The organism is Paraburkholderia humisilvae, assembly GCF_902859855.1.
In the GTDB taxonomy this organism is placed as follows: Bacteria; Pseudomonadota; Gammaproteobacteria; order Burkholderiales; family Burkholderiaceae; genus Paraburkholderia; species Paraburkholderia humisilvae.
In genome coordinates, this window is the sequence record NZ_CADIKH010000044.1 from 1 (window position 1) to 57,671 (window position 57,671).

Consider the following 57,671-nt stretch of genomic DNA (forward strand, 5'->3'; position numbering starts at 1 on the left):
CGCGAAAACATGGGGCTTCTACGATGTGCTGTTCAAGGGCAATGAATTCAGGTTCCAGCGTCCGTACGGCTCGTACGTGATGGAGAACGTGCTGTTCAAGATCTCGTTTCCCGCCGAATTCCATTCGCAGACCGCGGTGGAGGCGGCCATGACGCTGCACCGGCAGCTCGCCGCGCAGGGCAGGAAAGTCGAGGACATCGCGAAGATCACGATCCGCACGCATGAGGCAGCCATTCGCATCATCGACAAGAAGGGGCCGCTGAACAATCCGGCCGATCGCGACCACTGCATCCAGTACATGGTCGCGGTGCCGCTGATCTTCGGGCGCCTGACCGCGGCCGACTACGAGGACGCGATCGCGCAGGACCCGCGCATCGACGCGTTGCGCGCGAAGATCGAATGCGTCGAGGACCCGCAGTACACGAAGGATTATCACGACCCCGAGAAGCGCTCGATCGCCAACGCGCTGACCATTGAATTCAGCGACGGCACGAAGCTCGACGAGGTGGCGGTCGAGTACCCGATCGGCCACAAGCGCCGCCGTGCCGATGGCATTCCGCTGCTGGTCGAGAAATTCCGCACGAACCTCGCGCGGCGTTTCCCGGTGAAACAGCAACAGGCAATTCTCGATGTGTCGCTCGATCAGGCCACGCTCGAAGCCATGCCTGTCAATGAATACGTCGATCTGTACGTTATCTGAGCGACGTAAGCACAACGCGGTGTCGGCGCCACTCGCAATAAAGTGGCGCCGACACGTTCAATGCCGCGACAGCGCGGTGCACCGCGCCAAACCGTGCACCAACGCCATCACACCTTCACCCTCCACGAATAAACTCGGGCAACGGGCGTGAGTCTGGAGTTGGCATTCCGCGCGCGTCAGTCGGCAGACGCTGAGTCTGGAACGCGGTGAAAACGGCAGCAAATCCGTCATCCCGCTGAGCAATCACTGCGCCATCCTGAAAGGCGCCATTTTCCTTGTCATGCTTGCCGCGCGGGTTGCCCTGGTTCATATGCGTCTCGTGAAGGCCATCCTTCTTCGGCAAGAACAGAAAGCCAAATCCGAATACCACGACGTTCTGTGCCGTTGGAACCCAGAAGTCGCGATCATGCAGTTCGCCGCTGCCATTGTCATAAGGGAATGACTGCGACGGTTGACCTTCGTCGATGGTCAAGATCTCGTCGATGATGTCGTTGACGTCCGCGCGATTGCCATTTTCATCTTCGTAGGGAATCGGGCGCATGCGGTGGAGATCGAGCAGGCTGCGGTCTTGCCAGTAGTCGAGCCGAGGAAACCCGCTGGTGTACAGGCCGAAATCAAGCGCCGTCAACTTGGCTGTTAGAGGATCGTCAAAATTCAGATCGGCATAAAAATAGACATCGTCATTGCCGTCCTCACCCGGTTCGGTTGAAGCTGAATTCACGACGACATTGAATGGCGTGTTGTCATTGCCGGTCACTGTAATGACGTAATGCGGGCTGCCTGGATAGGAATCCTTGAAAGGCGCAGCGCGCAGCAGCTTGCCCTTAAACATGCAGTATTCGTTCATGAACTCAGCGGACCTCATTGAAGATTACCGGAACGAAAGGCAGTGATGCCCAATCGGTTACGAATGCAACACCTGCCAGCGCGTCATGCCAGGCGCCGCCGCCTGCCGCTGCCCGGTGCCGATCGCGGCCAGTCCGGCCTGCACCGAATGTGACAGATAAGCGCCTCCAATCAACGCAAGCGCGCAGACGAGCGTTGTCGGACCCGGCACATCAATATGCAGCAGCACCGGCATCAGGAAAAATACCCAGAAAATCAGCATCAGCGCAGGGATCGCTCTGAAAAACCCAATCACCGCAGCCCGTGCCAGACGCACGCCGCCGCCGGTCACCGTCAGCGTAACACCGCCTGTGAGTCCAAGCACCGCCGACAGGACCGTCGAAACAAAAGACATGAAATGTTTCCTGTGTCATGAGTGTGCGATAACGAAATGTTTCATAGGGTCATCACATTCACCCACTCAATCGAGAATACCGTCATCGGTTCATGTTCTGCATGACGAAGCTCTTTCCAGAGGAATTCGGCGTTCGTTATACCGCACCCGGCGATAAAACTTTCTACTCCCGTTCATTTCGACGGGAATCTGAATCGCGCTCTGACCCTCTCCGAAATTTCATATAGCTGATTATATTGACCGTCAAACTGCTAATTAATCGGGCGGAATTGAATTCACTTTTCGAGTAACTCAAAAGATGGATGGCTTTGCAGCTTTCCAGGCGCAACGAACGCAGATCGAGCAGGTAGGGGGCAGTCTCGTTGTGGATCGCTATTGACCATCGCTTAACACGCACCGGCTCCATGTCAGCAACCCTTTCGAGGGCATTTCTATTCAATACATCGGGTTCCGGACGGGAACCGATTCATCATCTTCGCAGTCCATTTGAGATCCTGTCAGGTCTCTCTGATCACATGGCGATGAATCTTCCATCCGAAAGAACGTAACGCGAAAGTGATCGGCGGAAAGCGAAGTTATTTCCGGTAAGGTCGTCAACCATCCCTTAGGATTGGAAACTCAGACATCAATGTCAATGATTGAAGAATCGCGAGTGCCATCAACGTCCGCCCTCATTACAACGCGATTTCCTCATCACTTATTTATCGGATATCTAATGATCGACTCGCGTTTCATATCTTTCTCACAAAGGTGCAGCCACCATGCGTAATCTCGACGAGCACACAATCACGGATGCCGTACTTGCACGGCACGAACGTGCAGGCAGTGCGAGGTTGAAGGAGATCGCCGGAAGCCTGATCCGCCACTTGCACGAATTCGCACGTGAAGTGAATCTCACTGAAGGCGAATGGGAACAGGGTATTCGGTTTCTGACGGAGGTCGGTCACGCGACCAACGACAAGCGCCAGGAATTTATCCTGCTGTCGGACACGCTCGGGCTCTCGATGCTTGTGGTCGCGATGGCGAACCGCAAGCCTGCGGGTTGCACTGAGGCAACGGTGTTCGGTCCATTCTTCGTCGAGGACGCACCTGAGTCTGGAAACGGCGCAGATTTAGCGAACGGCGCGTCGGGTGTGCCGTGTTTCGTGTCCGGGAACATCAAGGGCCCAGGTGGCGAGCCGGTGCATCATGCGCGCATCGACGTCTGGCAGGCGGACGGTGAAGGCCGATATGATGTTCAATACTCCGATGACGGCGAGCACCGCGCTCGTGGCACACTTTATAGCCGCTCGGATGGCAGCCACAACTTCCGATCAATTGTCGGCGAGCCTTATACGATTCCCTATGACGGGCCGGTCGGTCGCATGCTCGATGCGCTAGGCCGTCATGCGTGGCGACCTGCGCATCTGCATTTCATGATTACCGCGCCCGGATATGAACGACTCATCACTCAAGTGTTTCGTGAAGGTGACCCTTATCTTGACTCGGACGCGGTGTTCGGCGTGCGTTCGTCGCTAATCGCACCGTGGGTGCCGCACGACGCGGGCGTTGCACCGGATGGTTCCAGAATCAATACACCGTTTTGTACTCTCAACTTCGACTTTGTGCTTAACCGTGCGTCGTGACAGATGCAAGCGTTGCGGATTGATCCCGCGCGACTCCACCAGTTCGAGCACGCCCCCCGTGCCCGCTCGGTCGCGGCGACGGCGCCGGTTGCCTATCGCGCGGCAAGGGTCGACTACTCAGTCACGCCGCTGCCGGACGCGTTAGGCGACCCATTGGAGGACAGTCGGTTCGGCTTGACCAAGATTCAGAAGACGTATCAACTGTCGGCACTTTGCGAGCAAGCCAAGGTTCAGGGTGAATCCGCCCGAAAGCACCGAAAGCTTTCTACAGCCCCAATCCACTTAGGAACACATCGATCTGTTGTTCAAAACTGGGGCGGTCGTATTCCACCAATGCCATGCGCCATAGGCCTTGCAAGTACGTCGTTATGATAGACGCAACGATCGACGGATCCAGCGACGATGGCAGAATGCCTTCGTCCCGATCACGGACCAGGCGCTCTCGCAGCAAGGCACGGACGTCTTCCAGACCTTTCTTCGCGCGCTTTCGAAGGTCGGGTTCGGACAGTACTTCTTTCGACGCCATCGCGGCGATCATGCAAAGGCGCGACGGTATGTTCGGGTGATCCAGACGATCGAGAACACGCAAGAAAAACGCGCGAATTCCGAGAGCCGCGGTGGGCGCTGACGCCAGCGCGTGCATGCGTGCATGAATTTCTTTTTCTTCATAGCGCTGCAGGCACATCAGATAAAGATTTTTCTTGCTCTTCAGCGTGTTATAGAAAGAGCCCTCGCCGATATCCATCACTTTCAGCAAGTCGCGCAGCCCGGTTCCCGCGTAGCCGGTCTTCCAGAACAGCGACGTTGCCTTGTCCAGCGCCCGGTCATAGTTGAATGCAATTTTGCGTCCCATGGTCACCAGTATACGCCAATTGTAGCGACTGTTAAATAAACCGCTTGACGAAATGGAGGCGGTTGCGTCACAGTTGTAGCAACCGCTACAACTATTTCGATCATCATTGCTCTAACGGCCGTTGCCGGGTCTGCAAGAGCACCTTATGGAGTTGATACATGTCCGCTTCTCACCATGTCCGCTATCCCCGCTTCGATGGTCGACAAGCGCTGGTACTAGCACCCGCCACCGAAAGTCTTGCGCCGTTCGCGGTCCACGTCCCCGAAGCTGCCCTTGACGACTTGCGTATGCGGCTGGAACTCGTCAGATGGCCCGAGCGCGAAACAGTGAACGACTGGTCGCAAGGCGTCCCGCTCGCATGCGCGCAGGCGTTGATCGATTACTGGGCTCGAGACTACGACTGGCGAAAACTCGAGTCGCGCATCAACCGCTTTCCGCAATTCCGTACGCGCATCGATGACGTCGGCATTCATTTCATTCATGCAACCTCGCCTCATCCTCAGGCGCTCCCAATCATCCTCACGCATGGATGGCCCGGCTCGATTGTCGAATTTCTCGATGTAATCGACCGGTTGACTGACCCAACGAAGTTCGGCGGACGGGCCGAAGATGCGTTTCATGTCGTTGTGCCCTCGATACCAGGCTTTGGCTTCTCGGATAAACCTCGCGAGCAAGGTTGGAATACGCAGCGCATTGCCCGAGCCTGGACGGTGCTGATGCGGGATCGGCTCGGATATAAACGCTGGGTTGCCCAAGGGGGCGATTGGGGCTCCGCCATCACGCACGCGCTGGCCAGCCAGCGCCCGGACGGTCTCGTGGCCGCACACGTCAACCTGCCTCTTGTCGCACCTGAAGTACGTCCGAAGCGCCCAAGCGAGGAAGAGCAGCGGGCGTTGCAATCGATCGATCTGTTCCTCGACCACAAGGCCGGATACGCGGACGAGATGAACACGCGACCGCAGACAATCGGCTATGCGCTGAATGATTCCCCGCTGGCATTGGCGATGTGGATATACGAGAAGTTCGGCGAATGGACGGACAACGAAGGCCGCCCCGAAGATGCGCTGACTCGCGATCAGATGCTCGACGATATTTCTCTTTACTGGTTTACCGGAACCGGGGCCACCAGCGCCCGCCTTTACTGGGAAAGTTGCTCCGGCAAAACAATTCGGGAACACACGTTCTTCTCCTCCGCCCGCGCATCGTCTGAGCGGATCGAGCTTCCTATGGCCGCCAGCATCTCCCCTCGTGAAAATTACATCGCGCCACGTGCCTGGGCCGAGGCGGCATGGCCGAACCTCTTCTATTGGCACGAGCTCGACAGAGGCGGGCACTTCGCCGCGTTCGAGCAGCCGGAACTCTTTGCAACTGAACTATCGCAAGCGTTCAGGGCATTCCGGGGCAAGCCGGCTGCACAATGAACTGAATTGGCGGTCAGGCCGAGACGGTCACGGCAGTCTTTGGCGTCGCGTGTGAAGTCGTGCCCGTCCCTCCTGACTGATTGAAGCGATTCCCGTCACCAGGTAGGTTGTGGTTGTGCAACGTGTCAGAGTCCGGTAGCCAAAGGGGGCGGACGGCCCGCTACCCCACGAGGACCGGTGCGCCTTGACGACTTCTCACTTCGTCGCGTCATCACTACGTCGGACCGTAACCGGTCTATTACGAACTACGACGCTTCAGGGCGTCGCGTTGCATGCGTGAAGTTTCGACCGCTCAGATACGCCGCCGCCACCATTGCGTTTTGCTGCTCAGGTGCTCAGGTGCTCAGGTGCTGCCGTCTGAGCCCGGGAACGCCCCGGCCAGGATACTCATGTCCGAAATTGGCTACATCCGAAAGCCCTCGTCCTCTAGAGTCGCCACATGCGTCTCGACCCTGAAACCTGCTACGAAATCCTGCTTTCCAACGACCGCCGCTTCGATGGCTGGTTTTTTGTTGGCGTCTCGTCGACCGGTGTCTATTGCCGTTCGGTATGTCCCGTCCGTACTCCAAAGCGACAAAACTGCCATTTTTTCCCGACCACGGTCGCGGCTGAAAAGGCCGGTTTTCGACCATGTATGCGCTGCCGGCCGGAGCTTGCTCCGGGAAATGGCCTGCTGGATATCTCCGGAAATCTGGCAAGAGCGGCGGCGACACTCATTGAGGAAGGATTTCTAAACGGCAAGACCGTTACGAAGTTGGCGCAACGAATCGGGGTAACCGAGCGCCATTTGCGCCGTATTTTCGTAACAGAGTTTGGCGTGTCGATCATCGAATTTGTGCAGACACATCGTCTGCTAATGGCCAAACGTCTGCTTACCGATACATCGATGCCCATTTCGACGGTCGCATCTGTCGCTGGTTTTGGAAGTGTGCGTCGCTTCAATGATCTGTTCTCAAGGCGCTACGGATTCAACCCGCTAAGACTGCGCAAAGGAAAAGAAAGCGCCTCCGCTACCGATGGAGATATGATCTTCATGCTTTCCTACCGCCCTCCCTTTGCCTGGTCGAGTCTTCTTAATTTTCTGTCTGAGCGTCAAATCAACGGTGTTGAGTACGTGGACGAGCAGATCTATGCACGCGTCGTAGAAATACCAAGACAGAAGGACAACCTGACAGGCTGGATCACCGTCCGGAATCTGCCTCGACGCTATGCGGTAGAGGTCACCGTCGCTCCGTCGCTTATCCGCGTTATTGCGCAGGTGCTCGCATGCGTCAAACGGCTCTTCGATCTCGGTAGCCGTCCCGATCTTATCGACGCGCATCTCGACGAATTTGCATCCGGCCTGCCAGGTATACGTGTGCCAGGCTCGTTCGATGGTATAGAGATCGCCGTCCGTGCAGTCGTCGGTCAGAAGGCTACTCCAGACCAAACGCGCAACATCCTGTCGCGCATCGCTGCCCGCTTTGGCAGCGTTGTTAAAGCGGCGCCATTTGGATTGGTTAATACGTTCCCCTCCGCGCGTACCCTGTCGAGCCTGCATCCAGCGATGCTTGTGGAAATGGGCTTAACCAGAAGGCAAGCCGAAACGATCGGCTATTTGGCCAACGCCGTTGCGAGCGGCGACATCGTGCTTGAACCGATGACGTCGCTTGAGGAGACCCTTGCATTCCTCCGGGCAGTTCCTGGCATCAGCGAATGGGCAGTCCAATACATCGCAATGCGCGCCATGGCCTGGCCCAACGCGTATCCTGAAAGCGACGACGTTGTAATGAAATACCTTTGCGCCGATAGCCCAACCGCCTCCGGGCGACTTGCATCACAGTGGGAACCGTGGCGCGCATACGCAACGATGCATCTATGGCGGCTGCACGAAGTACAGTCGCAAGGTTGAAACGCACAAAATGGGTTACCTATACCGCGACGGTTGTCCGCATGAGAGGGTTAGGCTCCAGGGCGGGGTCCTCCGGACGCAATGATCCCGATTCGCTTCACAAGCCATAAAACACTCCCGCATGCTGCGACACGATTTCATTCACATTCATCTTTGGAGTTTCCAATAAAAGGCAAACCATGTACATACGCACATTTATCCGTAATAAAAATTATCCATTGAAATGGGCAAATACGGGTTTCTTCGTGTTTGCGCGAGCGCTGTGGAGGCGTCTGACATGCCAGACGGAGATTGTGTCCAATACTGTGCCCGGTCGGCAGCTGTCACGAGGGGCCGAATACTCACTGCGCCTTGGACCGCGTCGTCACGTGCGCGTATACGGACAAAAAATCTATTCGGTGCATCATCAAGGTAATACTGAGACGCTAGAAGTCCGATATACCGACGGTGGCCTCAGCCTGTATTCAAGGGTGCCCGTTGTCGTCTACGAGGCAATTATTCAAAAAGAAAACCCCGATGAGACCTTCGATCGGGAAGTATGTTGTCGACGATAGCTACGCGTGCATGAAACTGTCAAATGGCAATACGAACAACTGAATGGATACCCAAGCATGAAGAAAAGTTAACTCGATTGAAAACGGCCTGACATCCGGTGCGGCGTAGTTTGGAGGGCAGTCAGCGACAGGAACCCGTGGCTGGCTGGACCACACACTATGGAGGAAGACACCCATGAAAGCAGCAATCGTGCGCCTGATGCCGCTCGCGTTGATGGCGGCAAGTTCGTTTGCCTTTGCATCCACGCACCTCACCCCACAGGAGTGCAACAGTTATCCGTTCAAACCAGCGAATGGTGCCCCGACGAAGGCGGACGTCAATCGCGAACTGGCGGAACTGGAATCGCTCGGCTATCGTCCCGCGCTCGACAATTATTCGCCCGACATCAGCAATGCCCGAAACCGGTTGAACGCCGAGTACGCGAAAGACTGCCTGCCGGCACGAACGAGCGCAAGCAACCCATCAACGACCGGCTAGGTCTTGCGCGATCAGATGAATGCCGGCCTTTGCGCGGACCGTTGCTCAACGCCGCAATATCCATAGCAGCGCGGATACCACGATCGAAATCACGATGCACGTGACGATCGGGAAATGGAAGCTGAATCCTTCACGGACAATATGAATATCGCCCGGCAGCCGGCCGAATGGGATGCGCGCAAACCAGCGCCATCCCAGGCCAACGAGCACGCAAAGAATGCCAACCACAACCAGGAAACGGTTCATCAACGAAAACTCATCCACGAGAATGACGCCGGTGGATCACACGCAACAGGGGCTTTTATCGACTGCATCGATCTGCCGTTGAACGCGTGACACGTGTGTCATTCTAGCCCGTGTCCCATGGTCTCATCGTCAGTCCTTCAGCACCGCCACCGCGGAGGCCCAGGTCGGCATCAGATCGACCGTGGAGACTGCCTCGTCGCATGCATCGCGAAACGATTCGGAAATCGTGCACCCGTGCCAGAAGTACGATCGATAAAAGCGTGCGAAATATTCCGCGCACAGATCGTCGTCCACATTCCAGCGAAAGCCGACCACCGCTCCTATGCCACCTTTCATCGTCTCCATCGCAGTCACCGCCGACGCGCCCTCGCAGGAGGACAGCACCATCAGATGACAGCCGCCTTCGCTCAGCCATCGGGCAACGGAAGCCATCTTGACGGCAAGCGCTTCGCCAGGCGCCCCAGGCAGGATCAGATAGGTGCCGCCATGCGCGCCGGTGTTCATCGAGTGCCCCGCGAAATGGACGACGTCGAATTCGCCTTCGACGATCGTGTCGCGGAGCCTGTCGCGCAGCGCGAGACCGGATAGCGGTGGATTTTCGTCGCCGATCACGGTCAGCGCCTGTACGCGACGCTTGCCTTCCGGGGTCATGTAATGCGTTAGCGTGTCGAGTTCGCGGTCCACGTTCTCCAGTTTCGAAAATTCCATTCCGCGAATTCTGTTTCCGGCTTCGTCCTTGACCACGTTGGTTTTCGATACCTTGCTCTTCACGAACAGCACCTGGCAGCTGTCCGCGAGCGGCCGCACCGTTTTATCGGTCGAAAGGTCACCCGTCAGCGTGAAGCGGATGTTGCGCGCCGTCGGCACACGTGAACAGAGAAAGCTCCGGTTGTAGTTGACGAGTTCCAGAGGCAGGTTGAATAGCTTTTCGCGTTCAGGCACGCGCAGATCGATCTCAAAGCGAAGATCGACTTCGGTGCGCGGTTCCTCAGCGGCAACCGGCATCATGCGTAACCGTTCGACCAGATGCGTGCCGACCGTATCCTTGATAAGCAGGTTGAAAAGATGTTTTCCCCATGAGCGTAACAGGCTCTGGTTCGCCCTCACATCAAAAGGCGCCCGCTGCTGCTCGATTCCCTCCAGAATTTCGTCGATCGCCGAGTCGTCGTTATAAGCGATCTCACTCGACGAAATCACCTGATACCGGTCGTTGAACACACGATAACGCGCGGAATTCAGGCCGACGTCGATCGTATAGCGCCGGCGCTTCGTGGCGCCGGACAGCGCGAGACCGGCAAGCGCTTCGGCGAAGGCCATCACGTCGCCCTGACCTGACGCCTTGCGCTCCCCGATGCACAGAAGCGACGTGTTGCGCCGGCCGAGCACCCTGCGCTGAATAACTTCGCCGGGTTCCGGCGCGACCACGAGAACGGGTACATCGGGCAGCGTTGTGTCGAGCCACAGGAGAAAATCGATCGCCGGCTTGTCATCGAGCTGAGGGCCCTGGTCCCGGTATTCGCGCACCTGCGCATCGAGAATGATCAGCACGGGACGAATCGCCGCGGCCAGTGACGGGTTCAATGCGTCACGGGCCCTGTCCGCGTACGACTTGCGCGTGATCTTCGCCCCTGAGAACTGAAGCGCTTCCGGAAAATCATCCTTGACGGCGTCGTCGAGTAGCTCCACGTGGCCGATGAACAGTGCTTCCTTTTCATCGTCTTCGGAAACCAGGAGGATGGTCTTTCGGCCACTGTCAGTTGGAGTCATCGCCGGCTCCTGTCAACGGCTCGGGAAACCACATCTTGAACGCCGTCACATTGCCCGATGGATCGCGGTGTGGCGAAGCGGTTTCAAGCCGGCCCGCATGGGCCTGGATCACCCGCCGGATGGCCGCAAGACTGAGGCTGGCATCCTTGCGTGCTTCATCATAGGCGGCCTGCAGCGGGTCCGGCCGACCCGGTTGCGTCGACTCAATGGAGGCATGCGGCTCCGTATGCGCAAACATCAAGTCGAGCCGCACCCGCGGTCCGGTGTACCTGCCCGCGGCGACCGCGCTCAAAGCAATGCGAACCCTGGCGTCTTCGTCCGGCCGCGTCCGGATCAGATAGCCGACGATGGACCGGACGACAAAAGCAAGGCGTCCGTCGTCTCCCATTACGATCGCCGGCCGTTCTCCCAGATCCTTTTCGACGTGGCCGCGATCGCGCTCGGGCAGCGAGTCGATCACGTGTTCGACACACGCGCGTAGATCGACGGGGACCCGCTTACGCATCGGCGCCTGGCGGATCGACAGCGCATCGGCAAGGCGCTCGAACGTGATGTCGGCCTTGCCTATCTCGAGCGCGATACGCTGGAACGCTTCCACAGCGCGATTGGACGAGACCTCGTCTACGCTCCCTACCTCTGCGCTCAAGCGCTTCTGCAACTGATAGGCGATCGACGACGCAAGAGAGAGCGGTGTGCGGGTCTGCCGGGCGACCTCCGACACCGTTTCCCGCAGAAAGCGCAAGTCCCGGACCCATGCTATCGAGCGCACATCCGTAAAGAACCAGAGCACCGCATCGAAGCTCTCGTCGAGTTCCTGACACGTCGCCAGTACGATGCAGCGTTCGTCATGGTCGCCCTTCAGTTCGATACGCCGGTTCGACGTCTTGACCTCGCGATCGAGCACCGACCGTGCGTGCTCGTTGAACGCGTAACGGCTCAGCCTGAAGGGCTCGTCGATCTGCTCGTTCTCGCGCCCCAACATCCGCGCAGCGACCTTGTTCATTTCGAGTACGTCGCCATCCATGCCCGCCAGCAGCACGCCGCGTTCGCTCTCGACCATCAGGCACTCCTTGATCTCGACCAGCATGCGCTGCTCGAGGCCCTCTTCGATCAGCCGGATCAGATCAGTGAGCGTGTCCTTGTCGGGTCCGCGAAATCCGTTCGCATCCCTGGACTCCACGTGAAAAATCCACCGCACACGATTATTCAGCCGGACCGGAATGGTCATGACCGACTTGGTGCCTCGGTTCGGCCGCAAATAACCATAGTGCTCGGTGTTCTTCGCATCCACGTTGTCGATAACGCGCACGACCCCGTGACGCAACGTGTCACCGAGCATCCCTATGTCGATGTTCTGTACGAAATGGGTATCCGCGTCTTCCCGGAACCTCGGGTCCGACACCGACTGGTGGACGAGCTGGAACTGATTCAGGTGACGATCCACGCGAAACAGTGCCGCGAAGTCCCATTTAAGCTTCTCCCGGATCTTGTCGACGATCTGCAAGGCCGCTTCGGTCAGACATTCGGTGGTGGCGACCTGTTGCTTGACTTCTTCGGCGAACGCCCGCTGCTCCTGCTTCATCTGCTCCTCGCAGCGAAGCAGCACGGCTTCGACGCCGAGATCGCGCAACGTCTCGTGGTCTGCGTCGTGGAACTTACGAGGCGCTTTGGAGCATAGCGTAAAGGCGGACGTAGGCCCTTCCGGTCCTCTCACGATCAGCGTGACGGATGATTTGATTTCCGCCGCGAGATAGGCCGCGACAACTTCGCTTTCACGCAACGCTTTGTGTTTCTCTACGTACTCTTCCAGATTGTCGATGCAAAAATTGCCGCTATCGATAAAGGCTTGCACGAGGCCATCAGGTAGCTTCATCCAGCGTTCCGGCCATTTGATGCTGTCTTCCTCGTAGATGGCGGCCGCACGGAACAACGTCATGTCCTCCGCGTAAATGCCGAATATCGCGTGATCGAATTCGATAATCTGCCGGATCTTCGCCACCACCAATCTAAGCCGTTCGCGCCAGTTGCTGTTTTCCGGATTCAATGCGATCTTCGCGATCTCATCCCTGACGCGCTCGTTCGCGGTCGATTCGATCACGACCAGCACGCCGTACGGTCTTCCCTGTGGCGCCATATCCGGCGTGAAGATCAGCTTCGACGGTTCATCAGGGCACCCACCCAGCTTCGGAATGGTCACAAACAGGCTCTTCGATTCCAGCGTGTCCATGCATTGCTCAAGGCATTCCGTGATATTTAAGGCATCGGAACTACTAAACAGCGATGTCAATGGACGGCCGAGCAACGCCTCCTGCGTCACGGCCAGTACCTTCATCGTTTCCGCATTGGCAAAACGGACCGCACCGTCCTCGCTCACGCGCATCACGGTGTAGGGCGTCGATTCGAAGCGCCGGGATTCCATCAGACGGAATCGCGCGCAGTCCGTGACGACCAGAAGCATGCCGGGTGCGGGATAGCCCGCGGCGAGCGACTGTACGATCGCCGGCATTAGCTCGCCGGCAAGCGTCCGATAGCTGCTGTCGACCGGTCCACACGAAGTGCGCAGGGTGACGAGCATCGATGCATCGAGCTCCAGCACCTCCGGCAAAGCACGTCCGACGACATCCGGCAAAAGGGTCTTTAGCGACGCGCTCGCGTCAGTCACGATGTCGTGTGCGTCGACGAGCGCGCAAGGAAGGGGCGAGTTGATCAGTTCGTGCTCGGGATTCGCGTCGTAGCGCTTCGCGTCATCCGCGATGGCTAGTGTTTCGTGCTGCGTGATCGACATGACTGGCCTCCCGACTTCACCCAACCGCCTGTCACCATTCAGGACATTTGCGCCATCGCGGGACAGGCCCTGTGTACGCGCATCACGTCAGATCGCGGCCTGGATCGCGCGCTTCACTTCGATACGCGCGAACGGATGACCCCAGACCGAATAGGCGAGCCAGCTCGGATCGCCTGCGGCTTTGGCGGTCCGCCTTGCGTGCCGCACAGCGCAGACGAGTGTCGCGCCGCCCGCCAGTTTTTCGTAGAAATTCCGTGCAAATAGCGAAGCGGTCTGGTCGCGTACGGACCACATCGGCGCCACCAGAATGCTCGCCTTGCAGGTTTCCAGAAACGCCTGCCCGAGGCCGGCCGCCCCCGTCATACCGTCGTCCTGCATTCCGACCTGGCATGCATTCAGGAAAACGAACGGACGGCTGCCATTTGCAACGCCCTGCAGATAATGCGGACGAAGATAGTCAGGACCACCGGTCGGACCTTGCACCTCGAGCAGCAGCCCGGATTCCCACGGGCGGCCACGCCGGGCCTCGCCATGGCATCCGGCATGAAACAGATCGAATCGCTCGGAGTCGAAAAGCTTCGACATGCGCCGCTTGGTCGCTTGCAGTTCCGTTGCCTGAAAGAGCTGCTTGAGCAGCGCGCGGTCTTGAGTCGTGCTCGGCAACGTGTACGGCGCCGGGTAGTCCGGGATCAGATAAAACGCGCGCGCCGGGTCGATGCTGATACGCGGCGGCGGATAACCCAATGCCGCATTCCAGCGCAGCAGCCCGAGATCCGCCAGAAAACAGCCTTGAGACGGGGGCAAAATTTTGTCCGGATCGCGCAAATAGAGCATCTCCCACGGAATGGAAGGCTCTTTGGTCAATACGCGGACGGCCCCGACACGGTTCTGGATATAGGCGTCCCACAGTGCCTTGCGCACCTTGACGGGGATCAACTGCTCGCACAGCGCCATCCCCTTTAGTCGTAACTCCTCCTGGAAATCCTCCATGATCGCGACGACTCTTTCGGGATTGCTCCTGCTCGCGCGCGCCGCGGTCAACCAATACCGCTCGATGTCGGCATAAATGCCCGCGATATAGTCGAGACGCCGCTGACCATCCAGTTTGACCGACTCCTCTTCGACCATCACGGTCAGTTCGTCCGAACTCAAATCGTACTGGAGCTGCACGTCGCTCTCGTTGCCGGCGGACGTATCGCGAATGCGCAAGTCGATAAGCGCACCTTCGTCCCCATCGAGCGACGCGGTCGCCTGCACCACAAGCTGCTCGGTCTCCGCGATAAAGCTCGGGCACAGAGGAATCGTCACGAGTCTGCGCCCTGCCTGCGTGGCGCTGACCCAGAGTTCCGCTTCGCCCTCGGCGATGCCGCGCACGACGAAGGTCAACGTGCGCGGCACGCCGGCCTCGGGCGGCGCCACAGTCGCTTGCGCCTCGCCGGCGATCGCACAGTTGTGGATCGCCCTTACCGTGACGACAATCGGGTCCACCTCGGCGACGGGTGCAACCGCACTGCCATGCGTCGCCCCCGTCTCGATCGTGCGTATCTCGCGCGAAATATGCACGAGGACGCTTGCCGGTGTCACAAGCCGCGGCCGTGAGCGCATCTCCGCTTCAAACTGGCAGTCGAAGGTCGCAGGTGGCGGCACGATGGGGACGGACGCAACCGACTCCTGCCGAGGCAACGCGGGCACGGGTGCGCCCGCTCGCGGGTCGACCCCCTCGAAAACGACGCCGTGTAGCGAGCCGGTGTCAGACCAGGCGAAGTCAGGCATCGGTATCGCGTTGAAATCATCCGGAGAACCCGCAGCACCCGCGGCGCCCGCCACCGCGCCCCTCACGCCACCGAACGTATCAGTCCGCTTCTTGAGTTCAAGCGCCCACACGGCATCGGGCACCACACCGACGACCGTCCCATTCACGAGAACGACTCTGCGCGAGTCGTCATGCGCGCCACGTTGCGGGCGCGACTCCGCCGGGTTGCCGAGCGTCCAGACGTCGTCGAGCTGCTTCAATTCCCGTTCGTCGCTCTCGACGAACGTCTCGAAGACATCGTGCTTGCGTATCGCCTCGGTCACGCTCATGTCCACTGCCTGCGGCGTGTCGAGTAGGGTCGCGAGCTCCTCCACACGCGTCAGGTGGTAGAAGACTTCGCTCTGTCGCCGCTCCAGCACGACCACCGGCGCCAGCAGATCGGGACTGAGGCTTCGCGCCGCCTCTGGCGCGCTCGTATCACCATCGATCACCTGCACGCCGGTGTGCACCCGCGAATACAGCGCTGGCGTGTCCAGCAGCCATTCGCCGAGCAGATCGCATAGCTCGGCGGATGTGAAGTAAATCGTGTGGTAGATACGCTCTTCCGAGGACAGCGGGTGCGACGCCTGCTGGACCAACGACGCATGACAGCCGAACTCGCTCATCATCGCGCAGTCCACGACGAGATCGTTGGCGTCGTTGAACAGCCGGTTGGCGACGTGATACATCAAGTAGTCGCGCACGCCGTCAGCGAAACCGGGCGCGGGACCTTGATCGATCTGAAACGCTGCGCCTGTCCGGTAGTAGCGCGTCGTCGCCAGCGTGCCGGGGTGAATCGGCGATTCATTGAGATCGCGCACATATTCGCTGTCCGGCTGCATCGCCGCTATGCCGGGTACGCGCACTTCGTCGGCCGCGGCGGCCGCGATGTCCTGAACGAACTCGCTGATGCTTTTCACCGTTTCGCTTGCAATGGCCGCGCCAGTGCCGAAGCCAGGAATCCAGCCCGCCGCGTGGGTGCCAGCGAGGACCAGATTCGTGTAGATGTCGAGCATGCGCTTCCAGTTCTCCGGCCGCGCAAGGTTCGTTCCGCCATTCGTGCACCCGACGAACACGAGCCGCCGAATGATCAGCGGGAACTGCCGCTGCGGCAAAACGCGTTCCGTCAGATAACGCAGCACGAGGCCGCCGCGGCTGAACGCGATGGCATCGAGTTCGGCGTCGTCGGCGAGATTCAGCGACAGCAGCGCCTGCGCAAGTTTTTCGGCATTCTGAAGCGGGTTTTCAGTTAGCGTACGGTGATCGAAACCGATCACGAGATCGTACTTCGCGAGTACGGCTGCAAGAATGCCGAGGCCGGTGCCTTGTTCACCACACAGTGCGCCGAAGCTGCCCCTCGTGTTCGAAAAAGTGCCGTGCACAAGAAGCAGCACCTTGCGAGGTCGCCCGTCGATAGGCGGCGCATCGCCATGTACCCAGTGCGCGGGATCGTAACCGGTGATGCGGACGATCCCCTCCGATACGTCGCGCTCGAGCCATGGCGTGAGGGTCTCGACCGCGCTGCGCGCGGCGAAGCGCAGCACATACACGCGGATCTGACTCGCCAGCCAATCGGCAATGATGTCGTGAATCCATCCGCGCGTATCGGCATCGCCGTCGTCGGGCTCAGGCGACGGATCGAGCCTGAAGCGCAGCGTGCCCGTTGTGCCGCGCACATGCACCGCGCCGGACTCGCCGGGGGTGTCGTCTTCGGGGTAACGCCACGATAGCGCACCGTCACGCTCGACCAGCACGACCGCATGCCGGTCCGGTTCGATGGGCACATTCATCTCGACCGGCTCGACCGCAATGGCCGTGGCGCCAGGCGCGAGCGTCAACTGAATCGCGTCATCGCGCTCGAAACCGGCAACATCGAAAAGGTCCGACAGATCATCCGAATGAAGCGGCCCACGAACTCCGATGCCACCTGCCAACGAAGCGTCCGGGAGTTCTTCCAGGTCGATGCCGTCGGGGAAGGTCACTTCGATTCCGGATGCGGTACGGTGACTCGCCATGGCTCCCCCCACGCGGATTGGCCGTGCGAGTCAGGCACTCCCAGGCAATCCGAATTGACTCAGGTCGAAATTGAACTCTAGTCAATGCAGGGGAGGCCGAGAAGGCGAATGTCGCCGTTATGAGCGAAAACAGACACATGCTTTTCGCGTGACCGTGCAAGCGCATCGTTTAACGAGCGTTGCACGAGTCGTTGTGTCGTTCGACCTGAAACGTTAGCGATCCTCTATGTATGCGCGATGGATCGACGGTCCGCCATCAGCCCGCAAGTGCGGCGAGCACATCGCCGGATTGACGCACGAGGCCAAGCCTCGGGAAGATGAAATTCAACGACGCGTGATGATGCTCCGGTGCGGAACAGCTCATCGCGTCCTCGACCAGCACCAGCGAGTAACCGTGCTCGTACGCGGCGCGGGCCGTCGACTCGACGCCGATGTTCGTCGAAATGCCGCCGAGCACGATGGTCTTAACGCCGCGACGCCGCAACTGCAAGTCGAGCTCGGTGCCATGAAAAGCGCCCCATTGGCGCTTCGTGATCTGGATGTCGCGTTCGCTCACCGCCAGCTCGGCGGGGAAGTCCCACCAGTTCGACGGCAAGCCGCCATGCGCCGCGGGCTGATCGACCGGCTGTTTCAGTGCATCGGCAAAGTCGGCGCCCCAGCCCACCCGCACCAGCACGACCGGCGCATTCACTTCCCGAAAGCGCTTTGCAAGCGTAGCCGAAGTGGTCACCACGGATTCGCCCGGGCGCGGTGCTTGCCCGTACGGAAGGATGCCCTGCTGGAGATCGATTAGAACGAGCGCGGTAGTGTTGGGGTCGAGTTTCTGCAACATGATGGTCTTCCGTTAAAAGTGCCAGGCCGCCTCATTAATGTGAGGCGATACTCAGAACGAGTATATGAGGACAGGCTCACAAACGTCAACGCCGGACCCGGGCTTCGATTCATGCTGTGGCGCGCAGTCGGAGCGCGATAACAATCGCGACCACCAGCAACGAACCCGTCATCCACGTGACGCCGGACCATCCGCCGGCACTCCAGAACACGCCGCCGAGCGAGCCCACGACGCTGGAACCGGCGTAGTACGCGAACAGATACATCGACGATGCCTGCGCCTTGCCGACCGGCGCACGCGCCCCCACCCATGCGCTCGCAACAGAATGGGAGCCGAAGAAACCGACAGTCAACACCGCGATGCCGACAATGATGACCGGCAACGAACTGGCTCGCGTGAGCACGGTGCCGAGCAGCATCAACCCGAGCGTCGCAGGCAGCAGCTTTTGCCGGCCGAGCCATCCCGACAGACTTCCGATCCACGCCGAGCTGAAGATTCCACATAAATAGACCGCAAAAATCAGGCCGATTTTCGTCTGGCTCAGCGAAAACGGCGGCGCGACGAGTCGATAGCCGACGTAGTTGTACACGGTGACGAACGCGCCCATCAACAGAAAACCCTCCGCGAACAGCCACGGCAGCATGCGGTCGCGCAACTGGACCGCATACGTTCTTGCAAGCGGCGCGAAATGCGGCGGGCGTCGCACGAAGTGCCGCGACGCGGGCAAGCAGCGCGACAGAACAACGGCGGACAGCGCCGCCAGCACGGCCATCGTCATCACGGCCGCGCGCCATCCCCACAGGTCGGTCATCACGCCGGTCAGCAAACGCCCAGCCATGCCGCCGAGACCGGTGCCGCCGACATACAGCCCCATCGCGGTGCCGAGCGAGCGCGCATCCATCTCTTCGCCGACATACGCCATCGCGACGGCGGGCAAGCCGCTCAGCGCGATACCCATCACCGCGCGCGTCATGAGAAATGTGTGCCAGTGTGGCAACACCGCGCTTAGCGCCGTCAACGCGGCGGACAGGAACAGCGCCGCGACCATCATCGGTTTGCGGCCCCATGTTTCGGACAGCACGCCGGCCACCAGCAACGAGACGGCCAGCAGGCCCGTGGTCAACGAAAGCGCGAGGCTCGCACCCGCCGCATTGACGTGAAAGGTTTCCGAAAACAGCGGCATCAGGGGCTGCACGCAGTAGAGCAACGCGAACGTCGCAAAGCCGGCTGCAAAGAGCGCGCAATTGGTGCGCACGAACGCCGCCGTTCCAACTTCGATTTTCCGGCTCGCCGTCGCGGATGCCGACTGTGCCGGCGGCACAGATTCGGCCGCCCTTTCCTGTTCCACTGTGTCGCTGTGTTGTCCGGTCATGTTCAACCGCTCATAGGCAAAAAGGTTTGCGTCGATGTGCAATGATCGGGCTAACACTGGATATCTGTCCAATATTGATTTCGCTGGAATTGATACACTACCGATATCATGGATCTACGCCGAATCCGCTACTTCGCCGTGCTCGCCGAAACGCTGCATTTCGGCCGCGCGGCATCGCGCCTGAACATTGCGCAGCCGCCGCTCAGTCAGCAGATTCGCGTACTTGAAAACGAGCTGGGCGCACAGCTGTTTGAACGCGGCAACCGGCGCGTCGAGCTGACCCCGGCAGGCAAGGCGCTGCTGCCCGAGGCGCGCGCACTGCTGGCGCAGGCCGACCGGGTGGCGGCGGTGGCGGCCCGCGCGCAACGCGGCGAAATCGGCGAATTACGCGTCGGGTTGACCGGTTCCGCCGCGTTCACCGAGTTGATTCCGCGTCTGATCCTCGCGTATCGCCAGCGCTTTCCCGATGTGTATCTGCGAATCGACGAGCTGACCACACAAGCGCAACTCACCGCGCTGCTCGAACGGCAACTGGATGTGGCCATCGTGCGCGGCATTGCGGCTCCCGATCTGCCGTCGACCTTGCGTGCAACCCGCCTGTTCGAAGACTCGCTGGTCGTCGCACTACCGCCTCAGCATCGACTCGCAGGCGACCCGAAGCCGCTGTCGATCGGCGCACTGGCGGACGAAGCGTTCGTGATGTATCCACGCGAAAGCGGAACCGGAGTGTACGACCAGATCATCTCGCTTTGCCGGCAGGCGGGTTTCGCGCCACGCATCGGGCAGGAAGCGCGCGCGGCGGCGACGATTGTCGGACTGGTCGCGGCAGGACTCGGCGTCTCGCTGGTACCGGAGTCGCTGCGCAGCATTCACGCGAACGGCGTGGTGTATCGGCCGGTGAAGGACAAAGGCGCGCGCTCGGCGATGTGGCTCGTATGGCCGACTCATCAGCCCTCTGCACAACAGGCCGCATTTGCCGCGATCGCGAAGTCGGTGGGCGCGCACGGGCGCGAAACGCCGCTGCCGTAACAACGGTTCACAGAAGCGAACAGGAGTAGGCGCCGCCAACGAACTCTATCGCGACGTCACCGTTTCGAGATCGCTGCCCGCCCATTGATCGACCAGGTAGTCGACGAACGTCCGGACCTTCGGCGACGACCGGCGCGCATGATCAAACACCGCGTAGACGGGTGTCGGGGGTGGCCTGTACGCATCGAGCAGCGTCCGCAGACGTCCAGCCGCAATTTCGTGTGCGACCTGCCACGACGGCACGCGGACAATGCCCCCGCCTTCGATCGCTGCTGCCACCACCGCATAGAGGCTATTCGCCCAGATGCGGCCTGTTACGCGGACCGACACCTGCGTACTCGACGAGCGAAAACGCCATTCAATCGCCCCTGCTGTATCGGAAAAAGTCAGGCAGTCGTGATCGCGGAGGTCGCCCGGTGATTTCGGCGTGCCGCGACGCTTCAGATAGACGGGCGCCGCACAGGTGAGCATATGGACTTCGGCGAGCTTGCGTGCGACAAGGCTCGAGTCAGGTTGTCGCCCCAGGCGCACCGCCAGGTGAATATTCTCCTCGACCAGATCGACCGTGCGGTCGACCAGCACAAGGTCGACATCGACGGACGGATAACGCGCAAGGAAGCGCGGCAATAGAGGCGCGATGCGATATCTGCCGATCAACCCGGGCGCGGCCACCCGAAGCCGCCCTGACGGCTCGTCACGACCCGCCGAAAGCGCGCCCTCCAGTTCTTCCATCTCGCCGAGAATCGCCTTGGCCCGCTCATAGAAGAGTCGGCCCTCGTCGGTCAGCGCGAGATGCCGTGTCGTCCGGCGCAGCAGCTGTGTGCCGAGCCGCTCTTCGAGCGCCGCAATGTGCCGGCTCACCGACGTTAGCGATTGAGGACCGACGCGCGCAGCCGCGGAGAGACTGCCTGCCTCGACGACCCGCACAAAGACGGTCATTGCGTCAAAGCGATCCATGTTTCTGATCCTTCCGTCAACCGCAAGGGTGATTGCCGATTTGAATGGATACCGCCTGTTTCCGGAATAGTCTACTGTGAGTGCAGTAGATCGTCAGAGAGAGGCCATCATGCGGGGGAATACATCCACACCAATGGTGAGTCGCACGTCGCAAAGTACGCGTGCGCGCCAATCCCAACCCAATAGAGGAGAGACAGCGGCGGAAATGGCAGTCGTCGCGGGATGGAGCGTCATCGGCGCCACGCTCGGATTCATCGAGATCGCGGGGCCACCTGGCATCGCGGCAGCCGTTGCGGAAATGGTCGCCATATTCTGCGGCGTGTGTGTCGTCGCATTGGCCGCCATTGTTGCCGAAGATCTGCGGGATCAGCGATAGCTTGAGGCGTGGAAAAAAACGGAGAACGCTATCGATCAACGAAACAACGAATACGCGAGCACGAAAGAAAATGTCGCCAATACGACCGACGCACATTGCTGCACGCGCTCCGGCTTGATCTTCACGAACATCGGCCGATTGCTGCCCAGCGCGGAGCCGAATGCGACCCATCCCATGCCGACTGGAATCAGTACGGTCGCGAAAATCGCCATCGTTGCGAAGTATGCGGACAGACTCTGAAACGCTGCGGCAGGGAAGATAGTGCCCGCAAACAGAATCGCTTTCGGATTGAGCAACGTCGTGAAAAACATCGTGCGCATGCCGATCGTCCACCTCGTCGACGATGGAAGGTCGACTGCGCTGCGCCACATTCGAACCGCAAGATACGCGATGTAAAGACAGCAGCCGACGCGCACGAGCTTCGGTAAAACTGCCGATATATGAGCGGCCTGCGCGAGAGTAACCCCCCACAACGTAATCGACACGAGATAACCGGCAAGCTCCGCGCCCGTTAGCCGCACGGCGGGCTTGAACCCGAGCCTAAGCCCCGCGGCGGCCAGCAGCGTGTTGGTCGGACCTGGCATGATCAGCACAAGGAGCGTGCCCGTCAGAAACAGTACGGCATTTGAATGTGGAACCATTGCTTGGTGTGGACTGGTGTGAACCTATCGGATATCGGCAATCTGGCAGTAAGTTTGAGCACGATGCCGCATAAAATGCGTCTACCTGTCAGAACCCGGCGTCGATCGTGATTTTCGAACCGTCGCTAAAGCGGCTCAGGCGAAACGCACGCGGGTCGACAAGCGGGTCCCATGATGAGGTTGTCGTTGTGCCCGTTGTGATGTGAATCGTGATGTGAGTTGCGCTGCAATCCATCTGGACTCCCCCCGGAAACCGGCACCCAACAAGGGTATGATGAAGCGGTCGAGGTGCGTTGCGCGCCCCTCTCATCCGAAGGAGCGACAACCGTGCTGAACGAGACGGCGGGATCTCGCATTCATCAGGTCACGGAACGCATTGGGCTTGCGTCCAGTTTCGGCGGCGGACTGAGAAAAAAATGGAACATCTTGAAGATGTCCCCCAACCAGGCAGTGATCCTCGCCGCCGCGCTCACGGTACTCACTTTCGTCCTCGACTGCCATTTGCCCGTTTCGCTCAACGTTGCGAAATTGTATCTGTTCGTTGTCATCGTGCTGGCCTGGACCCGGTCTACCCGATGGCTGTGGAGTGGTGCCGCGGTAGTCGCAACGCTAGCGGTCGTTGTTCTGATCATTAAAACGGGACCCGCAGGTCACCGAACGATCGCCGCGATCGACTGGACCAATCGCTTTTTCACCGCCGGCATGGTGCTGCTGGTGGCGGGCCTGGTCCATGCCGGAATGACGATACTCGCTGCCCGCGCACGGGCCGAGGAAGCGCTTCGACGGGCAGAAGCCGACTTCGCACACGCCGCGCGTATCTCGATGCTAGGCGAGCTGGCGGCGTCCATTGCGCATGAACTGAAGCAGCCGCTCGCGGCCATCTCGATCAATGGGCAGGCCGAGTTGCGCTGGCTCGACGGCCCGTCGCCCAACATTGTGGAGGCGCGCGAAGCCACCACACGTGTGATGGCCGAAGCGCGCCGTGCGCTGGAAATCATTGACCGCATTCGTGGGATGGCGATCCGGAAAACACCGGAGCAAACGCTGGTGTCGCTCGACGAGCTCATCGAGGAGGCACTGGTATTTCTCGCTCCCGAACTTCAGTCGCGCGGCGTGAGCGTGTTTCACCTGTTCGATCGGGAAGCGCCGAAGGTACGTGCTGACCGCGTTCAGGTCCAACAGGTCATCGTCAACCTCGCCGTCAACGCAATACAGGCGATGGAACAGGCAGGTAGCCCGGAGCGCAAAATCACGATCTCAACCGCGATGCCGAATACCACGACAGTACGCTGCACGGTCGAGGATAGCGGCCCGGGTGTTGCCCCCGCGCACATCGAGCGCCTGTTCGAACGCTTCTTCACGACAAAGGAAAGCGGCATGGGTATGGGTTTGTCCATTTGCCGCTCGATCATCGAAGCCCACGGTGGACACATCGCGGCGGATGCGGGATCCGCTCATGGTGGTGCCCGCTTCTATTTCACGCTTCCGGCTGCCTCGGCCGTTGCCCATCGGTAACGGTCGCAGCCGCACGGTGGTCCAAAAGACGACGAGGTCGACATGGCTCCACATCACGTCCTCCGTGGCGAACCATGTACGCGTAGCGCGATGATCGAATGCCCCCGATCCGCATGGAAGTGAGCGCCGCCGCATCCTCGCACCCGTCGTATCGCGGTACAAGGTATGTGCGATACCGCACATACTTATGGACACAGCGGAGTTGAATCTTGACGCGATCGAGATCAGCCTGTGTGGTCGAATCGAGCGCAGCGCCTCCCGAGCGATCTCATGCAAACGGAATGGGAGGCACTGTGCTACACAAGGTCAAGTTAATAAAAGTATTCATAGGCGGCCCCACCGATGCGCGAAGCGACCAGAAACGTCTTTACAGTCTGTTCGCACCCAAAGGGCCGCTGCTCAACCAGTTTCATGGCGAGTGCCATATCGAAGCTCAATACTGGGACTCACCCGATGGCAAAGTCCCTCCCGACTCGTCGGGAAACATACAGCCCGGTATTGAATCGCAACCCGTCAATCCCGGCAACTGTGATGTGTTGCTGATGTACTTCAAGATCAAACGCGGCACAAGAATGCTGCAGCAAGACTTTGCCTCGTCTTCATTTCGCGAGATAGAGATGGCGTTTGAACGGCCGACACCACCTCCGAAAGCGTTTTTTATATGGGAAAAGTTTGATGACTACAGTCTGGAGGACTGCACACCTGAGACCCGCCGCCGACTGGAAAAAGAACAAAAGGTCGTGGAGCAAGCGCACAAAAAGCTTCAAAGCTTTCTCAAGTCTCTGGGTGAAAAGAACGGGAAAACGCTCGGCATAACGCGGGTCGATCGCAAGCAGGCAGACAATCTGCAAAACACCGTTTATGCGTGGCTCTTCAAAACTTTCAACGAACTGCTCGAAGACAGCCCACCACCGCCGCCGCCTCCCCTGCCGCCCGACCCCATGGCCGAATTCGAAGGCTATCCTTACCCTGGCCTTCGGGAACTCACTGTCACAGAGGGCAGCCTGTTTTTCGGGCATACCAAACAACGCGACGCGATGCTCGATAGTCTGCGTGCCGACGATGAACTGCGGCTCATCTATATCCATGGTCCGTCGGGCGTGGGTAAGTCTTCGCTTCTGCAGGCCGGCATGCTCCACCATATTCTTCGCAAGCGTGCTCTTGAGGACCGGCCGCTATGGGCATGGGCCCTTTTCAAACCTAGCGAGAACCGGGCCGATCCCTTCACCGGGTTGGTCGAGTCATGCCTTACGCATGCCAATGCACGGCTGTTAGTCAATCGTGACGCACTGGCCGATACCTTGCGCAATGCGAGCATCCAGGGCATCGAGCAGGCGCGCGACGCATTGACGGAACATCTGCTGAACCGGTTACCCAAGGGAGGCAGCGGGCTGATTATTGCCGTCAACCAGTTCGAGGAAATCTGGTCGACCGCATCGGCGTGGCGCGAGCCGTTCCTGAATCTGATCGCGGCGGCAGAGTCGACGCCACGGGTGATCGTACTGGCCACCCTGCGCTCCGACCTTCTCGGGGCATTCACGACGGCCCCACAAATCACGCCGATTCTGCAGAAACGCAAACCTTTTGGATTTGCGCTCGGCGCACCGAGCCGGGACGATCTCATCGAAATGATCACCGAGCCCGCCAGGATAGCCAACATCAAACTCGATCCCACTCTGGCTGGAACCATCGCTCAGCAGGCACAGGAATTCAAGGACGCCGCGCTGCCGATTGTTGCCGCGATGATGCAGAAGCTCAGGTTGCCGGACGATGGGTCAACACCGCGCATGGAAATCGGCTACAGGGAATTTGATGCGGCCGGTCCGCTATCCGGGATCATCGCCAAGCTCGTCGAACGCGTCTCCGCCACGTATAACCAGTCACTCTTGCATCGTTTGTTCGGTCAGCTCACCGGGTTCCGTGACGGTCGCTTTGTTTCGGTAGCCGTACCACGAAGCGCACTGGTCGGAAACGACTGCGAGATGGACGGGCTTATCGCACATCTTTCGAGTGAAGCGCGCGTACTGCACGTGAGCGGCATTGAAGACGCGGTCGTCCGGCTCGCGCATGACACGCTATTCGATCTCTGGCCGGCTTTGAAGACCTGGCAGACCAATAACCTTGCCGACTACGCGGTACGTGATGACCTGCTGCGAGAAGCGCAAATGTGGTCTGACCGTGGACGCATCGACCGGGAAATCAGACTTCGTCCCGAAAGGCTCCAGGAAATTGAGGACTTGCGCGCAGAGCGGCCTGACCTGTTTCGACGGCAGTTGGATAGGGAACAGCTGATACTGCTAAACGAATATATTTCCGCCTGCGACGAGGTCGGCCAACAGGAACGTCTGGTCCAGGCGATTCGAGGCGGGCAACTGAAGGAAATATACTTTTGCCTGAAGAGGCTCAAAAAACTTCGTTCTATTAAAGGTTCAATTCTTGACCAGCGCTACCGCGGAAATGAAAACGGTACCGATCCCGACCAGCTCACTCCCGCATTTTGGGCCGCGGTGACGGGCGATAGCAATGACCTTTCCGGTGAACATGGACCCCGCTACATCAATCAGACCGTCTCGCGGCTGGTCACGCCGCTCTTCGTCGCGGCGATCGGAGGCCACCCGCAGCTTGTCAGGACACTGGTCGAGATGGGCGCGAACCCGCTTGGCCGCGACGAAGACCAATGCACCGTCGTTCATGCAGCGGCGCTCGGCGGCAACCTGGAAGTCGCGAGGTTTCTGATCGAAGAATGTCACGCCGACCCCGTCGCTGTGAATTGGCAAGGTACGCCTGCGCTTGTCTGGGCAATTCAGCAGAATCATGCCGACATCATCGAATACCTCAATCGCTGGCAGCCCATCGATTTCGAGCTTCCCGAGGGATGGAACACGTTGACCGAAGCCGCGCGCGCCGGAAACTGCACGCTTGTGATCAAGTTGATCAAGGAGCGGGGCATTCCTGTCAACCACCGCACCAAAGACGGTTATACGGCGCTGCAGATTGCATGTGGGTCCGAGGACGTGGACACGGACGAAGTGGTGAGATGTCTGCTGGACAATGGTGCGCTGGCCTCGCCAGCCACTCATGCCGGAGAGACGGCGTTGCACTTTGCAGCACTGGTAGGCAAAGTCGACGCGATCTCACTTCTGGCGGCCTCGGTCGCCGACCCCGTGGGTCGTCAGGCGCTTCTGGATGCGCAAGATCAAAAAGGACGAGTGGCGCTTCATTGGGCGTGCTATTCGCGGCGGGCTCGTGTTGTTCGAAAATTGCTTGAACTGGGCGCGAGTCCGGACCTTCTCGATCGATTTGGTCTGGCGCCAATCGACTACGCGGTTCTAAACAGCGACTGGCGTTCCGCAAAAGCGTTAGTCGAAGAAGGCGCGCATGTCGATTTGTCCGCGGACGGCACATCATCCGCGCTGCACCGTGCCGTCGGGAGGGGCGATTCGCGAATGGTGGAGCTGCTCCTGAATGAACCGGCAACCAACCTTGTCAATCGCGAGGCGCGTGACGGTGTTACGCCATTGGGCATTGCTGCGGAATACGGATACGCAAAAATTGTTCTGCTGTTACTGAAGGCCGGTGCAGATCTGGAAATGGAGTCCGCGGGCGCAGACGTTCTGGAACTCGCGATGCTTCATGAAAACAAGTATGTGCAGGACGTGCTAAAGGCGTGGATCGACGAGCATCCCAGCCTGGCGAAGTTGAAGACTCGCCAGAAGGAGCTCGAACGCAAGTATTCCATGCGGGCGCTGGCCAGGTTGCTCTCGCTGCGCGGTGACAGCGTCGGCCGCGCTCCCGATGTACGGCATCCCATTCCGGATGCACCGTTGCTCTCTCCGCCAACAGTCGATGAAGTTCGAACACAATTCGCCAAAGGAGTTGATGAAAAGGAGGCGACACTGTGCCTGAAGGCTGCGACGTTCGGAGGCCGGCCAGAGATCGTTGCTGAAATTCTGAATCAGGCGAAGGGGCTTCTGCGTCCCGCCGACCTGAGCGAGGGCGCCGAACTCGCCGTTCGTCACGGCCACGGCCCAGTGGCAACATGTCTGGTTGACGCGGGCGCTGAGCTCCCGTGGTGGTGGCGCCGGGTGAAACTCTCCGAGCGGGCTCAATTTCTCAGTTTCTCGGCAGCTGGAGCACCCGATCTGAAGCTGGTTGCCGATGCATTCCGCACGGCGCCCGATGGTAGCTTTGCAGGCAACCCGAGTGGTTGGACGGTGCGCAGCGCATCGCTCAGCTTTTTACCCGGACATCGACTGTTAGCGATCGAATGCCTCGACTCGCGCGGGCAAAACGAGCAGTTTATGGTCGTCGGACCCGACGGCGCGTCCGTCTTGCTCGATTGGACGTCAAACGCAATTGCCACCGCTCTTGCCAGGCTCGCCGACACGGAGAGCGCATTGGAATCGTATATTCGCTTCTTCCTGCATTTCTGCATTCGTGGCGATGCCGGCCGTTTCCAGATTGTCACGTCCGTCGACCAGATTCCCTGGCGATCCGATGTCACCGAAGACGAAAAGCTCAGGGCCGCGCGACACCTCAAGCCTGTTCTGATACGTCGTCGCCATCCCGACTATGCGCATGCGTACTGTTCATTGCTTTACGAGGACACGCTGTACATCACGTTGATACGAATCGCGATCAAGGTGGCGCCTGTGTCCGACGGCACGACGAATGCCGCCCCCGAGCCAGTCTATGTCGGACAAACGCAGATGATCTCAACGAGACCCGTCCTTAGTGAAATGCATGTGGAAGTGGACGGCGCAGTCGGAATCTTCGGATGATGGAAAATCTTGAGCACATCGTTGTGCCCACAATCTTCGGCGGCTGTACGGCGTTCTTCGTCTGCTGCATTGCCGGACTGTCTTCCATGCGCATCCGTGGAGCGAGTTTTCGCCGCGTTCGCAAACTATCGAAGCCGACGGGCGAGGTCAGTGGCAGTGGCACCCTTGCGTCGGTGCGCGGTGGAAAGAACACAAGCGCCGACGCAGCCCTCTACCACCTTGTCCAGGCCGAGCATCAGGAAGCGAAACGTCTTCAGGATTATTGCATCGCGTACCTGGTCAGTGCCTCTGCAACGCTATTCGCCGCGTTTGTTGGCACCGCAATGGCGGCGACTTTTATGGCAGGGTCGGAGTTCTTTCACGTCTACTCGGCCTCACTCGACATCTTCGCCTTGCTCCTCGTCGCGATTGCCTTTCGGCGGTCGGGGCGTTATCGGGTTGACTGGATCAGGCAGCGCGCAAAGACAGAATTTTTGCGGCAGTGGGCGCAAACGGAATTCATCCTGATCGGGGATGCGAAGCAGGTATCCGCACAGTTCGACGAATTTCACGCCCATGCGAACGAAGCATTGGCCCCTGCTCGCGGCGACCTGCTGGACGCAGTGGTTGCTTTTGCCGACCAAAGGATCGAAGAGATTCATGCGCGGCTGAAATCGGCTGTGACTATCCGGCCCGAGGCGCTCACTCTGTATCTCAATCGCCGGCCTGTGCGACAGAAAAGCTGGTTTACCACGTCCGTGGAAAGAATTTCACATGACCGCGATAGACGAGAAGTCTATATGGTGGGCCTCTTCTTTCTCGCGTCGCTGGCCGCGCTGGTGAAGTTCGGCTCGCTGGTGGGTCTCGGTGATGACTCGATCGCGACCCGCCTCGCCGTGTTCGCGTTGCTGATTTTTATCGGACTCGCCGGAGCCTCGACCAGTGCATATCTTGGGCAAAATCAGCGGAGTATCCGGCATCGCTATCGGGCGCAAATACGCGAGATTGACGATTGGTTCGTTACGCACCGGCATATCGTGGAGTTAGGATCGGCGGGGCATGCGCCGCAGGCCGAAGACTTAGGCGCGCTAGCCGAGGCCGTCACTGACTTCGAGCAACTGATGAACGCCGAGCTATTCGACTGGATCGCGATTTCCACGGATGACGCGATGGAACTCGGGCCTGTCTGACGTTCATCGTGTCACGAAGTACATCACCTTATGCCGCAAGGTCGAGCGGGGTCATATCCGCATGGCATCGCCGGCAAAAAAGCGAACCCTTCGTACCGCCCGGGCGACACGCTCACGTACGTCGCACTACCGGACGCCCACGTAACCCGCCCGCAATGCGCTTGGCTGCGCATCGTCCGTCACTGCACGACGCAGCCCGTCAGATCGATAAACAAAGCTTCCCGAAATGCTTGCCCGCTGCCTGGTGAGCGAATGCATCGGCGATTTCATCGAGCGGGAACGTGCGGTCGATCACCGGCTTGATGCCCATCGCTTCAAGCGCACGTACCATGTCACGCTGCTGGCTGCGGCTGCCGACGATTAACCCCTGCAACGTCTGCTGGCGTCGCATCAGCTCGACCGTCGGCACCGGTCCAGCAATGCCAGCCAGCACGCCAATCAGCGCGATATGACCACCCGTGCGGCACGAACGGATGGATTGCGCCAGCGTGTCGGCACCGCCGACCTCGATCACCTGATCGACACCACGGCCATTCGTGCAGTCGAGCACCTTGGCGGCCCAGTCCGCGTCGCGCCGGTAGTTGATCGTGTGATCGGCGCCTAGCGCACGAACACGCTCAAGCTTTTCGTCAGACGACGACGTCGCGATCACCGTCGCGCCCATCCGTTTCGCGAACTGCAGCGCGAAGATCGATACGCCGCCGGTGCCGAGCACGAGCACCGTATCGCCCGCTTTCAACCGCGCATCGACGACGAGCGCACGCCACGCGGTCAGTCCCGCGGTCGTCAGCGTCGCCGCCTCGTGGTGGCTGTAGCCGCGCGGCGCATGGGTGAACCAGTGTGCGGGCCGAATGACCCGCTCGCGCGCGTAGCCATCGACGCCGTCACCGGGCACAGTCGCGAAGTTCGACAGCGTGGGGCCGCCGTCCAGCCAGGTGGGGAAGAAGGTCGACACGACCGCGTCGCCGACCGCGAATTCGCCGACGCCATCACCAACCGCTTCGACCACGCCGGCGCCGTCGGACATCGGGATGCGGCCGTCGACGTTGCGGTGCCGCCCCGTGACCACACCGAGATCATGGAAATTCAGCGAGCTCGCGTGGATGCGCACGCGGATTTCGCCGGGGCCGGGTTCGCCGGGCTCCGCGAGCTCGACCCGTTGAAGTTGATCCAGTCCGGCTGGTTGGCGCAGGGTGATCGCTTTCATCGAAACAGTTCCTTGGTCAGAGGGGAGGAGCGCCGCGAACCGTGCGCGGCGATGCTGCGATGGAGCGATTGTCGAAGCGAACGTCGTTTACCGCAAGAACGTACAATCGGCACCGGTACTATCAATTTTGTAGGTACGATCCGATGCGTATCAAACGTCTGGACGGCAAGAGCGGCTGCGCGGTTGAAATCACGCTGTCCGTCATTGGCGGCCTGTGGAAACCCCTTATCCTGTTTCATCTGCTGCACGGGAAGAAACGCTTCATGGAACTCACGCGGCTGATGCCGAACACGACACAGCGCATGCTGACTCTGCAACTTCGCGAGCTGGAGGCGGACGGTGTCATCGAACGGCACATGTTTCCGCAGGTTCCGCCGAAGGTCGAATACACGCTGACGCCGCTTGGGAAATCGCTCGCGCCGGTGTTGATCAGTCTGCGCGACTGGGGTCAGTCATATCGGGAACGCGAGCTATCGAACCAGCAGTCCGAGGTCATCGATGCATAGCTGAATCGACGACCCGACCGCGCGCGTCGCGACGCCCGTTTATGGCGCATCTGCCGGCTTGGCAAGCGGTGGTGCCGAATCGCTGTCGGCTGCCTTTCGACGGACTTTGAATTTCTTCGCATACAGCGCGGTCAACAGCGGCGTGAGCAGCGACGTGACAATCGTCGATGCGGCAATCTGAGGCGTCGCAACAGCAATCAGCGACGCGAGATGCGGATCGACAGCCGCGATGGCGGTCGGTGTCGCGACCGCGTTACCGGCAGTCGTCGACACGGCGGCGCCGCCGACGCCAGTACCGCCGGTAAGCCGCGACGCAGCGATATTCACGATGCTGCCGACGACGAGCGTCACCAGCCCAAGCAGAATGCCCGGCACGCCAGCAGCGAGAATCGCATGCAGGTTGATCTGCGCGCCGAGGCCGAATGCGAAAAACGGGATCAACAGGTCCCCGCCGGATTTGAGAAACATGCGCATGTTGCGATCGAGATTGCCGAGCGCCATGCCAATCAGGATGGGCAGGATCGTCGCAAGCAACTCGATGAACGGGATTTTCGCAAGCCCGGACATGCCAAGCGCAACCATCGTGACGAATGGACCCTCGAGAATCGACAGTACCGCAAGCGCGCCACGGTCCACCTCATCACCGAACTGTTTGGTAAGCGCCGCGTAAAGGCCCATGTTCGCATTGGTCGTGGCCGCGATAATCGCCATGCCGGACAATCCGAATATCGGTTTCCCCTTGAACACGTAGCTCACGAGCAAGCCAAGCGCTACGCCGCTCGCGAGCTTCGAAAGCGTGATCGCCGCGCCGTTTTTCAATGCGCGCGGCGCGGTTTTCAGCTGGATTTCAGCGCCCATGCAGACAAAGAACACCGCAAGAATCGGCAACGCGCCATGCGCGAGTGACGTCGAAAAGCTGCCGATCGAAAGTACGTGCGGGAAGTATGTGTTGAGCAGGCTGCCCCACAGCAAGGGGATCACCATCATGCCACCGGGAAATTTCTCGATGGCTTCCTTGATCTTCATGTCGAATTGTCTCCGTCGAACCGCGCATCCGGATTTGCCGGCCGGGGGCGCTACTGTCAATGCCCGCATAGGGTGGTTGCGCGACGGGGACGGCGCAAATTGGTCAGGCCACCTGGATTGGGTGGCCACTTTGCGCGCGCTGTTGTGCGGATGACGATTGCCGTGATGGGCCGCGGCGACAGCAGCTCGACCGCGAGAGCGGATTCCTCTAGAACTCGCTCCGGTAGGCAAACAATCCGGGCAGTCCGCCTGTCATGATGAACAGAATGTTTTCTCCGGCCGCGTACTTCCCGGAAGTGACATCCTTGACGAGACCCGCAAATGCCTTGCCGCCATACACCGGATCGAGCAGAAGACCTTCGGTCGATGCCAGCAGACGAACCGCCTCGCGCATGCCGTCGGTCGGAATGCCGTAACCCGGCCCGAGTTGCTCTCCGTCAATCGAAATAGCGTCGGCTTCAACATGCAGATTCTCGTTGATGAGCCGGACCGTCTGATTGGCTTTATCAAGCGTAATGGAGCGTGCGCGCTCAGCATCGCCAAGCACGGTGTACGCGGCAATGACTGGCGTTTTCACGCCGAGCGCGGCAAATCCCGCAAGCAGTCCCGCTTGCATGCCACCGCTTCCATTGGGCACGACGATGCGATCAAAAGACAAACCCGCTTGCGTCGACTGTGCCAGTATTTCGGCCGCACAATCCGCATAGCCCAAACAGCCGACAGCACTCGAACCGCCGAGCGGGCACACGTAGACCTTGCGTCCCTGCGCGCGCAGTTCGCTCGCGCGATCTTCGGCAAATTGCAGCGCATTGGCCGAGCCCGACAGATCATGCACGCGCACGTCAAACAATGCATCGAGCAGAATATTTCCATTCTCCAGATAGTCGCTGTCGAATCGAGGCACCGTCCTTGTCAGCACCAGTTCGCATTTGAGACCCATGCGCGCGGCTGCGGCGGCCGTGAGCCGGGCGTGATTCGACTGCCGCGCACCCACTGTAATGATGGTATCCGCGCCTGTAGCCAATGCTTCCCCGATCAGAAATTCAAGCTTCCTTAGCTTGTTGCCGCCACCGCCCAATCCATTCAGATCGTCTCTTTTGACATAAATGCTCGCGCCGCCTAGACGAGCGCTCAAGCGAGACAGCGGCTGAATGGGAGTCGGGCCTTCGAGAAGGGCATGACGCGGGAACGTGGAGAGATTGAGCCTAGGTAAGGTTGTAGCGTTCATTGCGGGGTGGAAGGTTGAATAGGCGACGAGGGTGATCACTCATTACCCTATATATCACGTACGAGTGACCATCGCCGATGGACGATATGATCCTCAGGTGCACTACGACACTCTCCAACTCAACGACTATCGGTTCGGAACGCTGAATGACCCAGCGTCGTCCGATGGCGAACGGTCACGATAGGCCACCGCTCCCCAGACGCGCGCGTTGTCCAACGAGTGTGGACGCGACCACGGACCGAACGATTACGCCTATGGCACACCCGCGCGTTTTCGCCAATAATGCGCTACGTACAACACTGGATGGGGGCACCCATGCAGTACAGTCCTGACGCGATCCGCACCGTCGCCCTTATCGGACATGCCGGATGCGGTAAAACATCGCTTATCGAAGCGCTGCTGCACCGGGGCGGAGCGGTACATTCGCCCGGCAGCGTCGAGCGCGGCACGACAGTCTGCGATTTCGACCCGCTCGAACGAAAATATCATCACTCGCTGAACTCCGCCGTCGTCCATCTGCATTACCGGGACACCCGCATCTATATGCTGGATACGCCGGGATATCCGGACTTTTCCGGCCTGTCGATCAGCGCCCTGCCCGCGGTGGAGACGGCCGCCATCGTTATCAACGCACAAACCGGCATCGAAATGACCACCCGGCACATGATGACGTGGGCCGAGGAGCGCAAGCTTTGCAGAATGATCATCGTGAATGGCATCGATCGCGAAAAGATCGACCTGGCAGGGCTTCTCACGCAAATCCAGACCGCTTTCGGCAAGCGATGCCTGCCGATCAACCTGCCGGCGCAAGGCGGCCGCCACGTGGTGGATTGCTTTTTCAACCCGGCCGGTGACGCTGATTTCCTCTCCATTGCGGCGGCGCACAATACACTGGTCGATCAGGTGATCGAGATCGACCCCGCGTTGATGGAGCTTTATCTGGAACAAGGCGAAGCGATCAGCCCGGAGCAGTTGCACGAACCGTTCGAGCGGGCGCTGCGCGAAGGTCACCTGGTGCCGATCTGTTTCACATCAGCGGCCAACGGCGCCGGCATCGCGGAATTGCTCGACGTGTTCGTCCGACTGCTACCCGCGCCCGTGGAAGGTAACCCACCGCTCTTCTATCGCGACGATGGCGGCCGCAAGGAAGTCGTGCGCGCCGAACCGGTCGCGAACAGGCATGTATTGGCCCACGCATTCAAAATCGTCATGGACCCTTACATCGGAAAATTGGCCGTGTTTCGCATCCATCAGGGCACAATCCGGCGCGACAGCCAGCTTTATATCGGTGACCGGCGCCAGCCGTTCAGGGTCGCCCATCTGATGTTGCTGCAAGGCAAAGAGCACGTGGACATCACACAAGCCGGGCCGGGGGATATCTGCGCCACAGCCAAGGTCGACGAGATCGGCTTCGATACGGTGCTGCACGACGCCCCCGAGGACGGCAACATCCATCTGACTCCGCTCCATTTCCCGACGCCCATCTATGGTCTGGCGATCGAGCCCGCGCGGCGCGGCAACGAACAGCGACTCTGGGAAATTCTGCAAAAGCTGAGTGCGGAAGACCCGTGTCTGCGAATCGAACACCCGGCCGGCACCAACGAGACAGTGATACGGGGCCTCGGCGAATTGCACCTGCGCCTGATGCTCGAGCGGCTGTCCGACCAGTACAAGCTCGACGTCGTCACGCATCCACCGACGATCGCGTACCGGGAAACCATCGGCACCAAGGCCGAGGGACATTGCCGCCATAAGAAACAAACCGGGGGCGCCGGGCAATTCGGCGAAGTGATGCTACGCATCGAGCCGCTGCCGCGCGGGACGGGCTTCGAGTTCGTCGATGTGGTCAAGGGTGGTGCGATCCCGGGCCAGTTCATTCCCGCCGTGGAAAAGGGCATCCAGCAGGTGATCGATAGCGGGCCGCTTGGCGGCTTCCCGATGCAAGACGTGCGCGTCACCGTGTTTGACGGCAAGAGCCACCCGGTTGATTCCAAGGAAGTGGCATTCGTCTGCGCAGGGCGCAAGGCCTTTATCGATGCGGTGCTGAAAGCGCAGCCCGTGCTGCTTGAGCCGATCGTGGACATCGAGGTGATGACGCCGGAAGCCACGATGGGCGACATCATCGGCGATCTGTCCGCGCGACGTGGACAGGTGCACGGCACACGCACCGCCACGGGCAACGCCGTGGTGGTGGTTGGACAGGTTCCGTTGTCCGAACTCAACGACTATCAATCGCGTCTGAACGCCATTGCTGGCGGACACGGCAACTACAGCATCCAGCTTAGCCACTATGATCCGGTGCTGCCCGCGCAGCAGGAGCGGATCGTGTCGAAACATAGAAAGCAGGGCGATGACGGAACTGCATAGACGTCATCCTGATCGCATCGCAAAGTGAAAGCACTTTCAGCAAGCGTACTGCCACGATGGGTGGCTGTATCGAGGCAGCGCCGGCGCGCAGCGGAACGCCCGCAAGCGCCTCAACGGTGCTTTGAATGCGCGGCGAACAACGCCGTGTGCTGCGCTTCCGTTTCGTCATCGGCAGGGAACATGCATTCCAGGCGCAGTTCCTGCGCCGCAACGGTTTGCGGCGCACCAACGGTGGTGACCATCGAGAAATAGCGAAGCACGACTCCGTCGCTGATAAAGCCCATCGGAATGACCGGCATATTCGCTGCAGACGGCCCACGATACGTCTTCCAGTCGCGCGGAACGTCTGGATAGGCAAGCAGTTCATCGAGCAGATGCCGGGTCTTGTCGTCCAGCACGTGGCCGACCGATTCACGATGCACCCGTTGCAGCAAGCTTCGTGCAACATTCTCCCAATCCGCCACATACGGACGCATTCCATGCGGATCGAGAATCAGACGCAGCATGTTACGCGGGCTTTCTCGTGAGCCCAGGTCGATAAAGTGATTGAAAAAACGAGGCGCCGCGTCGTTGGTCATCAGCACGTTCCAGTGGCGGTCCATCACGATCGCCGGAAACGGCTCATGCTGGCGAACGACACGTTCCAGCGCGCGGATCACACTATGCATTTCCTGTGCGTTCCACGGCGCCTCCGAATACACGGGTGCGTAGCCAGCCGCGAGCAGCAGTGCATTGCGCTCGCGCATCGGCACATCCAGCGTTTGCGCGAGGGTCAGCAGCGTGTCCCTCCCCGGCACGCTGCGCCCGCTTTCGATAAAGCTGATCTGCCTTTGCGAGACACCGGCCTCGAGCGACAGATCGAGCTGACTCATGCCACGCACGTCGCGCCAATAGCGCAACAAATTCCCAAGTTCTCCCTGCGGCATATTCGGATGGGGACGAGCAGTGCTCATCGCATTTCGCTAATAGAGAGGAGAATCAATATAACGCAACGGACTCAGGATGCTGACGCATGCCACGCAAATTCCTCGAACGGCGCCTCGAGGGCCGGCTCGGTCACGCTGCTGGTGTAGTTCGTGATAGTCGATGCGGCAACGACCGCGATAACTTCCAGCATCTGTTCGGCGCTGAAGCCCGCTTCGAAGAAGCGACGCTGATCCGAATCGGCGAGACGGCCGCGTTTTTCGATCAGCGTGCGCGCGAGCAGGGACAACGCGGCCAGTTCGACGTCAGCGGGTAAGCCGCCATCGCGGATCGCCTCGACATCCTCGGCACGTACACCTTGTTTCAATGCAAGCGCCGTATGAAACGCAACGGGCCATTCGCTGGCGTTGGTGACCGCGTTGGTCAGCAGCAGTGTCTGGATCTGCGGCTCCGTGAGGCTGCTCGAATGCACACGCTCGAACAGGCCGATAAAACCGTTGATCAGCACCGGTGAAGCGGCCATTTTGGCCGCGATGTTCGGAATCAGGCCGAACGCCTGGTGCAGTTGCTCGAGGACCGGCTTCGAGTGCGCGGGGGCGGATTCGATCGTGTAAGTGGGATAGCGGGACATGACGGTTCCTTGGTAGTGAGCGCAGCCGGATTGGCGGCGCGACAGCCAAAGAGTAGACGGGACCGTTGCGCGTGCCAATTACATCGCATGTAATCGCCGCGCGTCCAGCGAAGCTTGCGATTGCGCGCCCGCCGCCCCCCGTTAGAAGTGGAGCCGTAGCCCCGCGATGCCCGCCACCTGGGTACCGGTGGAAGAGGCGTCGCCCGAGTTGTAGATAAACGCCGCCGGCATCCGTCATCCTGACTATTCACCTATTACCAGGATATCCATACTAATTGCGAAACATAACTCAAGACTATTTTGAATGTAACGCCTGTAATTCATCAATCGGATGATTACCGGTTAATTCTATCGGGCGTATTGCACCGCAAACGCAGCCACTCAGGTAGGCGTCCAGCCGCCGTGAGTCGATTGAGCAATTTCTTGCGTCGCATTGGCATTACCGAACGTGTCGACGGCTCTTACAGTTCCAGGTGCCGCGAACAACGGCCAAACGACGCAGGACACACGGCGATTCGTGTGATCCCCGATTCACTCACTCAAGGAAATGACCACATGGCACGCATTCCAGCTCTTTCAGTTAGTCAAGCCCCGACGTCCACTCAGCAGCAACTTCAAGCGCTTGAAAAAGCGACCGGTTCCGTGCCAAACATATTTGGCACGCTAGCGAACTCGCAAGCAGCGTTTGGCGCGTTCTTTCAAATGCAACAGCCGCTGGGCAAGGGCAATTTAAGCGTGGCCGAGAAGGAAAGCATCGCCTTGGCGGTCTCGCAGGTCGGCGGCTGCGAATATTGCCTTGCCGCGCATACCGTATTGGCCGGAAACGCTGGGCTCACGGGCGAAGCAATTCGAGCGGCGCGCAACGGCGAAGGAGGTGCGGTTGCCGCGCTTGCCAGAGCAATTGCACAACAGCGCGGACACGTGAGCGACACAGACCTCGCAAAGGCACGTGAAGCAGGCTTATCCGACAGCACCATGATTGAGATTGTCGCGAATGTCGCGCTGGTGGTATTCACCAACTATCTGAACAGCTTTGCGGCCCACGGACCTGGACTTTCCGCCGGTTTAGGCTTGATCGGACCAAAGTTTGATTGCCGATTCTCACGTACGAGTGACATTCGGCAATCAACTGTCCGCGCGTTCGCGTCTCTTCAATTTAATGAATCAATTCGTCAAACAATGCCTTTCTTCGCAACGCTCCTAAGAAAACACGGCATACCTCGCTAACGGTAGTCAACGTTTCAATTTGAGCAATTTCTAATTGCGGAACGTGCATTTCCCAATCATCAAGTCGCCTCGTACACTCGCTACCTGTAATCACCCAGAGTCTAGCTGTTTTGCAGACTCTGACATGGAGACAAGAGAGTAATGAAGAAGAGAATCGTTGTAGCGTGCTCCGCGCTGTGCGCGGCACCGATTGCCCATGCACAAAGCTCCGTAACGCTATACGGAATACTGGACGCGGGTCTGCAATACACGAATAACGCGGGTAGCGGATCGCTGCTGCGCCAGACAAGCGGAAATATCAATGGCAGCCGCTTCGGCCTGCGCGGCAGCGAAGATCTGGGCAGCGGCCTGCACGCGATCTTCGTACTCGAGGGCGGCTTTAACATCAACAACGGCAAGTCCGGGCAGGATGGACGGCTATTCGGCCGCCAGGCATACGTCGGATTGAGCAGCGACCATTACGGCGCGGTCTCGTTCGGCCGTCAGTACGACGCGTTTACCGACACACTGATTCCACTCTCGGCCACGGCCCTGGCCTTCGGCGATACCGCATTCGCCCATCCGTTTGACAACGACGACATGATTCACTCGTTCCGTCTAAGCAACACGGCCAAGTATGTCAGCCCGGTGTACCACGGCCTGAAGTTCGAGGCGCAATACGCGTTCTCCAATAGCACCGACTTTGCGCTAAACCGCGCGTATAGCGCCGGCCTCGGCTACAGTGGCGGACCGTTGAGTGCGGGCGTGGCCTACTACCAGATCAACGGCTCGAAGAACACGACGATTAACAGCGCCGGCGCGCTCGACGTGAACGAGTCGCAGGCGAACAACACCGCCGGGTTCGTACTTGGCGCCGACGTGCAACGCATCGTCGGCGCGGGCGTGAACTACGACTTTGGCAAGGCGAAGGTCGGCTTCGTGTACACCCACACCCAGTTTGAGGGCTCGACGTCGTTCGGCTCGAACAATGGCTCGGTGCGCTTTGATAACTACGAGGTCAACGCGAAGTACTTCGTATTGCCGCAGCTCTCGCTGGGCGTTGAATATGTGTTCACCGATGGTCACGTGACCAACACATCGACCTTCGGCTCATCGCCCAAGTGGAACCAGCTTGGGCTGCAAACGGTGTACAGCCTTTCCAAGCGTACCGATGTTTATCTTGAGAGTGTCTACCAGCACGTGAGTGGCCACAACTACACGGCGTTCGTCTACAACTCGGGCGGTGCTTCGTCGACCGGCAATCAGATCGTCGGCATCGCAGGCATGCGCGTTCACTTCTGATTGAGCCCTGCGTGCGCGTCTCATCGCGCACGCACGCGGTCTGGTCCGATCAGACAGGCGGGCGATCGCACCCGTCGCTCAACTGCCGCTGCCGTGGCGCGTTCGCACCGTCAATCTGTTCGATACCGACCTGACGCCGCGCACTGACCGCGCTACGCTGCCGGCCCGCTCGACCTGTGATCGCTGCGGCACCCACCCCGTCAACGTGACGATGCCCTGCCGGGCGGTGACATGAATGCCCGTGGAATTTACTCCCGATGAGCGCGAGAGGGCCCGGCGAACGTCGCGAACCAACGCACTATCCGAACTGTTTCGATGCGCAGGCGGGCCGGCTGGCGGCCTTTGCGCGGACACGTCGGCAGGCGGGCTCACGCTGGTTTGTGCGGCCGCATAGGTCGCGCAAGTCGCGATGGCCACGGCTAACGTTGCGCCGATTATTTTGCTTATGCCGTTTGTATTCACGCTTCCTCCTTTTCCCATTGTTGCGACGCCAGCCGAGGAGTGCGCTGACGAAAGCTAACGTCTGGACCACAGCGAAAACACATACAAAGAATCGCGTCGACAGCGATGCCCGGTCAGCCGAGTATGCCGTTAAATAACGAAAATCGCCTCACTAAAATTGTCCAGACAAATTGACTTGAATCCCCCCATGCGACATCGCTGAAAATCGCTTTTTCCAGGCGGACGATCAACGCGTCATCTCACACGTTGCACAATTGTGCACGTTTACTTTCTTGTTCATGCACGTTAACATGCGGGCATGAATGACGAACTCCCCCTCGCCCGACGCGACGAGATCGCGAATCGGCTCGCACAAGGCCAGCCCGTCGTAGCGGCCGCGCTCGCTGTCGAATTCAATCTCTCCGAAGACGCGATCCGGCGCGACCTCCGCGCACTGGCGGCCGAAGGGCGTTGCCGCCGGGTCTACGGCGGCGCATTGCCAATCACCCCTGCGTCGGCCCCCATGGCGAACCGGATGGACGTTGCGCGCGAGCGCAAGTCCGCGTTGGCCCGCTCGGCCGTGCCCCTCATTCAACCGGGCGAACTCCTGTTCCTTGATAGCGGCAGCACCAATCTCGCGCTCGTCGACCTGTTGCCTGAGGAATGCGAACTCACCGTGGCAACCAATTCCATCGACATCGCCGCTGCCGTGCTTCGTCGAGCCGATCTGCATCTCATCATGATCGGCGGCTCGGTCGATCCGGCAGTGGGCGGATGCGTCGATGCGAGTGCCGTGCAGAACGTCGAGCAATTGAATATCGATCGATGCTTCATCGGCTCGTGTGCGATATCGCCAAAAGGCGGCATCAGCGCATTCGGTCTTGCCGATGCGACGTTCAAACGCGCGGTCCTCGCGGCCAGCCAGCACAGCGTGGTGCTTGCAATCACCGACAAGTTCAACACCCGCGCGCCTCACCGGGTCGCGGCAATCAAGGCGATCGGCTGCGTGATCGTCGAACACGACCTGCCGCGCGCGGAGCAGGTGGCCTTGTCGAAAGCGGGCCTGTCCGTACTGAAGGCCGAGCCGCCGGCAAGCCTCTAAATGTGTGGCCCCTACCGCATGGAGCCTGATGCAATGACTTCCCGCCAACCGTCCGCCCGATTCGCCACCCGCCTCGCGTTCCTGGTGGCTGGCTTCGGTGTCGCGTGCTGGGCGCCGCTCGTGCCGTACGCCAAGCAGCGTCTGGGCGTCGGTGACGGCGTGCTCGGCATGCTGCTGCTTTGTATCGGCCTCGGGTCGGTTATCGCGATGGTGATCACGGGCGCGCTCAGCGCGCGATACGGCAGCAAGCCGATCATCGCCGCCGGAGGATTAGGACTGGCTGTGATCCTGCCGTTGCTGACCGTTGCCGACACACCGTTCACCCTCGGTATCGCTTTGCTCGCTTTTGGCGCGTCGCTCGGCTCACTGGATGTCGCGATGAATATCCATGCAGTCGAAGTCGAGCGTGCCGAGGGCCGGCCTTTGATGTCCGGGTTTCATGCGCTGTTCAGCGTCGGGGGATTTGCCGGCTCCATGTCGATGACCTTTTTACTGTCGATGCACATCGGAACGCTTGCGAGCACCTTGCCGTGTGCCGCACTGATGCTCGCGGCGGTCGCCATCGCACGGCCACGTCTGATCGAAACGGCCCGCGCGCATGACGGTCCGTTGTTCGTTGTGCCGCGCGGCATCGTGCTGTTGCTTGCCGCGCTCACAGGGATCACGTTTCTCGTCGAAGGCGCACTGCTTGACTGGAGCGCACTGCTTATCACCGGTGCGGGACTGGTCGCCGCGACCCAGGGAGGATTGGGTTACGTGCTGTTCTCCATTGCGATGACTGCAGGCCGGCTAGGCGGCGACGCCCTGACCGCACGCGTCGGCGACCGGTCCATGATGTTCTGGGGAGGTCTGCTCGCGACTGCTGGCTTTGTCGTCCTGCTGACTGCGCCGATCGCCGTGATTGCGATGACCGGCTTTGTCCTGATCGGCCTCGGCGCATCGAATGTCGTGCCGGTGCTGTTTCGCCGCGCGGGCTCGCAACGCGCGATGCCCTCCGCGCTCGCGGTCGCGGCGATCACCACGACCGGTTATGCGGGAATTCTGGTCGGCCCGGCAGGCGTGGGCTTCGTCGCCAGTGGAGTGGGATTGTCAGGCGCATTCTGGCTATTGGCTGGCCTGCTCTGTCTCGTCCCGTGCTGCGCCAGCCTGGTCACCGCAAACCGGCCGCAGGAAGTTCGAACGTGAACGGTTCACAGGTCGCCTTGCCGACGCTTGAGCTAGACGCCCCTGAGATCGAGCACACCTTGCCATTGCGGCCGCCCACGCCGGCCGCGGCAAGCGCGGTACGCAGATCGGCAAGCGGATAGATCGACGCGACCTCGGTCTTCAGATTGCCGTCGCGCCGCGCTCGCGCAAGAAGCGGCTTGATGCAGTGAACGCCGTATTGCCGGCCTGGTATAAAACGGCAAAATAGCTTGCGCTCGAGCGGCATCGGCTGTCGATGACTCATCCGGTCGCCCAACGTAAATGGGTATATGGGCGACCGTTCCCACATGCCGTCTGCTGCGACGGATAGCGCTATTTCATTTGTCGTCGAATCGGGCCTTGAATTTCCGCTTGATCTCGGCTTCAGCTTCATTGCCAAAACCCTCCACGCCAGCCATGTATCGGCTTGCTCCGGCTTTGGTGTTGGGCGACATCGGCTCCATAAAGGATTTCGGACCTGTGTCGCCTGCGCGTGCATCCCTAAGTGGCGGGATGCCCCCTACGTAACTCACCGAGTCGTTGTTGCCTTTGAGGGTCTTGTTGTAGTCGCTATCCGGCACGAAGTGCGCCGGATCCCCAATGACATGAACATAGCGCGACCGTGACTCTATCCCAGCCCCAAAATGTTGTCGCATGACGTTAGGTCCACCCACGAATACGTCAGTGCTGTTATTGGTTGACTCGTAATCGGGAGTGAACTTGACCCCTCTCTGATTTTTGGTCAGCAATCCTTTCTGCCTGACTTCCGCTTCCCCTTTTCGAGTCAGGGCATGCAGATATACCTGCGTTTGCGCACCTTTCTGACTGATTGCTTCCTGCGCCCATTCGCGGCGAAGCTGGTGGATGTCCAGCCCGGTTTGTCGCTGATGGTCCGCCTCATTGTGAAATGCATTGCTCCTCGCGCGGCGCGTTCGGGGCGGAGCTTCCTCCTGTTGACGCAATGCGAGCGTCAGTAGACTGACGGGTTTTCCGCTTCCACGTGGACTATGGTCATCATCTTTCATCTTCACCTCCTTCGTCGGTCAGGTTTGACAACAATTAAAGCGGCACAAGCGCTAGACCGGCGAGTCGATCGACTCGCAAAGCCCGGTCAACTGTTCGATGAAATCGCCGATGCTCGCGCCGCGATCCACCAGCGACGCATGGAAATAGCTCACGCGGTCATCGGCCGCCTCCACAACGAGCGGCTCGAACCCGACGCGAACCAGCGCGCGCGACGAGCGAATGTTGTCGACAAACGTCGACGTGAACATATCGGTCACGCCCGCCGCCTCAGCCTGCGCGAGGAGCAAACGCGCTGCGCGCGAACCGAGCCCGGCGCCCTGCACGCCAGCGCCGACCCAGAAATAGAAGTACGCAGCCGACGCGACTCGCCGGTAACTCACGACGCCGATCGGCCCTTGATCCGCCTGCACGACTGCATAACTGCAGCGTCCTGCTTCGTGCGATTCGCCGTCCAGCCACTCGAGCACCTGCTGGCGGTTCGTCATGTCGGGCAGGTTCGCCATCAACGCGATATGAGGATCACTGAGCAAGTGGTCGAGCAATGCATCAACATGTCCGCTGCAAAGCGGCTCGATGCACAGGTCGCGATCGCGGGCAAGCGAAGACTGATACGCCCGCAATGATCGCCAGCTTGCGTCACGCCGGCGCAGCAAACGGCATAGCGCAACGCATGCACGATGGGTCGGGTCGAGCGCTAGCGCCGTGGCAGCGTGCGTGATTGCATCGTTGAGATATCCGGTGACTACAAGGCAACGCGCGAGGTAGTAGTGCGCGGCGACGTCGTCGGCGTTGTGCATGAGACCGGTGCGAAATATCTCGCTAGCGAGTCCCCAGTTTCCGACGCGCATCGCCAGCAGGCCCAGTTGGCGGTCCAGCATCGGGTCCAGGACACCAGGCGCATGACGCTGCCAGACGCTGAAGACCGCGGCACGCCACGCGTGAAGCTCGCTGTCCGTCAGACACAGTGGCCTGTCGCCATAGCCGGAAATCAGCCGCCCTAGCACTCGGGCATCATGGCGAGACAAGCGCAGCAACGCGAGCAGCGCCTCAGGCGGAGCGACTTCCGCGAGTGCTTCCGCCGAAGCCGCAAGATGTGCGCTGTCATCCGGGTGATGCGCATCGAGGCACGTACGCAGCGTAGCCATGCATCGCTCGGGCGGCGGTTCGCTCGGACGCCACCACGCCGCGTAGGCCACCAGACCGTGGTCCGCGAGCTGGCGCGCGTAGACGGCGGCACCCTTCGTCTGGTGGTACATCGCGAGCGCGTGAAAATTCACCGGCTGTGGCGCGTCCTGATGCAGCCGTGCCGAGCTCGGCCACAACGCGTTGGTGCGCAGTTGCCGCTCGGTGCATACGCCATGTGCCGTTGCTAGCAGCAGATAGCCGGCACGTCCGCAGAACCGGCTGAGTGCATCGAGCATCGCAAACGTCACAGCGGGCAGAAGCACCGCCGCGCTCGGCAGATGGGCAATGTAATGCACGGCCAGCGGCTCGCACGATGCATCCATCGCGCCGGTGCGCATCTCGTGCCACTCGCAGCTCAGCGCATCGTCCAATTGCTCACCCGACGAGCTTGCACCGGGCTCGCGCGTGTAACACCCTTGCATCCACTTGCCCCGATGCGCGGCAAAGAGCCTCGACGGCTGCCGCTCAAACAAACCGGGAGCGAGCAGCACGACGGGGTTAGCAGCGCTGGAGATCGCCAGTTCGGTGTCCGCGATCAGCAACGCGGAACCGACTGTGCCGCGCCATCGCGCGAATGTGAATCGGCGCTTCGCCGCAAGCCGCGTCCATGCGCCATGCACTTTTCGATGCGCTTTTCGATGCGCGTTTTCTTGCGTTTTTTCCTCCATCGCGTCGCCCTCCTCGTCTTCACAGGCGACATAGCGGAAGTCGAGCATCGCGGCCGCACTGCCCGGCAGCCGTTCCTCCAGTGCCTGCAGCATCAGCCATGCAAGACGACCATAGGCCGGCGCGAGATCGAGCAGGTAGATGGGCCGGTCAGTGCGAATACGACCGTCCGCCAGTTCGCCCTCCCAGTAACACACGATGGCATCCGCCCATGCCGTGGCGAGTGCCGGCGTCGCCATCGCATCGGCGAGCGCGTCGACTGTCTGCGCGCTTGCTGCGAACTGGTCGAACGACTGCGGCAACTCATGGGCTCGCGAATCCGTCATGCCTGCGACGAATACGGTTTCAGCTTCGCGCTGCGCATAAGTCTGCAATGCGGACATTGCCTCTCTCCCCGTACAGTTAGCGACCGGTGCGGCGATACCACGAGTCGCGCTTGCCTATCTTCCCGACAGGTCGCACAATCCAGCGGCCTGTCCACAACGGCTTTCATACGCTTATGCTCAAGACTCTGTTTCTGCTACTGCTTCTGGCGTTCGGAGCGGCGATGTTCGCAGCCGGCGTCCTTGCGCCGCCATCGGTCAAGGCGCCGCTCGAATCGTTCTCCGCCCGCGCGCGGGCGCTGGTGCACGATACGAGCGCGACGCCTCCACTCGCGGCGAAGCCCGGCGCCACATATGCGGATGCGCCGGCGCAAGCCGCGAACGCCGCATCGACGCCCATCGCGAGCCTGCTGGTGCCCGTGCCGCCGCCTGCGGCTGGCCACTATGCGCTGCAAGCCGCGACCTTCGCATCGCAGGAAGCGGCTGCGATATTCGCCGCGGCAGCGGCCAAACTGGACTACAAAACGACCATCGTGCCCATTAGCGATGCGGGCCAGCCGTTCATCGTCGCAGTCGGCGATTACCGGTCTGTCGATGCCGCCGATGCCGATCAGTTCGTCGTGCAACGCCAGTTGCAGACGACCGTGCTGCCTCCAGTCATCCTGCTACCTGCTGTATCCGTATCCGCTTCCACTAGCGCGCCTGTAGCAAAAGCAAATGCAAACGCATCGGTCACCGCTGCGGCTCCCACGCAAGGCAATCCATAACGCGCGCGTTGCTTTGGGCCGCAAGCGCTCGCCATGGCACACGCCCCCCCGCGTCACCCAAGACGCCCCTTCATCCGATGTTCACGGCGCCAGCCAACCTCACCGCGCGCGTCGACAAAGCAAACCTTCAACTGAGCCAACCCTTCGTCGCAGAAGTACGCGATAGCGGTCGCGTCGTGACGATTGCGCGTAATGAACCACAACGTATCGCCGTGAGCCATGCCCCAGCTGTCGACGCGGCAGGCGAGCAGGTCCGCGCGGCCGCGATCGCGTACGAGCGCGATGCGTACCTGCGCTTCGCCGAGCGTCGCCGCCTGGTAGATCCGTGCCATCAGTGACTCCTTGTGCCCAGCCGCATGCGGCCGGTTTGCATGAACCGACGAGCGCTGCGCGGGCTTGCGTGGCGACATTGCGGCGGCGATACTCGCGCTAGTCCTGCCAACCGAGTACCCCGATGACCGATCGCTCTTCCCCTCGCCGCACGGAGCCCACCGACGAGACCGTGTTACAGCTGCCCGATGGCACACCGGTCACGCTGGTCCAACCCAATGGCACAACACGCCCGGTACTCGGCACACGCGAGCCCGCCGGTGACAACGCGCCAGCCCGGCGCGCGCGCGTCCTTGCCGCGTGGGGCATCGCACCGCGCGGCCCGCGCCAGCCCATCGCCGACGCGATCGAAGAGCCGCTGCCGCTGCGCACGCGCACTGCGCTCGCATACGAACTGCCACCCGATGTCGCGGCAAAACTCAAGGCCCGCGGCTGACGCGTCGCGTACCTGCAGTTGCAGTTCGTCATGCGTTTTCCGTGCGTTCGACGGTGAGCCCCACGAGCTCGAAAATGTTGAGTTGGCCCTGGCGCTTGATGAACACCTCCTCATACAGCTGCGTGGTGTTCAATTGCCCCCATTCGATCGCGCGCTGGATCAGATAAGGCACGGGGCTGTGTGGCTCCAGCCGCACCAGTTCGGCCGCGGCGGCGGCGAGTTGCGCATAGGCGCGCGCCCGGCTGAGCGGCGCGCCGCCCGCCAGCCGCGCGTCAGCGTATGACTGACCGTATTGCCCGCCCGCGTCGTCCGCATCATCGCGCGCATTGCCGTAATCAACGCGATGCGCGGAGCCGCTTTCGTAACCGATCGCCGCTGTATCCGCGGCCGTTTCGTCTGCCTGTATCGTCACACCTCGCTGACGCAGTTCAGCCGCAACAAACGCCTCGATCTGCTCGATCTGGTTGCGCAGTGCGCCCACACCCGGCGCGTCGTCACCGAACAACCTGTCCAGTGTCACCCCCAGATCGAGCAACGCCTCGCCCGCCTGTTCGAGGTCCGCATGCAGGCACTGCCACGCGTCGTCGGGCGTCGCACGTACCGCGCGCATGAAGCCCGCCGCATCGCGATCGTCGTCCGGGTCGCCGTCCGAGCCTCGCTCACGCTCGTTCTGCGAACCGGCAGCGACCCGTTCCCGAAGACGCGTGCGCTCGCAATCCGCCCATGAATACGCGCGGCCTTCGCCGTCCGGCGCGGTGATCGGCACCAGCTTCGCGGGAACGACCAGCTTGTCGTTAAGCCAACGGAACAGGTTCGCGCGATGCTCGACATCGTTGCCAGCCGGCTGTGGATACGCGAGGTCCCAATAGCGCGCGGTCAATGCGTCGAGTACCGCGACGCCGGCGGCGAGCCCTGCGAAGCCGTGCTCATGCAGCAATGCTTCGACCAGCCATATCGCGAGTTGCAGGTCCTTGCTGCGGTTCGCGAGCGCATCGAGCGTCGCGGCCGCCACCTGATCCCATGCGGCATGCTTCAGGTCGCGCACCCACGCGCCGAGCGGCAGCGTCGAGTCGTCGCATTCACGCGCGCGCCGGATCGCAAGCCATTCGGGCGTGCCGCGCAGCAGACGCCCCGCCGGCTCATCGGGTTCGATCGGCGCAAACAGGGCGGCGCCGTCAAGGCCGTAACGCGTCGCGAAGAAATCTTTGGCGAAGTCTAGAGGGGTCGACATCCTGGTCCTTTCAGTCATGGCTTCAGTCTTTTGCAGGCGCCGCCGGGCCTTCCCCCGCGTCCTGCGGCAACGCAGGCAGCGTCGGCAACGGCGGAACGTCCTGGAGCTGCGCGGTCGGGTTCGCCAGTGGCGCGGCCAACGTCGGCGCGCGCAACGGGAACGTAGGCATCCTGAGCGGTAGCGCGGTCCGGCTGGTCGGATCGGTGCCCTGCATTTGCAGATTGACCAGCAGCCGCGCGACCCGGATCGCCGCAACCGGCTGCGGCGATGACGCCGCCACTGCCCCCGATGCGGCGCTTGCCCTGGTGGCGACCGGCACGTCGTAGCGCAACGTCACGCCGTCCGCTGGCGTCGCGCCGTTATCCATGACGTGCTGCTGCACCATGCGCATCAAGGCCCATGTGCCCGTGGTCGCGAACGTCGCGGTCGGTCCATCTATCTCAGGAGCATCGGCTCGCGCCGGGTCGGCGTGCGGCGTCCATACCGACAGGTCCGCCCACGTCAGGTCGAGCGCGAGCGGCTGGCTCGCCACCCAGTCCAGGCCGCTCGGCCGGTTCGGATAGCCGGCCGCATGGTCACCGGACGTCAGCGTCCAGCTGATCACCTGATCCGCGCCGCGCTCCGTGCCCGGCCGTGCATTGAACGTCGCGTTCAGATGGACCGCCAGCGTGCCGTCGGCGCGCAATGTCGCATCGAAGAAGGCCTGCGCGGCATCGAGCTGATCAAGAAACCGCGTGACCACTTTGCGCTGCGCTTTCGGCAATGCGGCGGCCTGCGTGCGCAGCGCGTTGCGCTGCAGTGCGTACGACGCGAAAAATTCGCGCACCGCGGCAGGCGACGCATCAGGCGCGTCGAGTGAAGCGAACGGGAAGCGCCCGGCCAGTGCCGCATCGAAGCTCATGAACAGCTGCCCGAACGCGTCCGCATCCGCGCCCGCGCAACGCAGGTTCGTATCGGCGACCAGCGTGCGGCGCAGCGACGCGAACAGATTGTTCGCGTCCTGGTCGGCACTCGCGTAGCTCTGCATGCGCGCATGGCAATTCGCCGCGTTCATGCCGTTGAGCCGATCGACGAACAGCGACGCCAGCTGGCCCAGTTGTCCCGACGGATCGTTGGCCGGCACGTACCGGTTGATCTCCGCGATCGAATTGCTCCAGTACGCGACGGTCTGCACGTTCGGCTGCGCGTTGGCGCCGCTGCCGGCGTTTTGCGCGAGCGCCGCGAATGGCGACGCATATCCGGCCAGCACCTGCGCGCGCGCCACCTGACGCGCGAGATAGTCGCGCGTGACGGCAACCGTGCCGAGCTCGTAGAAGTCCGATCCCGCCGGGTTCGCCTGCGGCATGAAAAGACGACTCTGCAACGCAAGCCCGGTGATGTCCGAAAGATGATTCGACGCGATCTGCTGCAGGCAGCTCGAGATCGCCGCATAGCTGCCCGTAAATCCGAACTCCGCGTAGCTACGCTCCACGGCGACGAGCGAGCCCAGCATCTGCGCGAGATCGCGGCTTGATTGCGCGAGCGTCTGCTCGTCGAATGAAACCGGCGTCAGTCCCGCACCACCGGCAGACGCAAGGTCCGGGTCTGTCGCGGAAGGGCCGGCGGACTGCGGCGTGCGCTGCGCGTCGTTGAGCGCATGGTTCATCGCGTTCTCGAGTTGCTTGAGCGCGATGCGGGCGTACAGCGGCCGCGTTCCGGGCGCGCTGGCGGCGCCCAACCGAAACCGTTGCGCGAACGCGCGATATTCGTTCACATAGTTGAGCGCGTTGCCGATCGCTGCGGCGCTCCAGACCGGCGAGCCCGCACCGTCCGCGTGACAGACGAAGGGCTCGGCGTGCCGGGTAGTCTGCATATAGTGCAGACGCGCGAGCTCGGTCAGCCCATCGAATTCCGCCGCAAATGCCGTAACGAAGCTTCGCTCGCCTTGCTTCGTTTCGATCAGCGGATCATACGGCGGCACCTTCAGCGAATCGAGCGCCGCATAGACCGCCGCATCGCACTGCTCCGGCGAGAAGATGCGCGCGGTGATATCAGGCAGATCGCCGTACGCGAGCGCCGACTTGCCGGTCGACACCGGCGCGCCCTCGGCGGTGACGGAGCCGGCCTGAACCAGTGCGCGCGTCTGTGCGAGCAGATCCTCGCGAATCTGCTCGCACAGATTGCGACCTCTACCGGGACCCGCGGTGCCGAGCCAGTTGTCTCGCGTCCAGTCAAGCCACCAGACCAGGTAGCGCGCATGCGCCGCCGCATCGCCTTCGTTGGTATTGAGCTGCGCGAGCAGGTGCTTGCCGACGGATGCTTGCAAGACGAGTTCGTCGCGCAGCGCCTGCTCGTCCTGCACGATGTCGGCTGAATAGATTTGCGGCAACCGGTCGGGCAAGTTTGGCTGATAGTCGGTGGAGCCCCACCAGACCGCACGTGCCAACACACTGTCGTCACTATTCTGTGTGACGAGCGAAACCGGCAGAGCGTACGCGAAATTGACCAGCTGCCCGAAGCTTTCGAGCCCAGCGCGAGTCGCCGCGCCGGACAGCGGCCGCACGATATCCCGATACGTCGCGAGTGCATGCTCGAGGTCGATCACCGAGCGCAAATGCGTGGTCAGCCCATCGCGTGCATGTTGCAGCCGCAGCTGTCCCTCCATCGCGACCGGCCCGGCATTTTCGCCGTGGGCGATCAGCTCGCGCGCACGCGCGGTCAACTGGCAACCCAGTCCGGGCAGGATGACGCCGTTGAAAGCATGCGCGGCCGCCACACGAATCGCGCCATCGCGCAAAGGATGCGAAGGCCACGGCCAGGTCCACGACCACGGATTCGCGAGGTCGAACGAGCGCGTATCGAGATCGTGCAGCGCCATCAGCAGCGTCGATATTTCGGCGGCGCTCGGACAGACCCCGCCCTCGTAGGGCGGCAGGCTCTGCAATTGCGTGAGCGACCGGTCGAGCCGCTCGACTGTCGAATACAGCCGGTAACCGGCAAACGACAGCGCGATCGCACACGCCGCCGCGCACATCACCGCGCCAAGCTGGAAGCTGCGCAGAAAGCGGTTGCGCGACCACACCGAGGAGCGCATTGCGCGTGCGCCACCCCATTCGGTGAACATCTTGTCGTCGATCAGATGGTCGACGAACGACACATCGCTGCGCGTTACACCGCTCGAGACAACGCCGTTGCCATCGATGTCGCCGGTGAAATAGATCCCGCGGCACAGGTGGCCGGGACGGTCGACGGTCGCGCGAAAGGCGAGCGCGAGCCAGCGCGACAAGCTGCCATGCACCGCATGCAGACGCGACGGAAACAGCACGGCCCCTTCGCGCTCGGCCATCTCGAGATCGGCGCGCGAATGCGCGGCTGCTTCGAGCTGAATGGTGCGCAACTGGTCGACGACTGCGGCAAGCGCGGATTCGCCCCATTCCGCGGGCGTATCGTTCGACGCATTGAGCGGCGCGGACCAGCCGAACATCTGCTTGCGGTATTCGTCGGGCTGCTGACGCCAGAACGCACCGAAGCCATTGATCGCATCGCACTGCGTGACGACGACGTACACGGGCAACACGAACTGGAATGCATCCTGCACGTCGCATAACTGGCGGTACGCGTCGGCGCCGGCGCGCGCGGCGACCTGCGGGTCGGTATCGAGCAGCGTGCGCGCGGAGACGCTGAGCACGATCGCGTCGACCGGCCGCTCCGGACGCAGATCGACGAGCGCCGACAGCAGCGTGCTCCAGCGTGACGCCGGCTTCGGCGCGGCCGGGTTCGGTGCGCCCGCCCCTTTGGCCGCGCCATTGGACGGCGCGGCGCTGGCCGCGCCATCGATATCGATCAGCACGCCGCGATTCATCACCGCCCAGCTGGCGCCCGCCGCGCGCAGCGCCGCATAGCGCCGATCCGGATGCGGCTGCTCGAGGTTCGGCCCGGAACGCGAGAAGCTGGATTTGCCCGCCATGCGCTCGCCGAGCAGCAGCAGCCACGGCAGCCGATAGCGCCACGCACGCCGGGTGCGCGCATAGTCGATCGCTTCGAATACGGTCGAGACCCAACCGCCTGGACCGCGCGCCGGCGCGTCGGTCGCCTCCAGTTGCGCAGGCGCGGGCGCGGCGGAGCGCGCCCGCCAGATCAGCACGGCGGCAAGCAGCCCGAGCAGCACGCCGATGACCAGCAGAATCTGAAAAGTGACTGTCACAGCGCGCCTCCCTTCTTCTGCTTCTCGATCGCGCCGCGCTGCACGTGATCAGTCGCGGCGGCCGCCGCGCCGTCCGTCGCGCCACCGCTCATACCACCGCTGATGCCGGACTTGCCGGCCGCATGCACCGCGTCGAACGCGCCCGAGCCGACTCCGCTCAAGCCCGCCTGCTGCGCGGCTGCATCGTTTGCGATCAGCTGATTGAACGGCCGCAGCGCGGTAAACCAGATCACGCCGGACACGACGAGATACGCGGCCAGCGCGAGGCGCGCACCGTAGTACCACGGCGATAACGGCGCCAGCCGGCCACTGGACGTCTCCGGGCTCGGCAGCCGCACCGTATGCTCATACGCCTGTTCGAAGGCGCGGCCGCTCGCCCGATGACCGCGCACCGTGCGCACGAACGCGGCCAGTTCGAGCCGCCGCCGCGCGAGCGTCTGCGCCTCGCGATCGCCGCGCAGCGCGCCGCGAAAGCCGAGCTCGAGCACCGCCAGCAACACGAGACCGAGTTCCGCATGCATCCGGGTCGGCGCCTGCGTCGCAAGCAACCGGTCGATGACCCGGTAGAAGCCGACGCCCGCGACATGCGTGTCGAACAGCGCGACCTCGAGCATCAGGTCGAGCCATTCGGCGCGGCCACTCCAGCGCACCTCGAGCAATAGCTGCTCGTCGGCGAGCACCGCCATCGCATATTGGGCATCGCGATACAGCGCGCACTCGTCCGGCGCGCTGTCGTGTTCGACCGCGCTTTGTTGCGCGCGCAACTTCTCGAGCAGCCGTTCGTGCGCGCGACGCGCGGGCGATTCCCCCGTGCGCCACACGGCATCGTCCTGGCCGCGTGCACGCAGCAGCATCGGCTTCACGTCCACGAGCGTTTCGTAGAAGTCGCAGAAGTACGCATAGAGCGGCAGCCGATGACGCGGCCCAGCCGCTTCAATGGTCGAGCGCACCATCGCTGTGCTCCGCTCCATCCGGTTTGACTGGCGGCTGTGCCGCGTCGAGCCCGCGCTCCTCGCGAACCGCTCCCTGTGCGCGCGCTGTGCTTGCCGGTTCGGCCGCGTGGCCTGCACCGCCCGCGCGCGGCGTCGGCGCAGTGCGATTCGGCGCGCGATACAGCACGATGGCCGCCGGCGCGTGCGCACCGGCGAAGCGGCCGCCGCCCCGGATCGTGAGCGGCTGCCCCGGCACGAACATCGACTGCATCGCGCCATCGAACTCGAACGCGCCGTTGCGGATCTCGTAGTAGAGCGCCGCCGGATTGAGGCCCTCGTGCCGACCGACCGCCGGCACCGGTGCCGCTGTCGCACCCGGGATGCGACGCTGCTCGAGTTGCGCGAGCAGCGCCGGCTGCGCGATCGTGCAGTTCTCGAACCAGTGCTCGAGATCGGTGCGGCTTTGCGCAACCGCCGGCATCACTTCGATCAGCAGCGTGCCGTCCGCATCGGCCGGCAGCACGCGCGAAAATTCACCTGCGCCGACCTGTTCGAACGGCAGACGTTCGTACATCGGGCGAATCGCCGCAAGGCGCATTTCGATAAACGTCAGCGCGGCATCGAAGCCCGGCTGGCAATCGAGATGATCGTACGGCGGCAGCATCGGCGGATCGGGCGGCGTGTCCAGCGACGCCAGCGCGCCCACCGTCTGCGCAAGCGCCAGGTACAGCTGACGCGGCGCGACATCCGTGCCCAGCGCGAGCACGTCGAGCGCCGGCAACACGGTCGACATGCGCCGCGCGGCAAGCGTCAGGAAGCTGTCGCCATCGGCGCCGCGCGTCGATGCATTGGCGGCCGATTGCGCGATCTGCCGCAGCTTCATGTGCAGCGCGTCGCGCATCGCTTCGACACGCGTGTTGAGCGCCTTGTCTTTCATGAACCCGGACACGGCGATCGACGTGAGCGGCGGATGATAAGGCGTGCGCCGGAACGTGCCGAGCGCGGTCCGTTCGAGTTCGAAGAGCGGGCAGCCGCACAGCAGGTTCGCACCTGGCACCCAGCCCGTCGCGAGCCGGTAGGCGGGCCGCAGCCGCGCGATCGGCACCGGATTCGCGCCAGTGTTCTCGTCGACCGCGGAGCCGCCCGCCACCGATTCAAAGCGCCGGTTCATCGTGCCCGGCGCCGCGGCGGCGTCGCCGCGCGTCGGCAACACCAGTGCGATGCGCCTGCGGCTGCCGGCGTCCTGCATGTCGGTGGCCACGTCGAGCTCGAGCGCCGCGTCCGTGAGGCGATCGAGCACGACCGGCGTGCCGTCATCGAGCACGCAGGCAATCGAGCGGACCACCACGCGGCCGCGCTCGAGCTGGCCTTCGTCCACCTCGAGCGAATGCACGCCCCAGTAGTCCGGGTTTGCCCGCGTGATCAGGTAACGCATATGCGCCTGCCAGAACCGTTCGTTCTGCTGCAGGTGCTGCGGCGACAGCATCAGGCCTTCCGACCACTGGATGCCGTACGGAACCTCGGGAAAGCCGTTAAACCGGTTCATTTGATCCTCTTCACTGCATGTTGGGCGGGCGACGCATCGCGGTCTTCACCGCGTCCCGTCGTAAGCAACGCTGTCAGGGGTCAGTGTGATGCGCATCCGCTTGTACGGCGTCAGGTCCGCCACGCCCTGACCGGCAGGCGCCACATAGTTCACGAAGCAATAGACGGCGAGCGCATCTTTCTCATGCGAACTCAACCGCAGCGGTCCGAGCGTCTGATTCGGCGGCAGTTGCACCGAGCGGATCGAGATCTTCGGGCCCAGTGCGGTCGCGAGCTCCGCCCTGCGCTGGAACCAGTCGGGCCCCGTGCGTGGCAGCGCGGCAAGCGTGGGCGCGTCGTAGACGAACACCAGGTCGAGCGCCGTCGCGCTGGCACGGTTCGCGTCGGTGCCCGCAACGATCGTCAACTCGCGCAGCTTCGCCGTCGGCGGCCCGAACCAGCCGCAGCCGGTAAACGACACCGAAATCAGCACCAGCAGCGCGGTGCCGGTCCGGCTCAATGCCGAACCGTTAGCCTTTAGCGCACAGGAGATAGTCGGTTTCATCGTCGCGCCTCAGCCGAGCGTCAGCACACGAAACTGCGCCGGTGTCAGCGACAGCCCGACCGCGTTCGGCGGCATGCCGTTCTGCATCGTCAACGACGTCAGACGGGTTGCGAACATCACGCCGACCATCACCTTGAAACTGCCGAGCACCGGGCGGTCGGGACCCATCTCGATCTGCGAGACCACGCCTCCAGCGGAGATATCGCCGAGACTCACCGTCCCCTGGGTCATCAGATTCTCCGCGAGACCGCCACCGAAAATCACGTTGAATACCGACGGAATATGCGTAAAGGACAACGCGAAGTTCGGGAACGGAAACGGCAGCGGGACCGGCAACAGCTTGCAGACGTCCGGAAACGCAAGATTGAGCACGCCTAGATTGGTATTCGCGAACATGGTGTCAGCCCATCGAAATGCGGTCGGCGTCGACCTTGACGTCTTTCTCCGCGGTAACCATCACCTGTGCGCCGTGTTGCCGCAGCAGTTGTTCGACATCGAGCAGATAGTTTTCCGCGTGGCCGACGTAGTGCTGCATCGTGTCAACGACCGTTTGCAGCACAGTGCGATACAGATCGTTGGCGCTGACCGTCAACGTGCCGGCCGCCGCGACGATCTCGACATGCTTCAGCGAGCGCAGCGCCGCGCACTCGGCGGCGACGAGTTCAAGCGAGCGTTGCTTGATCGACAGACGCTCGACCCCGGGCGCGCTGAGCGTCGCATCGGCATGCCCGGCGCCAGCTGGGCGCGCTAGCACGTGGACCACGTAGCACGATGCGTCCGCACAGGTCGCGACCAGCACGCGATCGCCGACACGCGGCTCGATCAGACAGGTGAGCGCCGTGTGCGCGATGCGCCCGTCGTCGAGCAGAAAGCGGTGTTCGCCGATCTCCACCGCGAGCTTCGATTCGTGCCACTGCGGGCTCGCCGTCGACGCTTCGCGTCGCGTTGCCGATTGACGATTCATCTCAAGTTCTCCGTATCCAGTGAGCGACGTTGCGCGGCCAGCAGCTTCGCGTCAGTCGATTTCGTCCGATACCGGCGCGCGCGGGCAAATGACGAATCGCTAAATTGCGCGTCGTGCAGACTGACGCGTTCGAGTTGCGCGTGCTCGAACGACACGCGCTCGCCGCGCGCGTGATCGAACTGCGCATAGCTGAGCGCCGTGTGTGCGAACGACACGTCGGTCAGGTGGCTGTGGTGCCAGATAGTCAGATCGGCTTGGGCGCGATCGAAACACACGCGCGCAAGGCGCGCGTGGGCGAAAAGCGCGCCGGTCAGCGTCGTGCCCGACAGGTCCAGGTCCGTCAGTTGTGCGTCGAGCAGCAAGGTTCGCTCGGCG

General features: G+C 61.4%; 47 protein-coding genes and 1 pseudogene (1 of these 48 running past the window's edge). 19 read left to right on the forward strand and 29 right to left on the reverse strand.

The genetic code is table 11. From position 1 onward, the window contains the following. On the forward strand, nt 1-700 hold a 700-nt coding region (locus tag HV796_RS30805; RefSeq protein ID WP_175231398.1), incomplete at its 5' end, for an MmgE/PrpD family protein. 115 nt (nt 701-815) lie between these two features. Here HV796_RS30805 and HV796_RS30810 read toward each other — a convergent pair. Both HV796_RS30810 and HV796_RS30815 read right to left on the reverse strand, forming a co-directional pair. Next, nucleotides 816-1,547, reverse strand: coding sequence for a DUF2278 family protein (locus HV796_RS30810; protein WP_175231401.1), 732 nt, complete (start codon nt 1,545-1,547; stop codon nt 816-818). Between the two features lie 66 nt (nt 1,548-1,613). After that, nucleotides 1,614-1,940, reverse strand: a pseudogene (locus HV796_RS30815) (ABC transporter permease subunit); the annotation flags it as partial. Nucleotides 1,941-2,701: 761 nt separating this feature from the next. Between HV796_RS30815 and HV796_RS30820 the strand changes: the two are divergent. Continuing rightward, complete coding sequence (locus HV796_RS30820) at nt 2,702-3,565, forward strand: intradiol ring-cleavage dioxygenase (RefSeq protein ID WP_175231406.1); 864 nt, start codon at nt 2,702-2,704, stop codon at nt 3,563-3,565. 265 nt (nt 3,566-3,830) lie between these two features. Here the strand turns inward: HV796_RS30820 and HV796_RS30825 are convergent, their stop codons facing one another. Then, nucleotides 3,831-4,418: a TetR/AcrR family transcriptional regulator gene (locus HV796_RS30825; protein ID WP_175231408.1), complete on the reverse strand. Its 588-nt coding sequence runs from the start codon at nt 4,416-4,418 to the stop codon at nt 3,831-3,833. A gap of 158 nt (nt 4,419-4,576) precedes the next feature. Between HV796_RS30825 and HV796_RS30830 the strand changes: the two genes are divergently transcribed. From HV796_RS30830 to HV796_RS30845, 4 genes are all read left to right on the forward strand, one after another. After that, nucleotides 4,577-5,839 carry an epoxide hydrolase family protein gene (locus HV796_RS30830; RefSeq protein ID WP_175231411.1) on the forward strand — a complete coding sequence of 421 codons (1,263 nt, stop codon included), beginning with the start codon at nt 4,577-4,579 and terminating at the stop codon, nt 5,837-5,839. Nucleotides 5,840-6,278: 439 nt separating this feature from the next. Beyond that, nucleotides 6,279-7,730 carry a DNA-3-methyladenine glycosylase 2 family protein gene (locus HV796_RS30835; RefSeq protein ID WP_175231414.1) on the forward strand — a complete coding sequence of 484 codons (1,452 nt, stop codon included), beginning with the start codon at nt 6,279-6,281 and terminating at the stop codon, nt 7,728-7,730. A 179-nt stretch (nt 7,731-7,909) separates the two neighbouring features. After that, on the forward strand, nt 7,910-8,284 hold the full coding sequence (locus HV796_RS45905; protein WP_175231416.1) for a KTSC domain-containing protein: 375 nt from the start codon (nt 7,910-7,912) through the stop codon (nt 8,282-8,284). A gap of 175 nt (nt 8,285-8,459) precedes the next feature. Next, nucleotides 8,460-8,762 (forward strand): DUF4148 domain-containing protein, encoded by a 303-nt coding sequence (locus tag HV796_RS30845; RefSeq protein ID WP_175231419.1) that lies wholly within the window; start codon nt 8,460-8,462, stop codon nt 8,760-8,762. Nucleotides 8,763-8,807: 45 nt separating this feature from the next. Here HV796_RS30845 and HV796_RS30850 read toward each other — a convergent pair whose 3' ends face one another. The 6 genes from HV796_RS30850 to HV796_RS30875 form a co-directional block, all read right to left on the reverse strand. Beyond that, nucleotides 8,808-9,008 carry a DUF2905 domain-containing protein gene (locus HV796_RS30850; RefSeq protein WP_175231422.1) on the reverse strand — a complete coding sequence of 67 codons (201 nt, stop codon included), beginning with the start codon at nt 9,006-9,008 and terminating at the stop codon, nt 8,808-8,810. Nucleotides 9,009-9,137: 129 nt separating this feature from the next. After that, on the reverse strand, nt 9,138-10,775 hold the full coding sequence (locus tag HV796_RS30855; RefSeq protein WP_175231424.1) for a CHAT domain-containing protein: 1,638 nt from the start codon (nt 10,773-10,775) through the stop codon (nt 9,138-9,140). Next, the gene (locus HV796_RS30860) at nt 10,762-13,560 is read right to left on the reverse strand and encodes a GAF domain-containing protein (protein ID WP_175231427.1); all 2,799 of its coding nucleotides are present in this window, start codon (nt 13,558-13,560) and stop codon (nt 10,762-10,764) included. The genes HV796_RS30855 and HV796_RS30860 overlap by 14 nt, the downstream gene beginning before the upstream one ends. An 87-nt stretch (nt 13,561-13,647) precedes the next feature. Beyond that, entirely contained in the window at nt 13,648-17,367 is a 3,720-nt protein-coding gene (locus HV796_RS30865; RefSeq protein WP_175231430.1) for a DUF7379 domain-containing protein, read from the reverse strand. 256 nt (nt 17,368-17,623) lie between these two features. Further along, nucleotides 17,624-18,199 (reverse strand): hydrolase, encoded by a 576-nt coding sequence (locus HV796_RS30870; protein ID WP_175231432.1) that lies wholly within the window; start codon nt 18,197-18,199, stop codon nt 17,624-17,626. A gap of 109 nt (nt 18,200-18,308) precedes the next feature. Then, nucleotides 18,309-19,571, reverse strand: coding sequence for an MFS transporter (locus tag HV796_RS30875; protein ID WP_175231435.1), 1,263 nt, complete (start codon nt 19,569-19,571; stop codon nt 18,309-18,311). A 108-nt stretch (nt 19,572-19,679) separates the two neighbouring features. Between HV796_RS30875 and HV796_RS30880 the strand changes: the two genes are divergently transcribed. Further along, on the forward strand, nt 19,680-20,600 hold the full coding sequence (locus HV796_RS30880; protein ID WP_175231438.1) for a LysR substrate-binding domain-containing protein: 921 nt from the start codon (nt 19,680-19,682) through the stop codon (nt 20,598-20,600). Between the two features lie 45 nt (nt 20,601-20,645). Here HV796_RS30880 and HV796_RS30885 read toward each other — a convergent pair whose 3' ends face one another. Further along, nucleotides 20,646-21,557 carry a LysR family transcriptional regulator gene (locus tag HV796_RS30885; protein ID WP_175231440.1) on the reverse strand — a complete coding sequence of 304 codons (912 nt, stop codon included), beginning with the start codon at nt 21,555-21,557 and terminating at the stop codon, nt 20,646-20,648. A 205-nt stretch (nt 21,558-21,762) separates the two neighbouring features. Between HV796_RS30885 and HV796_RS30890 the strand changes: the two genes are divergently transcribed. Then, nucleotides 21,763-21,933 (forward strand): hypothetical protein, encoded by a 171-nt coding sequence (locus HV796_RS30890; RefSeq protein WP_175231443.1) that lies wholly within the window; start codon nt 21,763-21,765, stop codon nt 21,931-21,933. Nucleotides 21,934-21,968: 35 nt separating this feature from the next. On the opposite strand, the gene HV796_RS30895 is transcribed toward HV796_RS30890, so the two are convergent. Further along, a complete protein-coding gene (locus tag HV796_RS30895) occupies nt 21,969-22,574 on the reverse strand; it encodes a LysE family translocator (protein WP_175231446.1) in 606 nt (201 codons plus the stop codon). A gap of 327 nt (nt 22,575-22,901) precedes the next feature. Here HV796_RS30895 and HV796_RS30900 point away from each other — a divergent pair, with 327 nt between their 5' ends. The 3 genes from HV796_RS30900 (at nt 22,902) to HV796_RS30910 (ending at nt 30,039) form a co-directional block, all read left to right on the forward strand. Further along, nucleotides 22,902-24,089, forward strand: a complete 1,188-nt coding sequence (locus HV796_RS30900) for a sensor histidine kinase (RefSeq protein WP_246356128.1) — start codon at nt 22,902-22,904, stop codon at nt 24,087-24,089. Between the two features lie 293 nt (nt 24,090-24,382). After that, nucleotides 24,383-28,870 (forward strand): nSTAND1 domain-containing NTPase, encoded by a 4,488-nt coding sequence (locus tag HV796_RS30905; protein ID WP_175231447.1) that lies wholly within the window; start codon nt 24,383-24,385, stop codon nt 28,868-28,870. Beyond that, nucleotides 28,867-30,039, forward strand: coding sequence for a hypothetical protein (locus HV796_RS30910; protein WP_175231450.1), 1,173 nt, complete (start codon nt 28,867-28,869; stop codon nt 30,037-30,039). The genes HV796_RS30905 and HV796_RS30910 overlap by 4 nt, the downstream gene beginning before the upstream one ends. Nucleotides 30,040-30,238: 199 nt before the next feature. Here HV796_RS30910 and HV796_RS30915 read toward each other — a convergent pair whose 3' ends face one another. After that, nucleotides 30,239-31,246 (reverse strand): zinc-dependent alcohol dehydrogenase family protein, encoded by a 1,008-nt coding sequence (locus tag HV796_RS30915; protein WP_175231452.1) that lies wholly within the window; start codon nt 31,244-31,246, stop codon nt 30,239-30,241. Between the two features lie 143 nt (nt 31,247-31,389). Here HV796_RS30915 and HV796_RS30920 point away from each other — a divergent pair, with 143 nt between their 5' ends. Continuing rightward, nucleotides 31,390-31,752: a winged helix-turn-helix transcriptional regulator gene (locus tag HV796_RS30920; RefSeq protein ID WP_175231455.1), complete on the forward strand. Its 363-nt coding sequence runs from the start codon at nt 31,390-31,392 to the stop codon at nt 31,750-31,752. Nucleotides 31,753-31,791: 39 nt separating this feature from the next. Here HV796_RS30920 and HV796_RS30925 read toward each other — a convergent pair whose 3' ends face one another. After that, nucleotides 31,792-32,778, reverse strand: coding sequence for a 2-keto-3-deoxygluconate permease (locus tag HV796_RS30925; protein WP_175231457.1), 987 nt, complete (start codon nt 32,776-32,778; stop codon nt 31,792-31,794). 208 nt (nt 32,779-32,986) lie between these two features. Continuing rightward, nucleotides 32,987-34,006 carry a D-cysteine desulfhydrase family protein gene (locus HV796_RS30930; protein ID WP_175231523.1) on the reverse strand — a complete coding sequence of 340 codons (1,020 nt, stop codon included), beginning with the start codon at nt 34,004-34,006 and terminating at the stop codon, nt 32,987-32,989. 315 nt (nt 34,007-34,321) lie between these two features. Between HV796_RS30930 and fusA the strand changes: the two genes are divergently transcribed. Continuing rightward, on the forward strand, nt 34,322-36,373 hold the full coding sequence (gene fusA, locus HV796_RS30935) for an elongation factor G (protein WP_175231460.1): 2,052 nt from the start codon (nt 34,322-34,324) through the stop codon (nt 36,371-36,373). Nucleotides 36,374-36,483: 110 nt separating this feature from the next. Here fusA and HV796_RS30940 read toward each other — a convergent pair whose 3' ends face one another. Both HV796_RS30940 and HV796_RS30945 read right to left on the reverse strand, forming a co-directional pair. After that, nucleotides 36,484-37,326, reverse strand: coding sequence for a helix-turn-helix domain-containing protein (locus HV796_RS30940; RefSeq protein ID WP_175231463.1), 843 nt, complete (start codon nt 37,324-37,326; stop codon nt 36,484-36,486). Nucleotides 37,327-37,370: 44 nt separating this feature from the next. After that, the gene (locus HV796_RS30945) at nt 37,371-37,928 is read right to left on the reverse strand and encodes a carboxymuconolactone decarboxylase family protein (protein ID WP_175231466.1); all 558 of its coding nucleotides are present in this window, start codon (nt 37,926-37,928) and stop codon (nt 37,371-37,373) included. 555 nt (nt 37,929-38,483) lie between these two features. On the opposite strand from HV796_RS30945, the gene HV796_RS30950 reads away from it, so the two are divergent. Further along, nucleotides 38,484-39,155 (forward strand): carboxymuconolactone decarboxylase family protein, encoded by a 672-nt coding sequence (locus tag HV796_RS30950; protein WP_217478039.1) that lies wholly within the window; start codon nt 38,484-38,486, stop codon nt 39,153-39,155. Between the two features lie 141 nt (nt 39,156-39,296). Next, nucleotides 39,297-40,436 (forward strand): porin, encoded by a 1,140-nt coding sequence (locus HV796_RS30955; protein ID WP_175231468.1) that lies wholly within the window; start codon nt 39,297-39,299, stop codon nt 40,434-40,436. Nucleotides 40,437-40,514: 78 nt separating this feature from the next. Here the strand turns inward: HV796_RS30955 and HV796_RS30960 are convergent, their stop codons facing one another. Then, a complete protein-coding gene (locus HV796_RS30960) occupies nt 40,515-40,916 on the reverse strand; it encodes a BON domain-containing protein (protein WP_246356129.1) in 402 nt (133 codons plus the stop codon). A gap of 280 nt (nt 40,917-41,196) precedes the next feature. Between HV796_RS30960 and HV796_RS30965 the strand changes: the two genes are divergently transcribed. Continuing rightward, complete coding sequence (locus tag HV796_RS30965; RefSeq protein ID WP_175231472.1) at nt 41,197-41,979, forward strand: DeoR/GlpR family DNA-binding transcription regulator; 783 nt, start codon at nt 41,197-41,199, stop codon at nt 41,977-41,979. A gap of 33 nt (nt 41,980-42,012) precedes the next feature. Beyond that, on the forward strand, nt 42,013-43,164 hold the full coding sequence (locus HV796_RS30970; RefSeq protein ID WP_175231475.1) for an MFS transporter: 1,152 nt from the start codon (nt 42,013-42,015) through the stop codon (nt 43,162-43,164). Here the strand turns inward: HV796_RS30970 and HV796_RS30975 are convergent. From HV796_RS30975 to HV796_RS30985, 3 genes are all read right to left on the reverse strand, one after another. Beyond that, nucleotides 43,130-43,429 (reverse strand): hypothetical protein, encoded by a 300-nt coding sequence (locus HV796_RS30975; protein ID WP_175231477.1) that lies wholly within the window; start codon nt 43,427-43,429, stop codon nt 43,130-43,132. The genes HV796_RS30970 and HV796_RS30975 overlap by 35 nt on opposite strands. A 73-nt stretch (nt 43,430-43,502) precedes the next feature. Continuing rightward, on the reverse strand, nt 43,503-44,189 hold the full coding sequence (locus tag HV796_RS30980) for a hypothetical protein (RefSeq protein WP_175231480.1): 687 nt from the start codon (nt 44,187-44,189) through the stop codon (nt 43,503-43,505). 51 nt (nt 44,190-44,240) lie between these two features. Further along, the gene (locus HV796_RS30985) at nt 44,241-46,424 is read right to left on the reverse strand and encodes a GNAT family N-acetyltransferase (protein ID WP_175231481.1); all 2,184 of its coding nucleotides are present in this window, start codon (nt 46,422-46,424) and stop codon (nt 44,241-44,243) included. A 116-nt stretch (nt 46,425-46,540) separates the two neighbouring features. Between HV796_RS30985 and HV796_RS30990 the strand changes: the two genes are divergently transcribed. Beyond that, nucleotides 46,541-47,131, forward strand: a complete 591-nt coding sequence (locus tag HV796_RS30990) for an SPOR domain-containing protein (protein ID WP_175231484.1) — start codon at nt 46,541-46,543, stop codon at nt 47,129-47,131. A gap of 53 nt (nt 47,132-47,184) precedes the next feature. On the opposite strand, the gene HV796_RS30995 is transcribed toward HV796_RS30990, so the two are convergent. Beyond that, nucleotides 47,185-47,463, reverse strand: coding sequence for a 7(1) septoil knot domain-containing protein (locus tag HV796_RS30995; RefSeq protein ID WP_175231487.1), 279 nt, complete (start codon nt 47,461-47,463; stop codon nt 47,185-47,187). 122 nt (nt 47,464-47,585) lie between these two features. Here HV796_RS30995 and HV796_RS31000 point away from each other — a divergent pair, with 122 nt between their 5' ends. Continuing rightward, nucleotides 47,586-47,897, forward strand: coding sequence for a hypothetical protein (locus HV796_RS31000; RefSeq protein WP_175231490.1), 312 nt, complete (start codon nt 47,586-47,588; stop codon nt 47,895-47,897). Nucleotides 47,898-47,925: 28 nt separating this feature from the next. Here HV796_RS31000 and tssA read toward each other — a convergent pair whose 3' ends face one another. The 8 genes in view from tssA to HV796_RS31040 are tightly spaced (at most 45 nt apart) and all read right to left on the reverse strand, a layout consistent with a single transcriptional unit that may run on beyond the window. Then, complete coding sequence (gene tssA / locus HV796_RS31005) at nt 47,926-49,128, reverse strand: type VI secretion system protein TssA (protein ID WP_175231493.1); 1,203 nt, start codon at nt 49,126-49,128, stop codon at nt 47,926-47,928. A gap of 22 nt (nt 49,129-49,150) precedes the next feature. Beyond that, on the reverse strand, nt 49,151-53,311 hold the full coding sequence (locus HV796_RS31010; RefSeq protein WP_175231496.1) for a type VI secretion protein IcmF/TssM N-terminal domain-containing protein: 4,161 nt from the start codon (nt 53,309-53,311) through the stop codon (nt 49,151-49,153). Then, nucleotides 53,308-54,264: a DotU family type IV/VI secretion system protein gene (locus HV796_RS31015; protein WP_175231499.1), complete on the reverse strand. Its 957-nt coding sequence runs from the start codon at nt 54,262-54,264 to the stop codon at nt 53,308-53,310. Before HV796_RS31015 ends, HV796_RS31010 begins: the two co-directional genes overlap by 4 nt. Next, nucleotides 54,245-55,789 carry a type VI secretion system baseplate subunit TssK gene (gene tssK, locus HV796_RS31020; RefSeq protein ID WP_175231502.1) on the reverse strand — a complete coding sequence of 515 codons (1,545 nt, stop codon included), beginning with the start codon at nt 55,787-55,789 and terminating at the stop codon, nt 54,245-54,247. The genes HV796_RS31015 and tssK overlap by 20 nt, the downstream gene beginning before the upstream one ends. 45 nt (nt 55,790-55,834) lie before the next feature. Then, on the reverse strand, nt 55,835-56,332 hold the full coding sequence (locus HV796_RS31025; protein ID WP_175231505.1) for a hypothetical protein: 498 nt from the start codon (nt 56,330-56,332) through the stop codon (nt 55,835-55,837). 9 nt (nt 56,333-56,341) lie between these two features. Next, complete coding sequence (locus HV796_RS31030) at nt 56,342-56,728, reverse strand: PAAR-like domain-containing protein (protein WP_175231508.1); 387 nt, start codon at nt 56,726-56,728, stop codon at nt 56,342-56,344. Between the two features lie 4 nt (nt 56,729-56,732). After that, complete coding sequence (locus HV796_RS31035; RefSeq protein ID WP_175231511.1) at nt 56,733-57,296, reverse strand: DUF3540 domain-containing protein; 564 nt, start codon at nt 57,294-57,296, stop codon at nt 56,733-56,735. After that, nucleotides 57,293-57,671, reverse strand: partial view of a pentapeptide repeat-containing protein gene (locus HV796_RS31040; protein WP_175231514.1) — the 3' end only. The gene runs 752 nt beyond the window's last position; the window shows 379 of its 1,131 coding nt (coding positions 753-1,131); the start codon falls outside the window, past its right edge — the gene reads right to left on this strand; its stop codon occupies nt 57,293-57,295. Before HV796_RS31040 ends, HV796_RS31035 begins: the two co-directional genes overlap by 4 nt.

What these genes read in the sequence shown, in the direction of transcription:
- HV796_RS30810 (WP_175231401.1), bottom strand. Translation starts at nt 1,547, where the DNA reads ATGAACGAATACTGCATGTTTAAGGGCAAGCTGCTGCGCGCTGCGCCT.
- HV796_RS30820 (WP_175231406.1), top strand. Translation starts at nt 2,702, where the DNA reads ATGCGTAATCTCGACGAGCACACAATCACGGATGCCGTACTTGCACGG.
- HV796_RS30825 (WP_175231408.1), bottom strand. Translation starts at nt 4,418, where the DNA reads ATGGGACGCAAAATTGCATTCAACTATGACCGGGCGCTGGACAAGGCA.
- HV796_RS30830 (WP_175231411.1), top strand. Translation starts at nt 4,577, where the DNA reads ATGTCCGCTTCTCACCATGTCCGCTATCCCCGCTTCGATGGTCGACAA.
- HV796_RS30835 (WP_175231414.1), top strand. Translation starts at nt 6,279, where the DNA reads ATGCGTCTCGACCCTGAAACCTGCTACGAAATCCTGCTTTCCAACGAC.
- HV796_RS45905 (WP_175231416.1), top strand. Translation starts at nt 7,910, where the DNA reads ATGTACATACGCACATTTATCCGTAATAAAAATTATCCATTGAAATGG.
- HV796_RS30845 (WP_175231419.1), top strand. Translation starts at nt 8,460, where the DNA reads ATGAAAGCAGCAATCGTGCGCCTGATGCCGCTCGCGTTGATGGCGGCA.
- HV796_RS30850 (WP_175231422.1), bottom strand. Translation starts at nt 9,008, where the DNA reads ATGAACCGTTTCCTGGTTGTGGTTGGCATTCTTTGCGTGCTCGTTGGC.
- HV796_RS30855 (WP_175231424.1), bottom strand. Translation starts at nt 10,775, where the DNA reads ATGACTCCAACTGACAGTGGCCGAAAGACCATCCTCCTGGTTTCCGAA.
- HV796_RS30860 (WP_175231427.1), bottom strand. Translation starts at nt 13,560, where the DNA reads ATGTCGATCACGCAGCACGAAACACTAGCCATCGCGGATGACGCGAAG.
- HV796_RS30865 (WP_175231430.1), bottom strand. Translation starts at nt 17,367, where the DNA reads ATGGCGAGTCACCGTACCGCATCCGGAATCGAAGTGACCTTCCCCGAC.
- HV796_RS30870 (WP_175231432.1), bottom strand. Translation starts at nt 18,199, where the DNA reads ATGTTGCAGAAACTCGACCCCAACACTACCGCGCTCGTTCTAATCGAT.
- HV796_RS30875 (WP_175231435.1), bottom strand. Translation starts at nt 19,571, where the DNA reads ATGACCGGACAACACAGCGACACAGTGGAACAGGAAAGGGCGGCCGAA.
- HV796_RS30880 (WP_175231438.1), top strand. Translation starts at nt 19,680, where the DNA reads ATGGATCTACGCCGAATCCGCTACTTCGCCGTGCTCGCCGAAACGCTG.
- HV796_RS30885 (WP_175231440.1), bottom strand. Translation starts at nt 21,557, where the DNA reads ATGGATCGCTTTGACGCAATGACCGTCTTTGTGCGGGTCGTCGAGGCA.
- HV796_RS30890 (WP_175231443.1), top strand. Translation starts at nt 21,763, where the DNA reads ATGGCAGTCGTCGCGGGATGGAGCGTCATCGGCGCCACGCTCGGATTC.
- HV796_RS30895 (WP_175231446.1), bottom strand. Translation starts at nt 22,574, where the DNA reads ATGGTTCCACATTCAAATGCCGTACTGTTTCTGACGGGCACGCTCCTT.
- HV796_RS30910 (WP_175231450.1), top strand. Translation starts at nt 28,867, where the DNA reads ATGATGGAAAATCTTGAGCACATCGTTGTGCCCACAATCTTCGGCGGC.
- HV796_RS30915 (WP_175231452.1), bottom strand. Translation starts at nt 31,246, where the DNA reads ATGAAAGCGATCACCCTGCGCCAACCAGCCGGACTGGATCAACTTCAA.
- HV796_RS30920 (WP_175231455.1), top strand. Translation starts at nt 31,390, where the DNA reads ATGCGTATCAAACGTCTGGACGGCAAGAGCGGCTGCGCGGTTGAAATC.
- HV796_RS30925 (WP_175231457.1), bottom strand. Translation starts at nt 32,778, where the DNA reads ATGAAGATCAAGGAAGCCATCGAGAAATTTCCCGGTGGCATGATGGTG.
- HV796_RS30930 (WP_175231523.1), bottom strand. Translation starts at nt 34,006, where the DNA reads ATGAACGCTACAACCTTACCTAGGCTCAATCTCTCCACGTTCCCGCGT.
- fusA (WP_175231460.1), top strand. Translation starts at nt 34,322, where the DNA reads ATGCAGTACAGTCCTGACGCGATCCGCACCGTCGCCCTTATCGGACAT.
- HV796_RS30940 (WP_175231463.1), bottom strand. Translation starts at nt 37,326, where the DNA reads ATGAGCACTGCTCGTCCCCATCCGAATATGCCGCAGGGAGAACTTGGG.
- HV796_RS30945 (WP_175231466.1), bottom strand. Translation starts at nt 37,928, where the DNA reads ATGTCCCGCTATCCCACTTACACGATCGAATCCGCCCCCGCGCACTCG.
- HV796_RS30950 (WP_217478039.1), top strand. Translation starts at nt 38,484, where the DNA reads ATGGCACGCATTCCAGCTCTTTCAGTTAGTCAAGCCCCGACGTCCACT.
- HV796_RS30955 (WP_175231468.1), top strand. Translation starts at nt 39,297, where the DNA reads ATGAAGAAGAGAATCGTTGTAGCGTGCTCCGCGCTGTGCGCGGCACCG.
- HV796_RS30960 (WP_246356129.1), bottom strand. Translation starts at nt 40,916, where the DNA reads ATGGGAAAAGGAGGAAGCGTGAATACAAACGGCATAAGCAAAATAATC.
- HV796_RS30965 (WP_175231472.1), top strand. Translation starts at nt 41,197, where the DNA reads ATGAATGACGAACTCCCCCTCGCCCGACGCGACGAGATCGCGAATCGG.
- HV796_RS30970 (WP_175231475.1), top strand. Translation starts at nt 42,013, where the DNA reads ATGACTTCCCGCCAACCGTCCGCCCGATTCGCCACCCGCCTCGCGTTC.
- HV796_RS30975 (WP_175231477.1), bottom strand. Translation starts at nt 43,429, where the DNA reads ATGAGTCATCGACAGCCGATGCCGCTCGAGCGCAAGCTATTTTGCCGT.
- HV796_RS30980 (WP_175231480.1), bottom strand. Translation starts at nt 44,189, where the DNA reads ATGAAAGATGATGACCATAGTCCACGTGGAAGCGGAAAACCCGTCAGT.
- HV796_RS30985 (WP_175231481.1), bottom strand. Translation starts at nt 46,424, where the DNA reads ATGTCCGCATTGCAGACTTATGCGCAGCGCGAAGCTGAAACCGTATTC.
- HV796_RS30990 (WP_175231484.1), top strand. Translation starts at nt 46,541, where the DNA reads ATGCTCAAGACTCTGTTTCTGCTACTGCTTCTGGCGTTCGGAGCGGCG.
- HV796_RS30995 (WP_175231487.1), bottom strand. Translation starts at nt 47,463, where the DNA reads ATGGCACGGATCTACCAGGCGGCGACGCTCGGCGAAGCGCAGGTACGC.
- HV796_RS31000 (WP_175231490.1), top strand. Translation starts at nt 47,586, where the DNA reads ATGACCGATCGCTCTTCCCCTCGCCGCACGGAGCCCACCGACGAGACC.
- tssA (WP_175231493.1), bottom strand. Translation starts at nt 49,128, where the DNA reads ATGTCGACCCCTCTAGACTTCGCCAAAGATTTCTTCGCGACGCGTTAC.
- HV796_RS31015 (WP_175231499.1), bottom strand. Translation starts at nt 54,264, where the DNA reads ATGGTGCGCTCGACCATTGAAGCGGCTGGGCCGCGTCATCGGCTGCCG.
- tssK (WP_175231502.1), bottom strand. Translation starts at nt 55,789, where the DNA reads ATGAACCGGTTTAACGGCTTTCCCGAGGTTCCGTACGGCATCCAGTGG.
- HV796_RS31025 (WP_175231505.1), bottom strand. Translation starts at nt 56,332, where the DNA reads ATGAAACCGACTATCTCCTGTGCGCTAAAGGCTAACGGTTCGGCATTG.
- HV796_RS31030 (WP_175231508.1), bottom strand. Translation starts at nt 56,728, where the DNA reads ATGTTCGCGAATACCAATCTAGGCGTGCTCAATCTTGCGTTTCCGGAC.
- HV796_RS31035 (WP_175231511.1), bottom strand. Translation starts at nt 57,296, where the DNA reads ATGAATCGTCAATCGGCAACGCGACGCGAAGCGTCGACGGCGAGCCCG.